Source organism: Oxalicibacterium sp. (assembly GCF_035565035.1).
Lineage (GTDB): Bacteria > Pseudomonadota > Gammaproteobacteria > Burkholderiales > Burkholderiaceae_D > Oxalicibacterium.
Window position 1 is genome coordinate 1 of the sequence record NZ_DATMTD010000022.1, and the last position, 42,305, is coordinate 42,305.

37 protein-coding genes are annotated in these 42,305 nt (G+C 56.4%); 25 read left to right on the forward strand and 12 right to left on the reverse strand.

The annotated features are described in order from the left end of the window. The first annotated feature begins 60 nt into the window (after window positions 1-60). The 19 genes from motA to motD all read left to right on the forward strand — a co-directional run bounded on the left by motA (window position 61) and on the right by motD (window position 18,724). A complete protein-coding gene (gene motA, locus VN114_RS02380; RefSeq protein WP_325511596.1) occupies window positions 61-921 on the forward strand; it encodes a flagellar motor stator protein MotA in 861 nt (286 codons plus the stop codon). A gap of 57 nt (window positions 922-978) precedes the next feature. Next, window positions 979-1,995, forward strand: coding sequence for a flagellar motor protein MotB (gene motB / locus VN114_RS02385; protein ID WP_325511598.1), 1,017 nt, complete (start codon window positions 979-981; stop codon window positions 1,993-1,995). 42 nt (window positions 1,996-2,037) lie between these two features. Further along, on the forward strand, window positions 2,038-2,586 hold the full coding sequence (locus tag VN114_RS02390; protein WP_325511600.1) for a chemotaxis protein: 549 nt from the start codon (window positions 2,038-2,040) through the stop codon (window positions 2,584-2,586). 61 nt (window positions 2,587-2,647) lie between these two features. Beyond that, the gene (locus tag VN114_RS02395) at window positions 2,648-3,013 is read left to right on the forward strand and encodes a response regulator (RefSeq protein ID WP_325511602.1); all 366 of its coding nucleotides are present in this window, start codon (window positions 2,648-2,650) and stop codon (window positions 3,011-3,013) included. 50 nt (window positions 3,014-3,063) lie between these two features. After that, on the forward strand, window positions 3,064-5,235 hold the full coding sequence (gene cheA / locus VN114_RS02400; protein WP_325511604.1) for a chemotaxis protein CheA: 2,172 nt from the start codon (window positions 3,064-3,066) through the stop codon (window positions 5,233-5,235). 14 nt (window positions 5,236-5,249) lie between these two features. Next, window positions 5,250-5,738 (forward strand): chemotaxis protein CheW, encoded by a 489-nt coding sequence (locus tag VN114_RS02405; RefSeq protein ID WP_325511606.1) that lies wholly within the window; start codon window positions 5,250-5,252, stop codon window positions 5,736-5,738. A 92-nt stretch (window positions 5,739-5,830) separates the two neighbouring features. Beyond that, window positions 5,831-6,712 carry a CheR family methyltransferase gene (locus tag VN114_RS02410; protein ID WP_325511608.1) on the forward strand — a complete coding sequence of 294 codons (882 nt, stop codon included), beginning with the start codon at window positions 5,831-5,833 and terminating at the stop codon, window positions 6,710-6,712. Window positions 6,713-6,721: 9 nt separating this feature from the next. After that, on the forward strand, window positions 6,722-7,327 hold the full coding sequence (cheD, locus tag VN114_RS02415; protein ID WP_325511610.1) for a chemoreceptor glutamine deamidase CheD: 606 nt from the start codon (window positions 6,722-6,724) through the stop codon (window positions 7,325-7,327). Window positions 7,328-7,366: 39 nt separating this feature from the next. Beyond that, window positions 7,367-8,446: a chemotaxis response regulator protein-glutamate methylesterase gene (locus VN114_RS02420; protein ID WP_325511612.1), complete on the forward strand. Its 1,080-nt coding sequence runs from the start codon at window positions 7,367-7,369 to the stop codon at window positions 8,444-8,446. Window positions 8,447-8,577: 131 nt separating this feature from the next. Beyond that, window positions 8,578-8,973, forward strand: a complete 396-nt coding sequence (gene cheY / locus VN114_RS02425; RefSeq protein ID WP_325511614.1) for a chemotaxis response regulator CheY — start codon at window positions 8,578-8,580, stop codon at window positions 8,971-8,973. Window positions 8,974-8,986: 13 nt separating this feature from the next. Beyond that, complete coding sequence (gene cheZ / locus VN114_RS02430) at window positions 8,987-9,649, forward strand: protein phosphatase CheZ (RefSeq protein ID WP_325511616.1); 663 nt, start codon at window positions 8,987-8,989, stop codon at window positions 9,647-9,649. 46 nt (window positions 9,650-9,695) lie between these two features. Further along, complete coding sequence (locus VN114_RS02435) at window positions 9,696-10,907, forward strand: EAL and HDOD domain-containing protein (RefSeq protein WP_325511618.1); 1,212 nt, start codon at window positions 9,696-9,698, stop codon at window positions 10,905-10,907. A gap of 165 nt (window positions 10,908-11,072) precedes the next feature. Then, the gene (gene flhB, locus VN114_RS02440; RefSeq protein WP_325511620.1) at window positions 11,073-12,245 is read left to right on the forward strand and encodes a flagellar biosynthesis protein FlhB; all 1,173 of its coding nucleotides are present in this window, start codon (window positions 11,073-11,075) and stop codon (window positions 12,243-12,245) included. Beyond that, entirely contained in the window at window positions 12,242-14,329 is a 2,088-nt protein-coding gene (flhA, locus tag VN114_RS02445; protein WP_325511622.1) for a flagellar biosynthesis protein FlhA, read from the forward strand. The genes flhB and flhA overlap by 4 nt, the downstream gene beginning before the upstream one ends. Further along, window positions 14,326-15,648, forward strand: a complete 1,323-nt coding sequence (flhF, locus tag VN114_RS02450) for a flagellar biosynthesis protein FlhF (protein WP_325511624.1) — start codon at window positions 14,326-14,328, stop codon at window positions 15,646-15,648. The genes flhA and flhF overlap by 4 nt, the downstream gene beginning before the upstream one ends. Continuing rightward, a complete protein-coding gene (locus tag VN114_RS02455) occupies window positions 15,641-16,456 on the forward strand; it encodes an antiactivator of flagellar biosynthesis FleN protein (RefSeq protein ID WP_325511626.1) in 816 nt (271 codons plus the stop codon). The genes flhF and VN114_RS02455 overlap by 8 nt, the downstream gene beginning before the upstream one ends. A gap of 5 nt (window positions 16,457-16,461) precedes the next feature. Then, window positions 16,462-17,193, forward strand: a complete 732-nt coding sequence (locus tag VN114_RS02460; protein ID WP_325511628.1) for an RNA polymerase sigma factor FliA — start codon at window positions 16,462-16,464, stop codon at window positions 17,191-17,193. After that, entirely contained in the window at window positions 17,175-17,915 is a 741-nt protein-coding gene (locus VN114_RS02465) for a flagellar motor protein (RefSeq protein ID WP_325511630.1), read from the forward strand. The genes VN114_RS02460 and VN114_RS02465 overlap by 19 nt, the downstream gene beginning before the upstream one ends. 35 nt (window positions 17,916-17,950) lie before the next feature. Then, entirely contained in the window at window positions 17,951-18,724 is a 774-nt protein-coding gene (gene motD, locus VN114_RS02470) for a flagellar motor protein MotD (RefSeq protein WP_325511632.1), read from the forward strand. A 59-nt stretch (window positions 18,725-18,783) separates the two neighbouring features. Here motD and VN114_RS02475 read toward each other — a convergent pair whose 3' ends face one another. From VN114_RS02475 to dapC, 9 genes are all read right to left on the reverse strand, one after another. After that, entirely contained in the window at window positions 18,784-19,911 is a 1,128-nt protein-coding gene (locus VN114_RS02475) for an ABC transporter substrate-binding protein (protein WP_325511634.1), read from the reverse strand. Window positions 19,912-20,152: 241 nt separating this feature from the next. Next, complete coding sequence (locus tag VN114_RS02480) at window positions 20,153-20,992, reverse strand: Rossmann-like and DUF2520 domain-containing protein (protein WP_325511636.1); 840 nt, start codon at window positions 20,990-20,992, stop codon at window positions 20,153-20,155. A gap of 12 nt (window positions 20,993-21,004) precedes the next feature. After that, entirely contained in the window at window positions 21,005-22,975 is a 1,971-nt protein-coding gene (locus tag VN114_RS02485; RefSeq protein WP_325511638.1) for an ATP-binding cassette domain-containing protein, read from the reverse strand. A 223-nt stretch (window positions 22,976-23,198) separates the two neighbouring features. Further along, window positions 23,199-24,092: a 50S ribosomal protein L3 N(5)-glutamine methyltransferase gene (prmB, locus tag VN114_RS02490; RefSeq protein ID WP_325511640.1), complete on the reverse strand. Its 894-nt coding sequence runs from the start codon at window positions 24,090-24,092 to the stop codon at window positions 23,199-23,201. Window positions 24,093-24,222: 130 nt separating this feature from the next. Next, complete coding sequence (gene dapE, locus VN114_RS02495) at window positions 24,223-25,350, reverse strand: succinyl-diaminopimelate desuccinylase (protein WP_325511642.1); 1,128 nt, start codon at window positions 25,348-25,350, stop codon at window positions 24,223-24,225. Between the two features lie 4 nt (window positions 25,351-25,354). Next, complete coding sequence (locus VN114_RS02500; protein WP_325511644.1) at window positions 25,355-25,708, reverse strand: ArsC family reductase; 354 nt, start codon at window positions 25,706-25,708, stop codon at window positions 25,355-25,357. A gap of 2 nt (window positions 25,709-25,710) precedes the next feature. Beyond that, a complete protein-coding gene (locus tag VN114_RS02505; protein ID WP_325511646.1) occupies window positions 25,711-26,838 on the reverse strand; it encodes a PilT/PilU family type 4a pilus ATPase in 1,128 nt (375 codons plus the stop codon). A gap of 74 nt (window positions 26,839-26,912) precedes the next feature. Then, window positions 26,913-27,737: a 2,3,4,5-tetrahydropyridine-2,6-dicarboxylate N-succinyltransferase gene (gene dapD / locus VN114_RS02510; RefSeq protein WP_325511648.1), complete on the reverse strand. Its 825-nt coding sequence runs from the start codon at window positions 27,735-27,737 to the stop codon at window positions 26,913-26,915. Window positions 27,738-27,801: 64 nt separating this feature from the next. After that, entirely contained in the window at window positions 27,802-29,007 is a 1,206-nt protein-coding gene (dapC, locus tag VN114_RS02515) for a succinyldiaminopimelate transaminase (protein WP_325511650.1), read from the reverse strand. 199 nt (window positions 29,008-29,206) lie between these two features. Here dapC and smc point away from each other — a divergent pair, with 199 nt between their 5' ends. From smc to def, 5 genes are all read left to right on the forward strand, one after another. Then, window positions 29,207-32,737: a chromosome segregation protein SMC gene (gene smc / locus VN114_RS02520; RefSeq protein ID WP_325511652.1), complete on the forward strand. Its 3,531-nt coding sequence runs from the start codon at window positions 29,207-29,209 to the stop codon at window positions 32,735-32,737. Window positions 32,738-33,106: 369 nt separating this feature from the next. After that, window positions 33,107-34,219 carry a cell division protein ZipA C-terminal FtsZ-binding domain-containing protein gene (locus VN114_RS02525; protein WP_325511654.1) on the forward strand — a complete coding sequence of 371 codons (1,113 nt, stop codon included), beginning with the start codon at window positions 33,107-33,109 and terminating at the stop codon, window positions 34,217-34,219. Between the two features lie 2 nt (window positions 34,220-34,221). Next, window positions 34,222-36,330, forward strand: coding sequence for an NAD-dependent DNA ligase LigA (gene ligA, locus VN114_RS02530; RefSeq protein ID WP_325511656.1), 2,109 nt, complete (start codon window positions 34,222-34,224; stop codon window positions 36,328-36,330). Further along, window positions 36,327-37,202 carry a UTP--glucose-1-phosphate uridylyltransferase GalU gene (gene galU / locus VN114_RS02535; RefSeq protein ID WP_325511658.1) on the forward strand — a complete coding sequence of 292 codons (876 nt, stop codon included), beginning with the start codon at window positions 36,327-36,329 and terminating at the stop codon, window positions 37,200-37,202. The genes ligA and galU overlap by 4 nt, the downstream gene beginning before the upstream one ends. Further along, a complete protein-coding gene (gene def, locus VN114_RS02540; RefSeq protein WP_325511660.1) occupies window positions 37,199-37,735 on the forward strand; it encodes a peptide deformylase in 537 nt (178 codons plus the stop codon). The genes galU and def overlap by 4 nt, the downstream gene beginning before the upstream one ends. 22 nt (window positions 37,736-37,757) lie before the next feature. Here def and VN114_RS02545 read toward each other — a convergent pair whose 3' ends face one another. The 3 genes from VN114_RS02545 to map all read right to left on the reverse strand — a co-directional run bounded on the left by VN114_RS02545 (window position 37,758) and on the right by map (window position 41,956). Beyond that, complete coding sequence (locus tag VN114_RS02545) at window positions 37,758-38,504, reverse strand: pseudouridine synthase (RefSeq protein ID WP_325511662.1); 747 nt, start codon at window positions 38,502-38,504, stop codon at window positions 37,758-37,760. Between the two features lie 61 nt (window positions 38,505-38,565). Then, window positions 38,566-41,118 carry a [protein-PII] uridylyltransferase gene (locus tag VN114_RS02550; RefSeq protein WP_325511664.1) on the reverse strand — a complete coding sequence of 851 codons (2,553 nt, stop codon included), beginning with the start codon at window positions 41,116-41,118 and terminating at the stop codon, window positions 38,566-38,568. 4 nt (window positions 41,119-41,122) lie between these two features. Next, a complete protein-coding gene (gene map, locus VN114_RS02555) occupies window positions 41,123-41,956 on the reverse strand; it encodes a type I methionyl aminopeptidase (RefSeq protein ID WP_325511666.1) in 834 nt (277 codons plus the stop codon). A 266-nt stretch (window positions 41,957-42,222) separates the two neighbouring features. Between map and VN114_RS02560 the strand changes: the two genes are divergently transcribed. Continuing rightward, a partial coding sequence (locus VN114_RS02560) for a 30S ribosomal protein S2 (RefSeq protein WP_325511668.1) occupies window positions 42,223-42,305 on the forward strand: 83 nt, incomplete at its 3' end.

The following is a 42,305-nucleotide window of genomic DNA, read 5'->3' on the forward strand; positions in this document are numbered from 1 at the left end:
CGTATTGGCAATCGTTAGGGCAATAATGGTAGCTTAAAGCTCACCAACGGGAGTTCGCGCTTGTTAGTCATCATCGGTTATGTCGTTGTTCTTGGATCTGTTTTTGGCGGTTTCGCATTGGCCGGCGGCCATTTGCATTCCCTGTTCCAGCCTGTCGAATTACTGATGATTGGTGGTGCAGCGACCGGCGCATTCTTTGTCGGCAATAACGGGAAGGCGATTAAAGCAACCCTGAAAGCGCTGCCAACGGCACTCAAGGGCTCCAAGTACAACAAGGCGTTGTACATGGAATTGATGACCTTGTTGTTTGAAATCCTGAGCAAAGTTCGCAAGGAAGGTTTGATGTCGATTGAAGGTGACGTCGAAGCTCCGGAAGAAAGTCCGATTTTCTCAAAGTATCCGGCGGTACTGGCCGACCACCATCTGACTGAATTCATGACCGACTATCTACGACTCATGGTGTCGGGCAACATGGATGCGTTCCAGATTGAAAACCTGATGGATAACGAGATTGACACCCATCACGCTGAAGGTGAAATCCCTGTGCATTGCATCGCAAAGCTCGGCGACGGTTTCCCTGCATTCGGTATCGTTGCAGCAGTGATGGGCGTAGTGCATACGATGGCATCGGTTGGTTTGCCGCCGGCTGAACTCGGCATTCTGATCGCGAATGCACTGGTAGGGACTTTCCTCGGTATTTTGCTGGCGTACGGTTTCGTGTCACCGATCTCCAGTGTGCTCGAACAAAAACTGCATGAGTCGTCGAAGATTTTTCAGTGCGTGAAGGTGACGCTGCTGGCCAGTCTGAACGGATATGCGCCTGCGCTGGCTGTCGAGTTCGGCCGCAAAGTGTTGTTTTCCACAGAGCGTCCATCGTTCAGCGAACTGGAAGAACACATCAAGCAGTCGAAATCCAAGTAATGTCGTATCTGCATTTGAATTACACAAGAAAATAAAAAGACCCGAACGGAGACTGACATGGCTGACGAAGGACTCCGTCCCATCATTATCAAACGCGTCAAGAAGTCAGGCGGCGGCCATCATGGCGGCGCCTGGAAGATTGCCTATGCCGATTTCGTGACGGCAATGATGGCGTTCTTCCTGCTGATGTGGCTGCTCGGTTCGACGACAAAGGGCAACCTGCAGGGGATTGCGGATTATTTCAGCACACCGTTGAAAGTGGCAATGGCTGGCGGTTCCGGTAGTGGTGACGCCACCAGCGTGATCAAGGGCGGCGGCAAGGACATGACCCGTATTGACGGGCAACAGAAGAAGGGAGAAGACCTGACGCCATCGAGAAATTTCAGTCTGAAAGCTGCCGAAGAAGAACTGGCCCGTGCCGAAGCAAAGCGTCTGCAAGTACTGAAGGACAAGATGGAAGAAGCGATTGCGACCATCCCGAGCCTGCAGCAATATCAAAAGCAGTTGCTGATCGATATCACGTCGGAAGGTTTGCGCATTCAGATCGTCGACGAAAAAAATCGACCGATGTTTGCGCTGGCAAGGGCGGAACTGCAGCCTTATACCAAACTGATCCTGCATGAAATTGCCAAGATGCTCAACGATGTACCGAACAAGATTAGCCTGTCCGGGCATACCGATGCGACGCCATATTCGAGCGGAGAGAAAAGCTACAGCAACTGGGAATTGTCGTCCGACCGGGCAAATGCGTCACGACGCGAACTGATTGCGGGCGGCATGGACGACACCAAGGTGCTGCGTGTGGTCGGGCTGTCGTCGGCAGTATTGTTCGATACACACGATCCATACAATCCAGTCAATCGCCGCATCAGTATCATTGTCATGAACAAGAAGACAGAAGATTCCATCACGAAAGAAAATCGTGACGTGAATGTGACCGACAGTACAGAGGCAAAGCAGGTAGTGGATGAAGCGGTAAATGTTTCCGGTGTGGCGCAACCGGGATCGGTGCCGGTTTCGGCTGCGCAAACGGCTCCGGCAGCACAAGTTCCTGCAGTACCGGCAGCAAGATAATAACAACGGAAGCAAGATCGAGACGAGCGGGCATTTCCCATCATGACAACACATAATTCTCTGGCCCCGCAGGTAAAGGAATTGCTGTCGACCCTGTCGGAACATGGGGAGCGGCACCTGAACGAGATTGAAACCGATCTGGTTCAGACCAATGTCCTGCTGACGGAAGCGATCGAAAAGTTAAGTGCGAGTTTCATGGCGATTCATGAAGCGGTTACTGCGCAACGACATATGGTGGATACGTTGCTGAACAAGCATGCCGCGTCACAGGAGGCGGTGGCCGAGTTGCGCGAGAAGTCAACGCAAATCGATCTGCATGTCAACGCCGCAGTCACAGGGCTGCAGTTTCAGGACATGACCAATCAACTGATCGGACGCACCATGCGACGGGTCGTCGGCGTTCGCGATGTACTGGAAATACTTGGTGCTGGCGCGACGGCAATTGCTGCAGATGCGAATAACGATAATATGATTCAGGCTCTCGAAAAAATCACGGCAACTCTCAAGGAAGAAAATGCCACGCTGAAAAACGAATTGTGGAAAGCAGTGCGCCAGACACACATGGAAAGCGGCGATATTGAACTCTTTTGACCTTGTGGCAGTTTGCAAGGAAATCAATCCGAAACAGAACTAGCGGGAAGCGGGAGCAAAGATGGCAAAGACAATATTGGCAGTCGACGATTCAGGATCACTCCGGCAGATGGTTGTATTCAGTCTACGGGCGGCCGGTTATCAGGTAACGGAAGCCGTCGACGGTCAGGATGGACTCGACAAGGCGAAGACGCAGGTGTTCGATCTGGTACTGACCGATCAGAACATGCCGCGCATGGACGGCTTCACGTTGATTCGCTCGTTGCGTGGCATGTCGACGTATCAGAAGGTGCCGATCCTGGTGCTGACGACCGAATCCAGCGACGAGATGAAAGCCAAGGGACGTGCGGCAGGTGCGAACGGATGGCTGGTCAAGCCGTTCGATCCGCAACGCCTGACGGAAGTGGTAAGAAAAGTCATCGGCTGACAGGCGATGACGCGACATACCATCAGGCGCACAGATAACGGAGCAGAGCGATGACCATCGACATGAGTCAGTTCTTCCAGGTGTTTTTCGACGAAACCGAAGAACTGCTGGCCGAGATGGAAAAACTGCTGCTCGAAATTAATGTGGCCGAGCCGGATCCCGAGGATCTGAATGCGGTTTTCCGCGCCGCACATTCGATCAAGGGCGGTGCCGCAACCTTCGGCATTACCGATCTGACCGAAGTGACGCATGTGCTGGAAACCTTGCTGGACAAGATTCGGCAAGGTGAGATGGCATTGACGTCGCAGCACGTTGATGCGTTTCTGTCGGCCAAGGATATTTTGAAGATGCAACTGGATGGACATCGCTTGCATACGGATGTCGACTTGGAAGCGGTCGCCAATATTCGAATGATGCTGGAGTCACTGTCGCAGGATAGCGGTGTAAAAATACCTGCGCCGAATGTTCTGATGCAGGATGCGGGCAATGGTCGGTCCGACCGCCGGTTTCGCATCGAATTACCTCAGGTCGTAGCGCGCGACGTCGAGGCGCTAGCGGCAGAGTTGGGTTTATTGGGCGAAATCAGTCGCACGGTACTGGAAGATCAGCGTTCGGTTTTCACGCTGACCACGCATGAAGGACCGGACAGTATTGTTGCCATCTGTTCGTTCATTCTTGATCCGAAAGATCTCGTCATTACCGAAGAATCGGTACCAGCTCCTTACGCGGGGCTGGATCAATCGCTTAACGAGCGTACGCGCGTTGAGGCGCAGCAGGGTTATGGTTTCTTCGAGCCACTGCATTCGGCAATTGCTGCGACGGAGCACAAGGAACAGGAAAACGCCCAAGGTTACGGATTCTTCGCACCATTTGTGCCGCGTCCCTTGCCCGATGCGGATGCAAAGGCATCGGAAGACGATGGAACGGACGAGGCAGACGTCCAGCAGGAACATGCGGCCGCAAAGAGCGCGGTGGCGGCGGGTGGCGATCGCAAGACGGCGGCCAGACGTGACGACAAGCCAAACGTCAGTGCCGAATCGTCATCGATCCGCGTGGGCATCGAAAAGGTCGACCAGTTGATCAATCTCGTCGGTGAGCTGGTGATTACGCAAGCCATGATCGAGCAGCGTACCGGTACGCTCGATCCGATGGTACATGAACGTCTGCTGGAAAGCGTATCGCAATTGACGCGTAACACACGTGATCTGCAGGAGGCGGTAATGTCGATCCGCATGATGCCGATGGATTATGTGTTCTCGCGTTTTCCGCGCATGGTGCGCGATCTGGCGGCCAAGCTTGGCAAGAAAGTCGATTTCGTCACGCATGGCGCAGCGACCGAACTGGACAAGGGCCTTATCGAACGCATCGTCGATCCATTGACGCATCTGGTACGCAACAGCATCGACCACGGCATCGAGATGCCGGAGGCGCGTATTGCTGCCGGCAAATCACAGGCAGGACAATTGTCGCTATCTGCCGCACATCAGGGCGGCAACATCATCATCGAAGTCAGCGATGACGGTGGCGGATTGAATCGCGACAGGATTCTGGCGAAGGCCAAGCAGCAGAACATGCCGGTATCGGACGATCTGTCGGATGAAGAGGTATGGCAGCTGATTTTCTCGCCGGGTTTCTCGACTGCGGAAGCCGTGACGGATGTTTCCGGTCGTGGTGTCGGCATGGACGTCGTGAAGCGAAACATCACGGCGATGGGTGGCGTAGTCGATATTCGTTCGCTGAAGGGTTTTGGCACGACGATTTCGATTTCTCTGCCGTTGACGCTGGCAATTCTCGACGGCATGTCGATACGGGTCGGCGAAGAGATCTACATACTGCCGCTCGGTTATGTGGTCGAATCGCTGCAGCCGACGCCGGAAGACGTCAAGGAAATCAGCGGGCAGGGCAAGGTGATCAAGGTGCGGGGCGATTATCTGCCGCTGATTCCCTTGTACAAGATATTCGACGTGGAGCCACGATTTACCGACCCTTCAGAAGGCATCATTGTCATTCTGGAATCGGACGGACGCAAGGCAGCGTTGTTTGTGGACGACTTGGTGGGTCAACAGCAGGTCGTAGTCAAGAATCTTGAGTCGAATTATCGTAAAGTGGCGGGTATTTCCGGAGCCACAATTCTTGGCGACGGCGGCGTATCGCTGATTATCGACGTGGCGGCATTATTGCGTTCCAGTCGTCAGTTGAGTGACGAATCCATTTATTCCTGAAGAGGAGAATCAACATGATTCACAATCAAGACAACAAGACCGGTAGCGAAACGGGCAATGAATTTCTCGCATTCACACTGGGCAAGGAAGAGTACGGCATCGACATCCTGAAGGTGCAGGAAATCCGCGGTTACGAAGCGGTCACGCGCATTGCGAATGCTCCCGAGTTCGTCAAGGGTGTGGTCAACCTGCGCGGCATCATCGTGCCCATCGTCGACATGCGCATCAAGTTCAATCTGGGCGAGCCGACCTACGATCAGTTCACCGTCGTGATCATTCTGAATATTGGCGGTCGTGTGGTCGGCATGGTGGTCGATAGCGTCTCGGACGTCATCACGCTTTCTCCGGAACAGATCAAGCCGGCACCGGAAATGGGCACTGCGCTGAATACTGATTACCTGATCGGTCTCGGCACGCTTGACGAGCGCATGCTGATCCTGGTGGATATCGACAAGCTGATGTCCAGCTCCGAAATGGGCCTGATCGAAAAGATCGCTGCCTGAGGAACAGAAGAACCGACGTTGCAGCAAGGTTGCATGAAGGGCGCAGGAAAACTGCTTGTTAATACGATGCGACCAAGAAGGGTATTGGCAATATGAAAGCGAGTGCGCAAGGCAGGCCGGATGGCGTCAAGGAGTTTGAATTCACAGCACGCGATTTTGAGCGTGTACGCGCGCTGATCTACAAGCGTGCCGGCATCGCGCTGGCAGAAAGCAAGCATGAAATGGTCTACAGCCGGTTAGCGCGTCGTCTGCGCGCGACCGGCATCGGCTCGTTTGCGACCTATCTGGACAAGCTGGAACAGGCACAGGATGGCGATGAGTGGGAGGCATTTACCAATGCGCTGACAACCAACCTGACGTCGTTCTTCCGTGAAGCGCATCACTTCCCGATCCTTGCCGAGCATCTGAAGAAAAAAGGGCGTGAGCCGGTCGAAATCTGGTGTTCGGCCGCCTCGACCGGCGAGGAACCGTATTCGATCGCGATGACAGCGTGCGAAGCCTACAACACGCTGACGCCGCCGGTACGCATCATTGCCACCGATATCGACACCAATGTCTTGAACACCGGTGCGAACGGCATCTATTCGATCGATCGTCTCGACAAGATGGAGCCGGAGCGCGCCAGGAAGTTTTTCCTGCGAGGAAAAGGCGAACGTCAGGGGCTTGTACGTGTACGCCCGGAACTACGGCAGATGATTACGTTCAAACAGGTCAACCTACTGGCAGATCATTGGGGCGTTGCAGGTCAGTTCGACGTGATTTTCTGTCGCAACGTCATGATCTATTTCGACAAGCCGACGCAGGGCAAAATCCTCGACCGTTTTGCGCCAATGATGAAAGATGACGGCCTGCTGTTTGCCGGTCATTCGGAAAACTTCCTGTACGTTTCCGATTCCTTCAAATTACGTGGCAAAACGGTGTACGAGCTGGACCATAACAAGAAAGCAGGCGGCGCATTGCCGCGTCGGACTTGAGGCCGATCCATGAATGAAATAGCCAAAGAGCATTTTGCGACGAATGTGTATTACGACCGCACCTTCGATTGCGATGCCGCCAAGATTTTGCCGGGGGAGTATTACTACACCGGCAAGGACATGCTGATCGTGACGGTGCTGGGTTCCTGCGTTTCCGCGTGTATCCGCGATCGTGTGACCGGCGTGGGCGGAATGAACCATTTCATGCTGCCGGACGGCGATGGCGACAGCCCGGTTTCAGCATCTGCGCGCTATGGCACGTATGCGATGGAAGTGCTAATCAATGACCTGTTGAAGTCCGGTGCCAAACGCGAAAATCTGGAAGCGAAAGTATTCGGCGGCGGCGCTGTCCTGCGCGGTTTCGTCGCGATGAATGTCGGCGAGCGCAATGCGCAATTCGTGCGCAAATTCCTGAAGACTGAAAATATTCGTATCGTGGCGGAAGACCTCAACGACATTCATCCGCGCAAGGTTTACTATTTTCCGCGTAGCGGCAAGGTGCTGGTCAAGAAACTGCGTCAGCTCAATAACAATACATTGGTCAATCGCGAACAGGATTACGCGAATCGCCTGCAGACGAACAATGTCGGCGGCGATGTCGAACTTTTTTCCTGATTTCGTGCATAACCTGAAACGCTTTGCCGAGGTGGCATCATGAAAATCAAGGTCCTGATCGTGGACGATTCTGCGCTGATTCGCAGCGTGATGAAGGAAATCATCAACAGTCAGCCCGATATGGAAGTGGTCGGCGTTGCGCCTGACCCGATCATTGCGCGCGATCTGATCAAGCAGACCAACCCGGACGTGCTGACGCTGGATGTCGAGATGCCGAAAATGGACGGTCTCGATTTTCTCGAAAAACTGATGCGTCTGCGTCCGATGCCGGTGGTCATGGTGTCGTCATTGACGGAACGCGGTTCGGAAATCACATTGCGCGCGCTGGAGTTGGGCGCTGTCGATTTCGTCACCAAGCCGAAAATGTCGATCCAGAGCGGCATGCTCGAATACACCGAGATGATCGCCGACAAGATTCGTGCGGCGTCAAAGGCGCGCCTCAAGTCGCATCCGGCCGTGCCACACGATGCGCAGAAGCCGGGTGGCGATGGCGTGCTGCCGGCAATCCGCAATCCACTGACCAGTAGTGAAAAGCTGATTATCATCGGCGCCTCTACTGGCGGCACCGAGGCGATCAAGGAATTCCTGATGCAGATGCCATCGGATTGCCCGGGCATTCTGATCACTCAGCACATGCCGCCGGGTTTTACAAAATCGTTTGCGCAGCGGCTGGACAATCTGTGCAAGATCAGCGTCAAGGAATCGGAGGGCAATGAGCGCGTGCTGCCCGGACACGCCTATCTGGCACCGGGCCACTCGCATCTTCAACTGATTCGCAGTGGCGCCAACTACATGACGCAACTCGACCAGGGCGAACCAGTCAACCGACATCGTCCATCCGTCGACGTGCTGTTCAATTCGGCCGCCACCTATGCCGGCAAGAACGCGGTCGGTGTGATTTTGACCGGCATGGGCAAGGACGGTGCGCTCGGCATGTTGGAAATGAAGAACGCAGGTGCTTACAATTTTGCACAGGATGAGGCATCCTGCGTAGTGTTCGGTATGCCGCGTGAAGCGATTGCTGTCGGTGCCACGCATGAGGTCGGCGCACTCAATGCATTACCCGGCATGGTGCTCGGTTATCTGGCTGCAAACAGCAGCAGAGCGCTGCGCGTATAAAAATTGCTCTACGGCATCATAATTTATAAAATTGGCCGCGTCCTCAGTGCATAATAGCGGTGTGTATGTTGTTGCAGACCATGTTCGATCTGTTCAAGATCGGGACGATTAAGGAATTAACGGAGTAATTCATGGCAGGTCCAAACACCAAATTTTTAGTTGTTGACGATTTCTCAACAATGCGTCGCATTGTTCGCAACCTGCTGAAGGAACTGGGCTATACGAATGTCGACGAGGCAGAAGACGGCGCGATGGCGCTGGCCAAGCTGAGGTCCGAGCAGTTCGATTTTGTCGTCTCCGACTGGAACATGCCGAACATGGACGGCCTGACGATGTTGCAGAACATTCGTGCCGATCCGGCACTTTCCAAACTCCCGGTGTTGATGGTGACGGCAGAGGCGAAGAAGGAAAACATTATCGCTGCCGCACAGGCCGGTGCGAACGGCTATGTGGTCAAGCCTTTTACTGCCGCGACACTCGACGAGAAGCTCGCAAAAATCTTCGAAAAACTGGCGGCCGGAGCCTGAGTTGAGCGGCGCCATGCCGGTTGAAAATGCCGCCTCGGCGGCGCTCCCGATTGCCGGCGCAAGCGCCGGCATTTCTCATGATGAAGTCCTGTCGCGCGTCGGCCACATGACGCGTGCATTGCACGACAGCCTGCGCGGCTTGGGGTTCGAGCAGCTCGCCGAACGTGCGGCACATGACATACCCGATGCACGTGATCGACTCGATTACGTCGCGCGCATGACGGAGCAGGCCGCGCAGCGCGTACTGAATGCCACCGATGCAGCCGGGCCCTTGCAAGAAAAAATTCATGATGGTGCGGACGCCATGAGTGTCGAGTGGCAGCAACTGTTGCAGGGCACATTCAATGAGCAGACCGCGCGCGAGACGGCGGCACGCACAATTTCCTATCTAAACGAAACACGGACTGCCACTGAGGAAACCCGTCAGCATTTGATGAACATCATGATGGCGCAGGATTTCCAGGATTTGACAGGGCAGGTCATCAAGAAAGTCACCGAACTGGCGCACGGACTGGAGCAGCAGTTGCTGCAATTGCTCGTCGATTACGCGCCACCAGAGAAAAAGCGGGAAGTCGATACCGGCCTGCTGAATGGTCCGCAGATCAATCCGCTTGGCCAGGATGTTGTTGCCAGTCAGGAGCAGGTTGACGATTTGCTCGACAGTCTGGGATTCTGAGGCAGACAAACACGCGGGTTCAATTCCATTCTTTCAGGTTCTTCCCATGTCCGATACAAGATTCATCGTTCGAGAGCCGTTGCTCAATCCATCCAAACAGATCGCCGGTTATGAATTGTCATGGCATGACAACGATGCCGATGGCGGCATGGCTGGTGACGACGAGCTGCTGGAGTTGCTGGCTTTCGCCGGTAGCCAGTTGCAGGGCGAGGATGCGGGAAGCCTGTTTGACGGCGTACTGTTTTTCGAAGCTACGCCAGCCGTGATCGCCGCGGATGCCGTCAAGGCATTGCCGCCGAAAAGCACGGTGTTGCGTCTTGCGGCAGCAGATCTATCCGACGCCGATACGATGATGCGTGCACAGGAGTTGCGCCAGCTGGGCTACGGCATCTCGTTGTGCAATGCGGAAGAACTGCCGTTCGGCAGCCCGCTGTTGTCGGTAGCGAATTACATCGAGGGGCAGTTCGGCAAGGAAGATGCGCATGCGCAGATTGCGGCGCGTACTGATCTGAAGGCAGCGGGCGTCAAGCTGGTCGCACGCAAGCTCGCCGACTGGCATGAATATGAACGATGTGTCGCATCCGGCATGCATGTGTTCATTGGCAACCTGTACATGACGCCACGTCCGATGCAGGAACGGAAAGAATTGAATTCCGCGCAAGTCATCATTGTCCAGTTGATGGAAATGGTGCGGCAGAATGCCGACGTGCGCCAGCTGGAAGACGTCATGAAGCGGGATGCGGGTCTGTCGTACAAGCTGTTCCGTTATATCAATAACGCCGGCTTCGGGCTCGGTGCGGAAATCCAGTCGCTGCGTCACGCCGTCACGATGCTCGGCTATTCGCCCCTGTATCGCTGGTTGGCGTTGTTGCTGGCGACGGCCAGCACAAACAGTCACGGCGCGGTATTGATGCAGACTGCGATCGTGCGCGGACGGTTTGCGGAACTTGCCGGACATGGAATTCTGCCGAAAAATGAGGCCGAAAACCTGTTTGTGGTCGGTATGTTCTCACTGCTCGACCGTCTGCTGGGTTTGCCGATGGCCGAAGTGTTGGGAAAAATTCATCTGTCTGACGCTGTTTCGCAAGCCTTGCTGACGCGAGACGGCATGTACGGCCCCTTCCTGGCGCTGGCGGAAGCATGCGAAATCGGCAACGGTGATATCGGTGCTTTGGCGGATTCGCTGTTCATCAGCGCACGTCGCGTCAACGAGGCGCATCTGGAGGCGCTGGCCTGGGCCCAGAACATCAAGCTGTAACCCGTCCTGTTTTTCCCTGTATGGACTGCCCGTTTCAGATTGTTAAAAGCGGGTAGTTTCCCACCTTATTCTCCCGATGGCGGCGCTGCTTTCTGACCAATAATTCACTCCATTGGTCCGTATGGCGTCATGTTGTCGCCTGCCGGACCGACTCAGGAGTCGGCCTTGGCTGAAGAAAGTGATCTCGAAAAGACTGAACCCGCGTCACCGCGCAAGCTGGAACAGGCGCGGGAAGAGGGCGACGTCCCCCGTTCGCGGGAGTTGGCGACCTGCACGCTGCTGCTGGGCGCCGGTTTCGCTTTCTGGTTCACCGGCGGCCGCATGATCAAGGAACTGAACGTCATGCTGTCGTCCGGCCTGTCGTTCGATCGCGAAATGGCATTCGACATGGAGCTGCTGCTGGCACGTTCGGCCGCGCATGTTGGCGATCTACTCATCGCTTTTGCCCCTGCAGCCCTGGTGCTGATCGTTGTCTCGCTGGCATCGCCGATGCTGATCGGCGGCTGGCTGTTCACTGCAAAATCGCTGCAACCGAATTTTGGCCGGATGAATCCGATCAAGGGTCTGGGCAACATGTTTTCCGTCCGGGCGTTGGTGGAGCTGCTGAAGGCTGTCGGCAAGACAATTCTGGTTGGCTGGATCGCATGGCTGGTCATTCGCCACGAACTCGACGACGTCATGGCGCTGAGCGTGCAGCCACTGGAGAGCGGTGCTGCACATCTGGGCCATCTGCTGCTGCTCAGCTTCATGTTCATCGTCAGCGGCTTGATCATCATTGCGGCGATCGATGCGCCGTATCAGATGTGGCAGCACGCCAAGAAACTGATGATGTCGCGTCAGGACCTGAAGCAGGAAATGAAGGAATCGGACGGCAATCCGGAAATCAAGGCCAAGATTCGCCAGCAGCAACGCGAAATGGCGCGCCGTCGCATGATGTCCGAGGTGCCGACTGCGGACGTGATCGTCACCAACCCGACCCACTACGCGGTCGCACTCAAGTATTCGGAAACAGGCATGCGCGCTCCACGCGTGGTTGCCAAAGGTGCGGACGAAGTCGCCGCCAAGATTCGTGAAATCGGTGAAGAAAACAATGTCGTGATGCTGGAAGCGCCGCCGCTTGCACGTGCCCTGTTCCGTCATGCAGAACTCGGCGATGAAATTCCGGAAGCGCTGTACATCGCAGTGGCCGAAGTGCTGGCCTATGTGTTCCAGTTGCGCGCTTTCTCCAAGCATGGCGGCATGCGTCCGGCAAAGCCGAGCGATCTGGACGTGCCACCGGAACTCGATCCTCTTAACCCTTCTGCAGATGACGCGGATACGAATGGCCTGCCACAATGAATAGTCTGAGAATGCCAGCCTGGCTGTCAGGTACGAACTCGAAAGCGATCGCTGCGCCGATCCTCATCATCATGATGCTGTCGATGATGGTGTTGCCGTTGCCGGCGATCGTGCTCGACATGTTCTTCAGCTTCAATATCGCGCTGTCGATCATCGTGCTGTTGACGGCGCTCTACACGATCAAGCCGCTGGATTTCATGGTGTTCCCGACCGTGCTTCTGGTCAGCACAATGTTGCGCCTGTCGCTGAACGTCGCTTCCACGCGCGTGGTGTTGACCGAAGGTCACAATGGTCCCGACGCAGCCGGCAAGGTGATCGAGGCATTCGGTCACTTCCTGATCGGCGGTAATTACACGGTCGGTATCGTCGTCTTCGTCATCCTGACGATCATCAACTTCACTGTCGTGACGAAGGGTGCGGGCCGTATTGCCGAAGTCGGCGCACGTTTCGCACTGGATGCAATGCCGGGCAAGCAGATGGCGATCGACGCCGATCTGAATGCCGGTTTGATCGGAGAACAGGAAGCACGCCTGCGTCGCACGCAGGTCGCACAAGAGGCCGAATTCTACGGCGCGATGGACGGTGCCAGTAAATACGTCCGCGGGGATGCCATTGCCGGCATCATCGTCACCGTCATCAATGTCATCGGCGGTCTGGTGGTCGGCATGATCCAGCACGATATGGCTTTCGGCGATGCGCTGGAAAACTATACATTGCTGGCAATCGGTGACGGCCTGGTCGCGCAGATTCCGTCGCTGATCATTTCCACTGCGGCCGGTATCATCGTGTCGCGTGTGGCGAGCGAGCAGGATATCGGTGGTCAGTTGTTCGGTCAGTTGTTCGCCAAACCGCAAGTGCTGTACATCACCGCCGCCATTATCGGCGGCATGGGTCTGATTCCGGGCATGCCACACATTGCATTCCTGTTCCTCGCAGGCGTACTTGGCGGAGCAGGCTACATGCTGTCGCAGCGCCTGAATAAAACGCCGGAAATGGAACCGGAAATTACCGCTCCGCCCGAAGCCGCACCGGAAGTCGAAGAGGCGACCTGGAAAGACATCGTACAAGTCGATACGCTGGGACTGGAAGTCGGCTATCGGCTGATTCCGCTGGTCGACAAGACGCAAAACGGCGAGTTGCTGCGTCGTATCAAGGGCATCCGCAAGAAGTTCGCGCAGGAAGTCGGTTTCCTGTCGCCGTCCGTGCACATTCGCGACAATCTCGAATTGAAGCCGTCCGCCTATCGCATCACGCTGAAAGGCGTGGAAGTCGGTAGCGGCGAAGCGCTTGCAGGCCAGTTCCTCGCCATCAATCCGGGTATGGTCAGCGGCACGTTGCCGGGACCGACCACCAGCGATCCGGCATTCGGCCTTCCTGCAACGTGGATCGACTCAACCATGCGTGAGCAGGCGCAGGGAATGGGCTACACGGTCGTCGATGCCGGTACGGTCGTTGCGACACATCTGAATCACCTGATCACCACACATGCGGCCGAACTGCTCGGTCGTCAGGAAGTCCAGCAGTTGCTCGATCACCTGACGAAAGAGTCGCCGAAGCTGGTCGAAGATCTGGTGCCGAAACTGGTGCCGTTGTCGACCCTGCAAAAGGTATTGCAGAACCTGCTGGCCGAAGGTGTTCATATTCGCGACATGCACACCATTATCGAGACGATGACCGAACACGCCGCCTACACGCAGGACGTCAACGAACTGACCGCGCTGGTGCGCGTGGCGCTGGGTCGCGCCATCGTTCAGCAGTTGTTCCCATCGACCAACGAGCTGTCTGTCATGACGCTGGACAGTCGCCTTGAACGCTTGTTGACGCAGGCGCTGCAATCGAGTGGTCCGGAAGGTTCCGGTATCGAACCCGGACTGGCCGACACGATTGCGGCTCAGGCCGAAGCGGCGACACGCCAGCAGGAAAAAATGGGATTGACGCCGGTACTGCTGGTGCCGGCGCAACTAAGAACACTGCTGGCGCGCTTCCTGCGCCGCGCATTGCCGGAATTGAAAGTGCTGTCGCACGCAGAAGTGCCGGATTCAAAAACGATCAGAGTAACTAGCTTAGTCGGAGGACAGGTATGAACGTCAGAAAATTTACCGCAAGTACGTCGAGAGAAGCGTGGCGCATGGTGCGCGAAGCACTTGGTCCGGATGCGGTCATCCTCTCCAACCGCACCGTGGATGGCGGTGTCGAAATTCTGGCGCTCGCTGGTGAGGACATGGCCTCGCTGGCAGAACCGGTTGTCGAAAGACCGGCCATTTCGGCACAAACATTGTCCGTGCTGGCACCGAAAAAGACAGAACGCAAAACGGCAACTGCGGAAGCTCCGGCATTGTCATTCAATGCACAGTCTGCGGTCATTGCTCCGCAGATTGCAGTTAATCCGCCTGTCGTTGCACCGGTTGCGGTGCCAGATGTCAATCGCGATGAATTGAACAATCTGATGAGCGAAATCCGTTCGATGCGCGGCATGCTGGAAGTACAACTGGCCGAACTCGCATGGAGTGGCGATCAGCAAAAACGCGAACCTGCCAAATCGAGTGTCCTGCGCGAAATGCTGGCAGCAGGTTTCAGCGCCAGTCTCGCACGCTACATGATCGAGCGGATGCCGGCCGGCGCAACACACCAAGGCGGCATGGACTGGATCAAATCGGTCTTGACGCGCAATCTGGCGACCATCGGCAATGAAAACGAGATTCTCGAAAAAGGCGGCGTCTACGCACTGGTCGGCCCGACCGGTGTCGGCAAGACCACGACGACAGCCAAACTGGCAGCACGCTGCGTGATGCGTCACGGTCCAGGCAAGCTCGCGTTGATCACGACCGATGGTTATCGTATCGGCGGTTACGAACAACTGCGTATCTACGGCAAAATCCTTGGCGTCATGGTGCATTCGGTCCGTGATGAAGCGGACCTGCGCATCGCGCTCGACGAATTGAAAGGCAAGCACACCGTATTGATCGATACGGTTGGCGTCAGCCAGCGCGACAAGATGGTCGCCGAGCAGATCGCCATGCTGTCGGCTGCGGGCAGCCAGGTGAAACGCCTGCTGTGCCTGAACGCCACCTCGACCGGTGAAACATTGAACGAAGTCGCACGCTCCTATATGGGCGATGGCCTTGCCGGCTGCATATTGACCAAACTGGATGAAGCTGCAACCATTGGCAGTGCACTGGATGTCACCATTCGGCAGAAATTGAACTTATACTACGTAGCCAATGGACAACGTGTACCGGAAGATCTGCATGTCGCCAATCAGCAGTATCTGATTGACCGTGCATTCAAACTGAAGCGCGAGACGGCGCCGTTCCAGTTCAACGATGCGGAAATTCCGCTGGTGATGGCAAATACGGCACGGGCAATGAAGGATAAAAGTTTGCGTGAGGTGATTCTTGGCTAGTTTCGAATGTGATCAGGCCGAAGGTTTGCGGCGGATGCTCGCCGGACCGAAACCGCGCATTTTCACGTTTCTGTCCGCCACATCGGTTGCGGAAAAAAGCACGATGCTGGTCAACCTCGGTGCATCCCTTGCCGCTGGTGGCAGCGATGTCGTGCTGCTGGACGCCTGCGCGTCGCAGGATGGGATCGCGCGCCGCATGGGAGCGGAACCGCAGGCGACGCTGCTCGATGTCGCACGTCAACAGCGGGCATTCGATCAGGTTGTGCAATCGATGCCGCAGGGATTCGGACTTGTTTCGCTGACCGGAGGATCATTGTATGCGGCGACACATGATGCCGATCAATTGCGTCGTCTCACAAATACCTTTGGCGTACTGGCATCGCAAACCGACGTTCTGATCGTCGATGCCGAACTGGATGAGAATGACGCTCTGCCGATCGCCGCGATGGCAAGCGGCGACATCGTTGTGCAGGTATCGCCCGCAGCTGCCTCCATCAAGGAAGCCTATTCGCTGATCAAGCGGCTCAATGCGCAAGTGGGACGCCGTCCTTTCGGCATTCTCGTGACTGGCGCCGATGAGCGCGAGGCGGAAATTGTCTATCAAAACATGGCGCAGGCCGCGAGCCGCTATCTCGCCGTACAACTCTTTTCCATCGGTTCGGTACCGACCGACGATCAGGTAACACGAGCAGCGCGCCTTGGTCGGGCGGTGATCGATGCCTTCCCCATGGCGGGCGCTTCGGTCGCATTCCGGCGTCTGGCGGAACGATTTGCCTTGCCTGTGCAGGGCGTCGGCTTCGGAGCCTGATTCATATGTACACAGCTGCCGGAAAATCGGACAAGGACTATCTGCTCGGCGAGCATGCACCACTCGTCAAGAAGCTGGCGCACCAGATGAAAGCAAAATTGCCGCCGAGTGTCGAGGTCGATGATCTGATTCAGGCCGGCATGATCGGTCTGCTCGATGCCGTCAATCGTTACGAAGAAACGCACGGCGCGCAATTCGAAACCTATGCAGTGCAGCGCATACGCGGTGCCATGCTCGACGAACTGCGCAGCAGCGACTGGATGCCGCGCAGCATGCGGCAGAACATGCGCAAGATCGAGGTCGCCATGAACACGTTGCAACAGCAACTGGGACGCGCACCGAATGAAAGCGAAGTCGCACGCCAGCTCAAGCTGTCGCTGGCGGAATATCAGGACCTGCTGAGCGATGGCGGCGGCCATCAACTGGTGTACTACGAGGATTTTCACGATAGCGAAGACAACGAGCATTTTCTCGATCGCTATTGCACGGATGCGTCGCCTGATCCGTTGCAGAATCTGATGAACACGGGTTTTCGGTCAGCAGTCATTTCTGCCATCGAAGCCTTGCCCGAGCGGGAAAAAATCCTGATGGGCCTGTACTACGAGCAGGAAATGAACCTGAAGGAAATCGGCGCCATCATGGGCGTCACCGAGTCACGCGTATCACAACTACATAGCCAGGCGATTGCCCGGATGCGTGCAAATCTAAGGGAGAAGGCGTGGACTGGGGTAGCTTAATTGGTATCGTTCTCGCTCTCGGCGGCATTCTCGTCGGGCAGTTGCTGGAAGGCGGCAAGCTTGGTTCCCTGATCCAGCCTGCGGCCTTCATCATTGTTTTCGTCGGGACGATTGGTGCCGTGTTGTTGCAGAGTGGCTGGCGCAATTTTTCCCAGGGCGTGAAAATGGCCGGTCTGGTCTTCCGGCCGAAGCATGACGATTATGCTGATCTGATTCGTGACATTACCAGCTGGAGCGTGATTGCGCGGCGCGAAGGCTTGCTCAGTCTGGAGCGCGTTATCAAGGACGTCGACGACAGTTTTATCGAACACGGCCTGCGTCTGATTGTCGATGGCGTCGAGCCGAAAAAGCTGCGCGAAGTGCTGGACATGGAAATTTCCGCCTACGAAACGAAGCAGCGTCTCGCGATCAAGATTTGGGAAGCCGCTGGCGGCTATGCGCCGACCATCGGCATCCTGGGCGCGGTACTGGGCCTGATTCATGTGATGGAAAATCTGTCGGATCCGAGTCGTCTCGGTAGCGGCATTGCCGTTGCCTTCGTCGCGACGATCTATGGCGTCGGTTTTGCCAATCTGGTTTTCCTGCCGATCTCCAGCAAACTCAAGGCACTGGTCAGTCGCGATATCTTCAAGCGTGAAATGCTGGCCGATGCCTTTTCCGGCATTGCATCCGGCGACAATCCTCGCTTGATCGAAGAGCGGATGAACATTTATCTGACGTAACGGCACAGCCGTTCATCGTCCGACCGGACCTCTCCATGGCACGCAAAAAACACGAAGAAGAACACGAAAACCATGAGCGGTGGCTGGTGTCCTACGCCGATTTCATCACGCTGCTGTTCGCCTTCTTTGTCGTCATGTACGCCATCTCGTCGGTCAACGAGGGCAAGTACCGTATTCTCTCCAACTCTCTCGGTGTCGCCTTTAGCGGTTTGAAGCCGCAAGCGCCGGCGATGAAGGATCCGGTCGATGCGACGCACTCGATCATCCCGCTACCGACGGCGGCACCTTCACGCGCAGCAGACGCTGCAGTCAAGAAGGAGCGGGCGCAGATGACGAACATCGCACGCGAATTGCTGAAGGCGATGGCGCCATTGATCAGCCAAGGGAAGGTGCGCGTGACGCAAACCAACCGCGGCGTCAGCGTCGAGATCAACGCGAGCGTGCTGTTTGCGCCGGGTGAAGCAAAGCTGAGCGAACAGTCGGAGACCGCATTGCGTGCCGTCGCAAAAGTGCTGACCAAGGTAGGCAACGATATTCAGGTGGAAGGGCACACCGACAATGTGCCGATCAATACCGCCATGTTTCCATCCAACTGGGAACTCTCTGCCGTCCGCGCCAGCAGCGTGGTACGACTGTTTCTTGATAGCGGCATCGACGAAAAGCGGTTGGTCGCGATGGGACATGCGGCGAACCAGCCGGTGGCTTCCAACGACACGCCGGAAGGCCGTTTGCGCAATCGCCGCGTGCAACTGATGATCCTGTCCGGATTACCGGAAACGGTGACAGAAGTGCCGGTCCTGCCGGACTGATCGCTGGTAGCGAATGAATTGCAGATTCGGGATCGTTGAAATATCGATCCTTCATCTTGTCAGTGCCGGAACTTTCCGTTTTTCGAAATGATCGTGAGATCCACGTAATCCGAACCGGCGTGCTGACGTGGACCGAAGCGCACGACAAAGCCGCCGGCATCATAAGCCGACATCGATTCCACCGCCTTGATGAATCCATCACGTGTCAGGTTTGGTCCTGCGCGACGCAAGCCTTCCACCAGCACCTTCGCTGCGACAAAACCTTCCAGGCTGACGTAGCCTTCGCTTTCGCCCGGTTTGACGAAGAGGTGCTTGTATTCCTTGACGACCGGGTTCACGTCGTCCCACGGTGCGACCATCACCTGGGATATCTGCACGCCGACGCCGTCAGGTCCGAGCTCACGTGCCAGTGCCTGACTGCCGACGAATGAAATATTCCAGAATAATGGTTGTACACCTTGCGCTTTCATCGCCTTGATGAAGGCTGCGCATGATGTGTAGGCGGAGATCATCACGACCGCCTGCGCGTCGCTTTGCCGGATCTTGTTGACCGCATCGGCCACATCGGTGCTGTTACGTTCCACGGTGCCCATGCCGACCACTTCCAGATTGCGGTTCTTGAGTGCGCGCATGACGCCATCGAGTCCCGTCTTGCCATACGCATCGTTCTGGTAAAACACGGCGATACGCTTGAACGAGAGTGTCGTCAGATGCTGGATGATCTTTTCCGTTTCCTCGAAATAGCTGGCGCGGATGTGGAAGATGTTGCGGTTGAACGGTTCGCGCAGCGACTGTGCGCCGGTGAATGGGGCGAAAAATGGAATTTGCGCCTGCGACACGGCGGGCAGCGAGGCATTGGAAGTCGGCGTGCCGACATAGCCGAACAAGGCAAACGCACGATCCTGTTCGATCAGCTGCTTGGTATTCGCCGCAGCACGTTCGGCCTCGTAGCTGTCGTCCAGCGTCTTCAGCACAATCTTTCTGCCATAGACACCGCCTTGCGCATTGATGGCGTCGAAGTACGCTCGCGCACCGTCACGCATGCCTTCACCCAGCTCCTTGGCGGCACCGCTCAGTGCTGCCGACTGACCAAGGATAATGGTGGTGGGAGTAACGCCGGTTTCGGCACGACAGACCAGATTGATACAAAGAAGCGAGACGACTGCAATTGCTTGACGAGCGTGCATATCAGGACCCTTCATTCACCAACGGTTTGGCAGATCGCGCAGCCAGGCTAGAGTGTGGCGGCTGTCGGAATGGCGGTGTTGCTATGCAGAAATTAAACTACCGGCATGGCCAATGCAATTGAATTTTTATGACGATGGGATGACGACAGTGAATACAGCGGTCAAACCATGACAAATTGATCACGAAGATGCGGATAACCGCTCTGAAAACACGCCCTGAACGGGACATCTTGCCAACAAATTAACTGGCGCGCCGTTTATCGCGTCGATGTGCCAGCTTGCGCGTCAATTTGCCGAGTTGCCGGTAAAGATTGCCGTACCCGCGATGCCATTTCCTGACGGCCCTGTATTGTCGGACCACCGTCCCGACATCACCTCGCGAGACGGGGCCCGTCAACGCTTGTTCCGGTCCTGACTGCAAGACATTCTCGGCGGTTTCGCGTACCAGCGTTGCCATGATTTTCAGTGCGTCATCACGTGACATGCCGGCTTCGACGTAGGTTTGTACAGCTGTGTCCAGCAGTGTGACCATGTAGTTGGATGCGAAAACTGCGCCCGCGTGATAGAGGGTTTTCTTCTGGCGATCGATGTGCACGAAATGTGCACCGACGGCGGTGAAGAGTGGATTCAGTAAATCGATGGCGCGCTGGTCGCCTTCAACGCCGCAATAGGTGCCGGCAAATGCGCGCACGACTTTTTCAGGCTGTGCAAAGCTGCGGATTGGATGAACGGAAGCGATCGCAGCGCCTGCGTGTTGGGCCTGTTCCAGAATAGAGGAGGGTGACGCGCCGCTACAGTGAAAGACGATGCTGTTTTTCGTCAGGCAACCCGACGCGGCAAGTGCAGCACTGCACGCTGCAATCTGATCGTCAGGCGGTGCAATCAGCACGAAGTCGGCCGGACGCAAATCGTCGAAACCGGCGACAACGCGACCGGCACCGATGAACTGCACCGCAGATCTGGCGCTTTCGACCGATCGGTTCAACACGTCTCCGATTGCGAACGTATCGTTCAAATGCCATAACCTTGCCAGCGTCTGGCCGACTTTGCCGCATCCGATGATGGTGAGCGTTCTGGTCATGGCGAGGTGTGGTCAGGCGCTGGCTTGTTCCAGCTCTTCCTGCAACTGCAACCACTGAGCTTCCATTTCCGCTACTTCCTTCGTGTAGAAAGTCTGGTCTGCGAGTAACTGTTTCAACTCTTTCTTCTTCGACGCGTCGTAGATGAGCGGATCGGCCAGTTTTTCATCGACAGATGCTTTTTGCGCCTGACGTTTGGCGAGTTGCTCTTCGAGTTTTTTCAGCTTGGCTTCGATCGGTTTGCGTTTCGCAGCCAGTTTTTGGCGTTCTTCGGCTTCCTGCTTTTTCTGTTCTTTTTTGTCGACTTGCGCGGAGGTGGTTTTGGACGGCGCAACGGCGCTCGCCGATTTCTCTGCAACCGGTGGCAACGCCGCATCTGTGCCGGCGTTCTTCGCAGCGAGTTTGGTCTTGAACAGCCAATCCTTGTAGTCGTCCAGATCGCCGTCGAACGGCTGCAGCTTGCCGTCGGCAACGATGATGAACTGATCGGTAGTGGCACGCAGCAGATGGCGATCATGCGAGACGACGACCAGCGTGCCTTCGAACTGTGCCAGCGCCATCGTCAACGCTTCGCGCGTTTCCAGATCCAGATGGTTGGTCGGTTCATCGAGCAGCAGCAGGTTGGGGCGTTGCCACACGATCAGCGCCAGCGCAAGACGCGCTTTTTCACCACCGGAAAACGGTGCGATCTTGCTGGTGACCATCGTGCCGTTGAAGTTGAAGCTGCCGAGGAAGTTGCGCAGTTCCTGTTCACGTACGGTCGGTGCGATGTGCGCCAGATGCCACAGCGGTGATTCTTCGTGGCGCAGCATTTCGACCTGATGCTGCGCGAAGTAGCCGATTGCGAGACCTTTGCCGAGTTGCGATGAACCGTTCAACGGATCGAGCTCGCCGGCGATGGTCTTGATCAGCGTCGATTTACCCGCACCGTTGACACCCAGCAGGCCGATGCGCTGACCGATCTGCAGCGAGAAATTGATGCCGGAGACGATTTTCTTTTCGGTGATCGAATAGTCTTTTTCATTCTCGATGCGGTAACCAGCGTCCACGTCTTCCATTACCAATAATGGATTCGGCGCATTGGCCGGTTCGCGGAACTCGAACGAGAATTCGGCAGCGGCACGCAATGGAGCCAGTTCTTCCATCTTGGACAAGGCTTTCATCCGGCTTTGTGCCTGACGTGCCTTGCTGGCTTGCGCCTTGAAGCGGTTGATGAACGATTCCAGATGCGCGCGCTGACGGGTTTGTTTTTCCAGCGCACTTTGCGCCAGGATCATTTGCGCGGCACGCTGACGTTCGAAACCGGAGTAGTTGCCGGAATACCGTTTCAGTTTGCGCTCGTCGATATGCACGATCACGTTGACGACGCCGTCGAGGAAATCGCGATCATGTGAAATGACAAGCAGCGTGCCGGCATAGCGCTTCAGCCAGTCTTCCAGCCAGATGATCGCGTCCAGATCCAGATGGTTGGTCGGTTCATCGAGCAGCAGCAGGTCGGAAGGGCACATCAGTGCCTGCGCCAGGTTCAAACGCATGCGCCAGCCGCCGGAAAAACTTGCAACCGGTTGATCCATCTGCGCCATCGTGAAGCCGAGGCCGATCAGCAATTGTTCCGCGCGCGGACGCACGGTATAGGCATCGGCATCGGCCAGCGCGCTGTACAGTTCGCCGATCAGCGTGCCGTTGTCGGCAGTGTCCGGTTCGCTTTCGAGAAAGGCGAGTTCTTCTTCCAGGCGACGCAGCGTCACGTCACCATCGATCGCATAGTCGATGGCTGAACGTTCCAGCGGCGGGGTTTCCTGCGCGACGTAAGCGACGCGCCATTTGGACGGGAAATCGATCGTGCCCTGATCCGCATGCAGTTCGCCGCGCAGCATGCCGAACAGACTGGATTTGCCGGCGCCATTGGCACCGATCAAGCCGATCTTGTCGCCCGGGTTGAGTGTGACATCGACATTGTCGAGCAGCGGCTTGATGCCGCGCATGAGGGAAACTTGCTGAAAACGGATCATGGGAGTGTTCGGCGGGCGACGATCGGTTGCCGTCCGCGTGCTTCTTTATTCAATGAGTTAAAAATGGCTGCAATATCTGCAGTCCGAAAACGAGGTAATACGGTTGTCGTCCGTCGCGAATGCCTCTTGTCTATGCATTCAGCGCCGCCGAATGATGTGCTGTGTGCGTGATTTTATAGAACCAACCGCAAGCAAATCAGCGCAGTTGATCGGCAGTAATCAGGAACACCATATCGTCGCCGGCGCTGGTCGTCAGCCAAGTCAGGTCGATATCGGGAAATGCGGCTTCTGCATAGGCACGTTCGTTGCCGATTTCAACCATCAGCAAACCTTTTGGTGTCAGGCGCTTGGCGGCACCTGCGACGATCTTGCGCACCAGATCCATGCCGTCGTCGCCACCTGCCAATGCGATCTGTGGCTCGCGAAGATATTCCGGTGGCAGTTTTTTCATGGATGCCGAATTGACATACGGCGGGTTGGTGATGATCAGGTCGTATTTGTTTTCCGGCACGTTCTCGTACAGGTCGGACTCGATCAACGTGATCCGGTCATTCAGATCGTAATCGTCGACATTGCGTTTCGCCACGGCGAGCGCATTTGATGAAATATCGACCGCATCGATCTGTGCGTTCGGAAAAGCGTCGGCCAGCATGATCGGCAGGCAGCCTGAACCGGTACACAGTTCGAGGATGTTGGTGACTGTTTCCGGGTTGTTGATCCACGGCGAGAACTGGTCGGGAATCAGTTCCGCGATGAACGAGCGCGGCACGATCACTCGTTCGTCAACGTAGAAACGATAACCGCCGAGCCAGCCTTCATGCGTGATGTAAGCAGCAGGAATGCGCTGCACCGCGCGGCGATCGATGACTTTCAGCACGGCGTCGACTTCGTCCTGCAGCAGTCTGGCGTCGAAGAATGGCTCCAGCTTGTCCAGCGGCAGCTTCAGCGTGTGCAGGATCAGATACGCGGCCTCATCCAGCGCATTGGCGCTACCGTGACCGAAAAACAGTTTCTCGGTATTGAAGAGCGTGACCGCGTAGCGCAGCAGGTCGCGGATGGTGGAGAAATCGTTTGGCGTGGTAATCGGCATGGCGTGACAGTCAAGAGAGCGGACATTCGGGGGAAATGTCCGTGCGCGCAGTACAGTGTGCTGTGCGAGATTCGATAGATGATTCGATAAAGCTGCGACCAGCGACATATTGCGCCGGTCGCTGGTGCGGTTACAACAGCAGGTTTTCCATCGTCTTGCGATAGATGTTCTTCAGTGGATCGATAAAGCGTACTTCGATGTGTTCGTCGATCTTGTGGATGCTGCCGTTCGGTGGTCCGAATTCGACAACCTGTGGGCAAATCTGTGCAATAAAGCGGCCATCCGACGTGCCGCCGGTGGTCGACAGTTCGGTCGTCACGCCGGTTTCGTTCTGAATTGCGTTGCCGATCGCATCGCTCAAGGTGCCTTTCGGCGTCAGGAATGGATAACCGCTGATCGACCACTTCAGGTCGTATTCCAGGCCATGCTTGTCGAGGATCGCGTGTACACGTTGTTGCAGCCCTTCGACCGTGCTGGCGGTGCAGAATCGAAAATTGAAGTCGATCACGACATCGCCCGGAATCACGTTCGATGCCCCGGCGCCGCCGTGAATGTTCGACACTTGCCAGGACGTCGGCAGATAGTATTCGTTGCCGTCGTCCCATTTTTCCGCGACCAGTTCGGCCAGTGCCGGTGCGCACTGATGAATCGGATTGCGCGCCAGTTGCGGATAGGCGATGTGGCCTTGCACGCCTTTGACGATCAACTTGCCGGACATGCTGCCACGGCGACCGTTCTTGATCATGTCGCCGAGCACATTGGCGGATGTCGGTTCGCCGACGATGCAATAGTCGAGTTGCTCGCCACGTGCTTTCAGCGCATTGCAGACGATGACGGTGCCATCGGTTGCCGGACCTTCTTCGTCGCTGGTGATCAGAAATCCGATCGAGCCTTTGTGATCCGGATGCGCCTGCACGAATTCTTCTGCGGCGACGACCATCGCGGCAATTGACGTCTTCATGTCGGCCGCGCCGCGACCGTACAGTTTGCCGTCGCGTTGCGTCGGCTGGAACGGCGGCGACGTCCATTGGTCGAGCGGGCCGGTCGGCACGACATCGGTGTGACCGGCAAAAACCAACAGCGGTTGCGCTGATCCCTTGCGTGCCCACAGATTGGTCACGCCGCCAGATGCGATGGTTTCGCAGGTAAATCCGAGCGGTTCCAGCAGGTCGATCAGGCGCGCCTGACAACCGTTGTCCAGCGGTGTGACGGAGGAGAGGGCGATCAGTTCTTCGGTCAGTGCGAGCGTCTTGCTCATAAAATCATTTCTTGAAAATTTGTTGGTAGGCGTCGGCGGTAAAACCGACGCTGGCTTTTCCTGCTCCCGACAAGACAGGACGCTTGATCACGGAAGGCGATTCCAGCATCAGCGCCATCGCGCTTTTGTCATCGTTGACGGCTGCTTTTTGTTCGTCGGTCAGATTGCGCCAGGTTGTGCCTTTGCGGTTGACCAGCACGTCCCAAGACACATCATGCAGCCAGCCTGCGATCAGTTCGCGCGTGATGCCGTTTTTCTTGAAATCGTGGAAGGTGTAGTCGATGCCATTTGCATCGAGCCAGGTACGCGCTTTCTTGACGGTGTCGCAGTTCGGTATGCCGTAGAGGGTGATGCCCATGATTACATTTTCAGTGTGAATTCGGTGAAATTGGCACCTTGCTCTTCCTGTGGCTCTTCCAGTTCAACCTTTTTCGCTGAATTGTTGAGCAGCCAGTACAGATTGCTGGCGGAATCGGCATACGCCATTGCTTCTTCCTGCGTGACGACACCATCCTTGATCAGGGTCAGCAATGCCTGTTCAAACGTTTGCGAACCGGCGGACATGCTGTTTTCGATCGCTTCCTTGATTTGCGAAATTTCGCCTTTTTCGATCAGTTCGGAAATATGCGGTGTATTCAACATGACTTCCACCGCTGCACGCCGACCGCCGCTGATCGATGGCAGCAGGCGTTGCGACACAATGCCACGCAATGTGGACGACAGATCGTTCAGCAGGGACTGGCGGGTTTCGAGCGGGAAGAAATTGATGATTCGGGTCAGCGCCTGATAGCTGTTGTTCGCGTGCAGCGTGGCGATGACCAAATGACCGGACTGCGCATAGGCAAGTGCGGCCGACATCGTGTCCTTGTCGCGGATTTCGCCGATCATGATGCAGTCGGGTGCCTGGCGCAGCGCATTCTTCAGTGCTATACGCAGATCGCCGGCATCATTGCCGATTTCGCGCTGATTGACGATGGAACGCTTGTTCTTGAACAGGAATTCGATCGGGTCTTCCAGCGTCAGGATGTGGCCGGTTTTCAGCGCATTGCGGTGATCGAGCATGGACGCGATCGTTGTCGATTTGCCGGAGCCGGTCGCACCGACAACCAGTAGCAGGCCGCGTTTTTCCATGACCAGATCGGCAAGTACAGGCGGTAGTTGCAAACCGTCCAGCGCCGGAATGTCGCCAGGAATGTAACGCAGCACGGCAGAGATGCTGCCGCGCTGGCGAAACGCCGACAGGCGGAAGCTGCCAATGCCGGCAACCGGGATGCCGATGTTGAGCTCGTTCTCGCGTTCGAGTTCTTCCAGCTTGGCGGCAGAAACCATTTCACCCAGCAGCGACATGATCGCGTTCTGATCGAGCTTCTGCTGATTGATCGGGACGAGCTGGCCGTCGATCTTGATATGGATCGGCGAATTGACTGCGATAAACAAGTCGGATGCTGCTTTTTCCTTCATCAGAAGAAATAACCGATCCATTGCCATGGCTGTCCCGTTCAGGTTGGTGGATGAATGTGTAGCGTGTTCCGTCCTGGTGGACGATAGAGGTTCCGTCCGGATCAGTCGCGCAGCAGTTCGTTGATTGCTGTTTTCGAACGCGTTTGCGCATCGACACGTTTGACGATGACCGCGCAGTACAGGCTGTATTTGCCGTCTGCGGAGGGCAGGTTGCCCGACACCACGACGGAACCGGCCGGAATGCGACCGTAGGTAACTTCGCCGGTCGCACGATCGTAAATCTTGGTCGACTGGCCGATGTACACGCCCATCGAGATGACCGAGTTTTCTTCGACGATCACGCCTTCGACGATCTCCGAACGCGCACCGATGAAGCAGTTGTCTTCGATGATGGTCGGGTTGGCTTGCATTGGCTCTAGAACACCGCCGATGCCGACGCCGCCGGACAGGTGAACGTTCTTGCCGATCTGTGCGCACGAACCGACTGTCGCCCATGCATCGACCATCGAGCCTTCATCGACGTAACCGCCGATGTTGACGAACGACGGCATCATGATGACGTTCTTGCCGATGAAGCTGCCATGACGCGCCACCGCAGGCGGCACCACGCGGAAGCCCCCTTTGGCGAAATCTTCTGCGGTGTAGTTGGCGAACTTGTTCGGTACTTTGTCGTAGAACTGCAGGTTGTCGCCGGCAGGCATGGCGACGTTGTCTTCCAGACGGAACGACAGCAGCACGGCTTTCTTTACCCATTGATTGACGACCCATGCGCCGCTGTCTTTTTGCGCAACGCGCAGCGTACCTTGATTCAGTTGATCGATGACATGGGCGACCGCATCACGGACTTCCGCAGGTGCACTTTTAGGGGAAAAGTCGGCGCGGTTTTCCCAGGCTTGATCGATGATTTTTTCGAGTTGTTGAGTCATGTCTTTGCTTTGTTGATTGAATAGAGAATGAATAAATGCGCCGCAATTGAAAAGGGAACGGAAATCAGGCAGCCAGTTTCCTGCAGAATTCGACAATGCGTTGCGCAGCTTCCAGGCATTCGTCCACTTCCGCAACCAGCGCCATGCGCACACGATTACGCCCCGGATTGATGCCATGCGCCTCGCGACCCAGATAACTGCCAGGCAGAACCGTCACATTATATTCGGCATACAGACGCTTCGCGAATTCGACATCGTCGATTGCCGCCAGTTTGTCGACCTTGGCCCACAGATAGAAGCCGGCGTCAGGCAAGGCGACATCGACGACTTCCTGCAATAGAGGCGTGACCTGGCTGAATTTGGCGATGTATTTCTGGCGATTTTCGATGACGTGTTGTTCATCGTTCCAAGCAGCGATCGACGCGCTTTGTACCGACGGGCTCATCGCACTGCCGTGATAGGTGCGGTACAGCAGGAATTTTTTCAGGATTTCCGCGTCGCCGGCGACGAAGCCGGAACGCATGCCCGGCACGTTCGAGCGTTTTGACAGGCTGGAGAAACCGATCAGCCGCGGATAACCTGTGCGGCCAAGCTTGTGTGCGGCTTCCAGCCCGCCGAGCGGTGCCCCGGATTTGAAATAAATTTCGGAATAGCATTCATCCGCAGCGATCACGAAGCCGTAACGATCCGACAACGCAAACAATTCCTTCCAGTCGTCCAGCGTCAGCACAGCGCCGGCAGGATTGCCCGGTGAGCAGACATAAACCAGTTGCACACGTGACCACGCCTCTGGCGTCACGCTGGAAAAATCGGGCGCAAAGTTGCGCGCCGGATCGCAATTGACGTAATACGGTTCCGCACCAGCCAGATAGGCAGCGCCTTCATAGATCTGGTACAGCGGATTCGGACACATCACCAGTGCGTTTTTGCTCGGGTCGACGACGGTCTGCGCCAGCGCAAACAACGCTTCGCGCGAACCGTTGACCGGCAATACTTGTGTCGCGATATCGAGTTTCGGCAAACCGTAACGGCGTTCCAGCCAGCCGGCGATGGTCGCGCGCAGCGCGTCGGTGCCGGCGGTGGTCGGATAGGTCGCCAGGCCGTCCAGATTATCGGCCAGTGCCTTCTGGATAAATGCAGGTGTCGGATGCTTGGGTTCACCGATGCCGAGACTGATCGCGCGGTAATTCGCGTTCGGCGTAACGCCGGCAAACAATTGCTTCAGTTTTTCAAACGGATACGGTTGCAGCTGATTCAGGAGTGGATTCACGGCAGAAGTGTGTGATGAATGCGTGGTTCAAAGTGGCAACATTATACCGCCGCTCCGGGTCAAGGCTGCAGGATGACTTAGGCAGGTTTCAAATGCTTGGAATCGTTGTCTGCAATGCTATGATTAGTCCCTTTTGCGGGCAGCGTTGCCGCATCAAGCCAACTGTTTTTGTCGCATATTCTTTGGAACGGTCGATAACGTGCGTTTAACTTCCATTAAATTATCGGGATTCAAGTCTTTCGTAGATCCGACGAATTTCCAGGTGCCAGGTCAACTTGTCGGTGTAGTCGGCCCTAACGGCTGCGGCAAGTCCAATATTATCGATGCGGTGCGCTGGGTCCTCGGCGAATCCAAGGCATCGGAATTGCGCGGCGAATCGATGCAGGACGTGATTTTCAACGGCACCACGCACCGCAAGCCGGCCGGCCGTTCGTCGGTGGAATTGGTATTCGACAATGGCGAAGGCAAGGCATCCGGCCAATGGGGGCAATACGCAGAGATTGCCGTCAAGCGCACGCTGACGCGCGACGGTACGTCGACGTATTACATCAATAATCAGGCGGTGCGCCGCCGCGATATTCAGGACATCTTCCTCGGCACCGGCCTCGGCCCGCGCGCTTACGCGATCATCGGGCAGGGCATGATTTCGCGCATCATCGAAGCGCGTCCGGAAGAGCTGCGTATTTTTCTGGAAGAGGCTGCGGGCGTATCGAAGTACAAGGAACGCCGCCGCGAAACGGAAAACCGCCTGCAGGACACGCGCGAAAACCTGCTGCGCGTCGAAGACATCCTGCGCGAACTGAATACCAATCTGGAAAAGCTGCAAGGCCAGGCTGCCGTTGCACAGAAATTTCACGAGCTGCAAGCCGATCAGGACGAAAAGCAGAAGCTGCTTTGGCTGCTGCGCAAGAACGAAGCGAAGACCGAGCAGGAAAAATTCTTCCGCGATATCGAAAAAGCGCAGATCGATCTGGAAGAGCAGACCGCCAAGTTGCGCCATGTCGAGACGGAACTCGAACACATGCGCCAGTCGCACTACGCCGCCGGCGATCGCATGCATCAGGCGCAAGGGCATCTGTACCAGACCAACTCCGAAATCGGCAGTCTGGAAGCGCAGATCAAGTTCGTCATCGAGTCGCGCAGCCGCCTGCAATCGCAACTGAATTCGCTGACCGCACAACGCGATCAATGGCAACGGCAGGGCACGCAGTATCAGGATGACCTGGTCGAAGCCGAGATGCATTTGGAAGAACAGGCAATGCGCGTCGAGCAGGCGCAGGAAATTGCGCAGCGCGAAAACGATCGCCTGCCGGCGCTGGAGCAGGCATGGCGCGAGTCGCAACTGAAAACCACCGAGTCGCGCGGGCGCATCATGCAGGCGCAACAGCAGATCGAACTCGAATCCGCGCATCAACGTAACGCTTCCAATATTCTGTCCGGCCTGACTGTCCGTCGCGAACGTCTGGCGCAGGAACAGCAAGGCTTGAATGCGCCGGACGCCACGCATCTGTCCAACCTGAAAATGCAGCTTGAAGAGAAGCAGGCGACGCTGGAAGAAGCCAGCGCGCGACTCGAAGAAGCGCAGGAACAGCAACCGAAGCTGGAAGAAGAACGTCGTGTTGCGCAGGAACTGGTCAATACCGAAACGGCGAACAACGCACAACTGGAAGCGCGTCTCGCCGCATTGAAGCAATTGCAGGAAAACGTGCAGACACAAGGCAAGGTTCAGCCATGGCTGCAGAAGCATGAGCTCGGCGAACTGCCACGCCTCTGGCAAAAACTGCATATCGATCAGGGTTGGGAAACCGCGCTGGAATCGGTGCTGCGCGAGCGTACGTCGGCACTGGAAATGTCCAATCTCGACTGGGCCAAGGCATTCTTCAACGACGCGCCGCCGGCCAAGCTGGCGTTATTCACACCGAACGCGACGTCGTCTGCCGATACGTCCGAAGCACCGGCCGGGCTGAAACCATTCATCAACCTGCTGCAACTGAATGATCCCGGCTTGCGCGCGTTGATGCAGGACTGGTTGCATAATATTTATGCAGCCGACGACGTAGCTGCGGCTTTTGTCGATCGCAACAAGCTGCCGAACGGCGCCTATTTCGTGACGAAACAAGGTCATGTCATCGGCAAATCGAGCGTGCGCTTCTATGCGTCCGATTCCGAACAGGATGGCATGCTGGCGCGCCAGCAGGAAATCGAAAACATCACCAAGCAATTACGCGCACAACACATGCTGGCCGACGAAGCGCGTTCGCGTTTTGTACGCTCCGAAGCGGCATTGACGCAAGCTACGCAACGTCTGCAGGAGATCCGCCAGCGCGTGAATACGCTGACGCAGGCGGTACATGGCTTGCAGATCGACGTGATGAAATTGTCCGAAGTGCAGGAGCGCTTCAACCAGCGCAGCACGCAGATCAGTGCCGATCTTGAGGAAATCGCCGCCCAGGAAGCTGAACAGCAGCAAATCAAGGCCGAATCGGAAGCCAAGTTCGAACAACTTGATGCCGAGCTGGCCGAACTGCAAGGCACGCATGAAGAGGGACAGACCGATTTCCTGGCAAAAGAGCAGCAGTTGAACGATGCGCGTCAACGCGTGCGCGAGCTGGAACGCGCCGCGCAGGAAGCGGAATTCAGCGAGAAGTCACAACGCAACAAGATCGAGGAACTGAAGCGCAGTATCGCGACCGCACTTGAGCAGGCCGCCCAATTGTTTGCCAACATGCAGCAGGGTTCGCTGGAACTTGAAAGCCTGGACGATCAGGCAGCGCAAGCCGGTTTGCAGACCTTGCTCGACAAACGCAGCGAACAGGAACGCGCGCTGGCCGACGCACGTCACGAACTCGACCAATTGACACAGCAATTGCGCACGCACGACGAATCGCGTTTGCAAGCCGAACGCAGCCTGCAACCGATTCGCGATCGCATCACCGAATTGCAATTGAAAGAACAGGCTGCGCGTCTGAATCAGGAGCAGTACGCCCAGCAACTGCTCGAAGCACAAGCCGACGAAGCTGCGCTGGCGGAAAAACTGAACGGCGATATTCGTCCATCCTATCTGCAAGGCGAGGTGACCCGTCTGACCAATGCAATTGCCGCATTGGGTGCGGTCAATCTTGCTGCGCTGGACGAACTGGCTACTGCATCGGAACGCAAGAACTTCCTCGATGCGCAGAACGCCGATCTGACCGAAGCGATCACGACACTGGAAGACGCCATCAGCAAGATCGACAAGGAAACACGCGATCTGTTGCAGGACACGTTCGACAAGGTCAACCATCACTTCGGCGAACTGTTCCCGATTCTGTTCGGTGGTGGTCAGGCCAAGTTGATGATGACCGGCGAAGAGATCCTCGATTCCGGCGTGCAGGTGATGGCGCAGCCGCCAGGCAAAAAAAACGCGACGATTCACCTGCTGTCGGGCGGGGAAAAGGCGCTGACGGCGACCGCACTGGTGTTCTCGATGTTCCAGTTGAACCCGGCCCCGTTCTGTCTGCTCGATGAGGTCGATGCACCGCTGGATGATGCGAACACCGAGCGTTTCTGCAACATGGTCAAGCGCATGTCGTCGCATACGCAATTCCTGTTCATCTCGCATAACAAGATCGCGATGGAAATGGCGCAGCAACTGATCGGCGTGACGATGCAGGAGCAGGGCGTGTCGCGTATCGTCGCGGTAGATATGGAATCGGCGGCGAGCTTCGCGTCGGAAGCGCAGATCGCCTGACGGAACAGAATTGAACCTGAGGAATGTTTCCTGATCGAATGGGACATTCCGGTACGAGAAATGTCTCGATTCGGTTGCCGGTTTCGGCGAGATAATCGGTACATTCCGAAGAGATTTTTTGAGCGGATCCTTGCAGGCACCGGCTTGACATGCCCGCTCGGCAACACTTACCCTAAGTGCGTTGGCACGCGGGCCGCCGCGCATCCGAAATCTTGATGCAGCCATTTCGATGGCGCACCTTTGGATCGCAAGTCCGTCGATATTGTGGATTTTTATGAATCGACCTGTTTCTCTTCATTTTTTACGCATTGCGCATCCTGCGGCGATGTCTTTCTCTTCGCATTCTTTTAGCAGAACGGTCGGTGCAGCATGACGGATCTCCAGACTAGTCTGATCGTGATCGGTGCCGTTATTGTTATCGGCGTCATCAGCTATAACAAATGGCAGGAATACAAGGCGAAGAAGAGCGTCGAACGCGCGTTTTCCTCTTCGCACGACGATGTTTTGATGGGCGTCAGCAACGTTGAGCAATCCCTTGGCGGTGAGAGACAGGAGCCGCAATTTTCACAGGCGGATTACGACACCGTTCAGCAGGAAGCCATTCAACAGGATGTGCTTGCCGACACGTCGGCAGATGTGTCGCTGGACGCCGCGGCACCGGTGGCATTCGCCCCGATTGCCGAAGAGCGGGAATTACCGGTCGACTATCTGATTGACTGCACGATTCCACTCGTATTGAATGCGCCGTTGCGTGGCGAAAAGGTTCTGGCGGCGATCCAGTCATTGCGACACGTCGGCGGCAAGTCCGTGCATTTCATCGGGCAGCACGTCGATGGCGGATGGGAAGTCATTACCGCCGGCGGCGCCTACAAGGCGTTGACGGCCGGTGTGCAACTCGCGAATCGCAGCAGCGCGTTGAACGAACTGGAATACTCGGAATTCGTGATGCGCCTGCGCCAGATCGCCGACGATTTCGACGCCGATCCCGATGTGCCGGACATGACGGAGGTCATGGCGAATGCGCGCTCGCTGCATCATTTTGTCAATGAATATGACGCCAAACTGAGTGTGAATGTGCAGTCGAATGGCGCACCGTGGTCGGTGACGACCTTGCTCGCCGCACTGGAACGACAAGGTTTCGATGTACGTCCGGAAGGCCGACTGGTCATGCCGGATGGCGATGGCGGTGTGCTGTTCTCGCTGTCGACCAATGTGACGCTGGCGGAAGAAACTACCAATCGTCTGACGCTGCTTCTGGATGTGCCGGTTGTCTCGCCTGCTCGCGACGGCTTCGGCGCGATGATCGCTTGCGCGCGCTCGCTTTCTTCGCGTCTTGACGGCACCGTCGTGGATGACGGCAGTCAGCCGTTGGCCGATGCGGCGCTGAGTGAGATTTCCGGCCAGCTCGAGGCGTTCTATGCCGACATGGAAGCGGCCGACATTCCGGCCGGCTCGACACGGGCGCTGCGTCTGTTCAATTGATCATGCAATCCGACCTGTTTGAAGCGTCGGTCAAGGATGCTCGTGCTGCCGGCGCGGCAAAGGCGGGCAAAGAGCCGGATGCGAGCGATCCGGCCGCGCGTGCCGCCTGGTTGCGCGGCGAGTTGAATCGTCATAATCACGCCTATCACGTCCTCGACAATCCGACGATTCCCGATGCCGAATACGACAAGCTGTTTGTCGAGTTGCAGGCAATCGAGGTAACTCATCCCGATCTGATCGTTCATGATTCTCCGACGCAGCGTGTCGGTGCACTCGCACTGACGGCTTTCCCGGCGGTCACGCATTCGGTACCGATGCTGTCTCTCGGCAACGGTTTTTCGGACGAAGACATCATCGCTTTCGACCGTCGCGTCAGCGAAGGCCTGGGATTGCGCAAGGACGAAAAAGCGGATGAACAGGTCGAATACGCCACCGAGTTGAAGTTCGACGGTTTGGCGATCAATCTTCGTTATGAAAAAGGTTTGCTGGTGCAAGCTGCCACGCGCGGCGATGGTGCAACTGGCGAAAACGTCACGGCCAATATCCGCACGGTGCGCGCGATTCCATTGCGACTGCATACCGACAATCCACCCGATGTGATCGACATCCGTGGCGAAGTGATGATGTACAAGGCCGATCTGGCCAAGTTGAACGCGAAGCAGCGCGATGCCGGTGCGAAGGAATTCGCCAATCCGCGCAATGCCGCTGCCGGCAGCTTGCGACAACTCGATTCCCGCATTACGGCGCAGCGTACGCTGCGATTCTTTGCCTATGGCATCGGATTGCTGGAAGGCGCAGAAATGCCGTCATCGCACTCCGCCCTGCTGGACTGGTACGCCGAACTGGGCGTGCCGGTTTGTACGGAGCGCGCCGTTGTTCGTGGTGCGCAAGGCTTGCTGGATTTTTACAAAGGTATTGGTGAGAAACGCGCAAAGCTGCCGTACGAAATCGATGGGGTTGTCTACAAGGTCAATCGCGCCGATCAACAGCGACAGCTGGGATTCGTTTCGCGTGCCCCACGTTTTGCGATTGCACACAAATTCCCGGCGGAAGAGGCGTTGACGACCGTGCAGGATATCGAAGTCCAGGTCGGACGTACCGGCGCGATCACGCCCGTTGCGCGTCTGGTGCCGGTCTCGGTCGGCGGCGTAACCGTGACGAATGCGACCTTGCACAACGAGGATGAAGTGCGACGCAAGGATATTCGTATCGGCGATACCGTGATCGTGCGACGCGCCGGTGACGTGATTCCTGAAGTCCTGTCGCATGTCGCCGAACGTCGTCCTACCGACGCACGGGAATTCGTGATGCCGGCAGTTTGTCCTGTCTGCGGCTCGCCGGTCGTACGCCTGGAAGACGAGGCGATCGCACGCTGTTCCGGCGGCTGGGTGAAATGCGCGGCGCAACGCAAGGGCGGGTTATTGCATTTTGTCTCGCGTCGCGCGATGGACATCGAAGGTCTCGGCGATCAGCTTGTCGACCAACTGGTCGACAAGCACATCATCACGACAGCGGCTGATTTGTACAAGATCGGTTTCCGTGCGCTGGCCGAGCTCGATCGCATGGCGGACAAGTCTGCGCAGAATGTCCTTGCCGCACTGGAAAAATCGAAATCGACGACGTTTGCGCGCTTCATCTATGCGCTCGGAATTCGTCATGTGGGCGAAGCGACGGCAAAAGAACTGGCCCGTCATTTCGGCAATCTGGACGCGCTGTTGCAGGCATCCGAAGAACAACTGCTCGAAGTTGCTGACATCGGACCTGTGGTGGCAGGATCGATCCGGAGTTTTCTGGATGATCCGATGAATGTCGAATTGATCGAGCAATTACGCGCGGCGGGCGTCAGCTGGCCGGAACATGTCGTCGAACAACGGCCGAAACCGTTTGCCGGCAAGACGTTCGTGCTGACGGGTACACTGCCGACACTGACACGCGACGAAGCGGCTGAGAAAATCGAGGCGGCAGGCGGCAAAGTGGCCAGTTCCGTATCGAAAAAAACGCATTATGTGGTGGCGGGTGCCGAAGCCGGCAGCAAACTTGCGAAGGCTGAGGAACTTGGCGTGCCGATTCTGGACGAAGCAGCATTACTTCAATTATTGGATAACGAATGATCAAGATTAGAAAAGCAGTATTCCCTGTGGCCGGACTTGGCAGCCGTTTTCTGCCGGCGACCAAGGCGCAACCGAAGGAAATGCTGCCCATCGTGGACAAGCCGCTGATCCAGTACGCTGTGGAAGAAGCCGTGGCGGCAGGTATCACCGAGATGGTTTTCATCACCGGTCGCAACAAGCGTGCGATCGAGGATCACTTTGACAAGGCGTATGAGCTGGAAACGGAACTGGAAGCAGCAGGCAAGGCGGCATTGCTGGATCTGGTGCGCAACGTGATTCCGAAAAACGTGAACTGCATCTACATCCGCCAGCCGGCACCGCTCGGCCTCGGTCATGCTGTGTTGTGCGCGAGACCGGTGGTCGGCAACGAGCCGTTTGCGGTATTGCTGGCCGACGATTTCATGGATACCGATGCAGGCACGAAACCGGTGCTGGCCCAGATGACCGATATCTTCAGCCGCGAAGGCAGCAGCATTCTTGCGGTACAGGATGTCCCGCGCAGCAATACCCGACAATACGGCGTCGTCAGTGCGACGCCGTACAAGGACAAGCTGGAAGAAGTGAATGGCATCGTCGAAAAACCGCAGCCTGAAGTCGCGCCGTCAACATTGGCGGTGGTCGGACGTTATGTATTGACGGGCCGGATTTTCGACTATCTTGAAAATATCGGCCAGGGTGCCGGTGGCGAAATCCAGTTGACCGACGGCATCGCCGCATTGATGCGCGATCAAAAGGTTCTGGCCTATCGTTATGACGGCCAGCGTTATGACTGCGGTTCCAAGCTCGGTTATCTGAAAGCGACCGTCGCAATGGGACTCAAGCATGCCGAAACGGGTGAAGGGCTTGCTGAATTTCTGAAGACGATGAAATGACCGTAAGAGAAATCCTGAAGATGGGCGATCCGCGTTTGTTGCGCATCGCCGAGCCGGTGAAGGAATTCAATACGCCGGAACTGAACGCGCTGATTGCCGACATGTTCGATACGATGCACGCGGCAAACGGCGCGGGTCTGGCCGCGCCGCAGATCGGCGTCAATCTGCGCGTGGTGATCTACGGCTTCAAGCAGAATACGCGTTATCCGGATGCGCCAGCCGTGCCGGAAACGGTACTCATCAATCCGACCTTGCGGCCGTTATCTGCCGAGCGTGAAGAAGGTTGGGAAGGTTGCCTGTCTGTGCCAGGCATGCGTGGTGTGGTGCCGCGTCTCAGTGAACTGCATTACGAAGGATTCGACCAGTTCGGGAACCCGATCAGTCGCGATGCCGATGGCTTTCATGCGCGCGTGGTACAGCATGAATGTGATCATCTGGACGGGATTCTGTATCCGATGCGGATCGAGGATTTTTCGAAATTCGGTTTTACCGAAATCCTTTTCCCGGAACTTGATCCGAACGACGACGATTGACGTGGCCATTCGGTGAAGATGTTCAGAACTGTTCGTCTTCCCGCAAATAACGCCACTGACCGACTGGCAGATCGCCAAGTTTGACGCGGCCGATGCGCACGCGTTTCAATCCCACCACTTTCAATCCGACGATGTCGCACATGCGGCGGATCTGGCGTTTTTTCCCCTCTCGCAGGACGAAGCTCAATTGATCTTCATTTTGCCATTTCACTTGTGCCGGCAGCAGTTTTTTGCCGTCCAGTATCAGGCCGTGATTGAGGCGTTTGAGTTCGGACTCCGGCAATTTCCCGGGCTTTGTGTATTGCACGCGTACCAGATATTCCTTCTCGACAGTCGTCGTTTCGCCAATGAGATGCTTGGCAATGCGGCCGTCCTGCGTCAGCACCAACAGACCGACGGAGTCGATGTCGAGCCGTCCGGCCGGCACCAGACTGCGCAATTGCGTTGGATGGAATTGTGTCGGTGCCTTGTCTTCGCTCCAGCGGGTTTCTGCCTTGACCAGCGTCACGGCTGGTTTGTAGCCATCTTCTGCCTGACCGCTGACGTACCCCATCGGCTTGTTGATCAGGATGGTCACGCGCTTCGATTGCTCGGCGGCGGCCTGGCGTTCGACTGTCACTTTTTGTGTCGGCAGGATCTTGGTGCCGAGTTCGGAGACCACCTTGCCGTCGACACGTACCCAGCCGCGCGCAATCCATTCATCGGCTTCGCGGCGCGAGCACAGGCCGAGTTCTGACATGCGTTTGGAAAGACGGAGCGGTTCGGTCATGGCGATACTAATAAGAAAATGCCTGCCGCAATAAACAGCAGGCGAATTGTTCAACGAATTGTTATATGCGAAGTGCGTCGAGCAGATCGCTTTCCAGCTGGATCTGGCTGCGTGGATTGTTCAGAACGGGGCCGTCCACGAGAAATACGTCCTCCACGCGTTCGCCCAGCGTCATGACTTTTGCGGTATGCAGATTGACCTTGTATTTCGCGAGCACGTTCGCGATTGAATAAAGCAGGCCGTTGCGATCATTGGCAGAAACCGTCAGCAGGTAATACTGACCACGTTCATCCGGGCGCAGATCGACGGTCGGCGTGGCCGGGAAGGTGCGGCACAGGCGCGACAGTCGTCCCTTGCTTGGCGATGGCAGATCGATTTGCGTCGTCAGGATTTCAGTCAGCTCATGCTCGATCAGGCTGATCAGGTCGCGATAGTTATCGGCAAATGCCGGCTCGGTAATCAGGAAGGTGTCGAGTGCATAGCCGTGCTTGGTCGTGTGAATCTTGGCATCGAGAATGCTGAAATTCTTGCGATCGAAATAACTGCAGATGCGCGCAAACAGGTCGGACTTGTCCTTGACGTAGACCGCGACCTGCAAACCTTCGCCGATCGGCGATAGCCGGCATTTGACGACCGGTACCGGACTGTCGATCTTGTCGTACAGTGCACGCGTTTGCCATGCAATATCAGCGGCGTCGTGACGTAGAAAATAAACGACGTCCAGCTGTGCCCACAGCTTCTTGTGCGCATCTTCGGGCAGGGCGAACAGACGCAGATTCTTCAGTGCTTCTTCCTGACGGTTTTTCAGTTCGCGTTCGGCTGATGGCGCTTCGCCGCCGAAGACGCGTAACGTCATGTTGTACAGATCTTCGAGCAGCTTGCCTTTCCACGCATTCCAGACTTTCGGACTGGTGCCGCGGATATCGGCAACGGTCAGCAGATAAAGCGCAGTCAAATGGCGCTCGTCCTTCACGACCCTGGCGAAATTCGCAATGACGTCAGGATCGGACAAATCCTGCTTCTGTGCGACCTGTGACATTGTCAGATGATTCTCTACGAGGAAGACCACCAGTTCGGTTTCTTCTTCCATCAATCCATGATCGACGCAAAAATCGCGGGCGTCCTGCATGCCGAGTTGCGAATGATCGCCACCGCGCCCCTTGGCAATGTCATGGAACAATGCGGCGATATACAGCAGCCACGGCTTGTTGAAGTTGGCGGCGAGCTGACTGCAGAACGGATATTCATGCGCATGTTCGCTGAGCATAAAGCGTCGCACATTGCGCACCACCATCATGATGTGCTGGTCGACCGTGTAGACGTGAAACAGGTCATGCTGCATCTGGCCGACGATGCGACGGAAGTTCGGCAGATAGCGTCCGAGAATACTGGTCTGGTTCATGCGACGTAGCGCATGCGTGATGCCTTGCGGCGCCTGCAGGATTTTCAGGAACAGTGCGCGGTTGGCCGGGTCGCTGCGGAAGTGATTGTCGATGTTGAAGCGCGAGTGCCACAGTGCGCGCAGTGTACGTGCGGTCATGCCTTTCAGTTCCACATGCAGCGACAGCAGCAGGAAAACTTCGAGCATCGCCGATGGTGTGGTGTCGAACGTATCGTCACTGGCAATATCGATGAAGCCGTTGACTTCATTGAAACGTGCATTGATTGCAACTGGCGACGTCATCTGTGGGAACAGCTGCGCTTCGATATTCTGCAGCAGGATGGCGTTGAGCTGCGTGATGGCTTTGGCTGCGCGGTAGTAGCGCTGCATCAGATATTCGCTGGCGCGTCGCGTGGGTGAATTCTTGAAGCCGACGGACTCGGCGATTGCGGTCTGGATGTCGAAGACGAGCCGGTCTTCATGTCGATTGGCGATGATATGCAGACGGATGCGGATATCCTTGACCGCGTTTTCGTTCTGCTTCAACTGACGCGCTTCGGTATCGGTAATCAGGCCGTGTTCGGCCAGTTCGCGCCACGAATTGCCGAGACCGGCCGCCTTGGCGACCCACAGAATGACCTGCAGATCACGCAAACCACCGGGACTTTCCTTGCAGTTCGGTTCCAGGCTGTATGGGGTGTCTTCGTACTTGGCGTGGCGCTGGCGCAGCTCCAGCGTCTTTGCCTGGAAAAACGCCTGCGGATCCATGGCAGCATCGCAGCGTTCCTTCAGCAACTGGAACTGGATTGCATTGCCGGTGATTAAACGTGCTTCCAGCAGGCTGGTTTGCACTGTGATATCGGCGGCGGCTTCGGACATGCACTCTTCAATGGTACGAATGCTGTGACCGATTTCCAGGCCGATGTCCCAGAACAGTTGCACCAGTTCTTCGAGCCTTGCCTGTAGCGCTTCGTCCGGCGTGTCGTGCAGCAGGATCAATACATCAACGTCGGAGTGCGGGAAAAGTTCGCCGCGGCCGTAACCGCCAACGGCGATCAGGGCTGCACTTTGCGGCAATTCAAATGTCGTCCATGCCTTGGTCAACGCGGCATCGACATTGTCCTTGAGCTGGACCAGTAAGTGTTCCGCCTTGCCATGCGCCAGAAAATCGTCAATGGCGATTTTTCGTTCGGCTTTGAGTTGTTCCTTCAGGGCGACGGCAAGAGACGGCATACGGTCAGGCGTTGGCTGGTTGTGGTGCTGTGCTGGCTGCGATGAAGGCGGGAGGCGGCGGGCTGCCTGCCGACAATGTCAGTACTTCATAGCCGGTTTCCGTCACCAGCACGGTATGTTCCCACTGGGCGGACAGACTGCGATCCTTGGTCTTGATGGTCCAGCCATCACCCATTTCGCGAATCTCGCGCCGGCCGGCATTGATCATCGGCTCCACCGTGAAGATCATGCCGGGCGCGAGTTTTTCCAGCGTTCCCGGACGGCCGTAATGGAGCACCTGAGGTTCTTCGTGGAAGATCTTGCCGATGCCGTGACCGCAAAATTCGCGCACGACGCTGTAGCCGGCTTTTTCCGCATGTTGCTGGATCACGAAACCGATATCGCCCAGATGCGCACCCGGTTTGATTTTCGAAATACCAAGCCACATGCATTCATAGGTGATGTCGGTAAGACGTTTGGCCAGGATGGACGGCTCGCCGATGAAGAACATGCGGCTCGTGTCGCCGTGATATCCATCCTTGATGACGGTGACGTCGATATTGAGTACGTCGCCGTTCTTCAGCACCTTGTCGCCAGGAATGCCGTGACAGATCACGTCGTTGAGCGAGGTGCAAACTGACTTGGGATAGGGCGTGTAGCCTGGCGGGCAATAATTCAGCGGGGCAGGAATAGTGCCTTGCACATTTGTCATGTATTCGTGACACAGGCGATCGAGTTCACCCGTGGTGACGCCAGCCTTGACGAACGGCGTGATGTAATCGAGAACTTCGGAACCGAGGCGGCCCGCAACGCGCATGCCGGCGATGTCTTCGGCGGATTTGATGGAAATATTGCCCATAGGAAGCTATAAATTGCTGAACTGGCAGCATGAATGGATCGAGATGACAGATTATAGACGAGCGGACACATATTCGCCCACTCCAGTGACTGCAGACTTGAAACAGGACACAAATTCGGGTTAGAATCACGGGCTTGCCTGGATTGGCTTTCAGGCAAACTTTTTGTAAATCGCGAATCCGCTCGAAAAGGGTGCCCGAACCGACGCCGCAGTCCGGCAGGAACAGGTGACCGAACGGATTCCAGACCCTAACCCTGGAGAAATTCATGTCTGTAACAATGCGCGAAATGCTGGAAGCCGGTATCCACTTCGGACACCAAACCCGCTTCTGGAACCCAAAGATGGCCCC

Coding starts and splice junctions, on each gene's coding strand:
- motB (WP_325511598.1), top strand. CDS start 979: ATGGCTGACGAAGGACTCCGTCCCATCATTATCAAACGCGTCAAGAAG.
- VN114_RS02390 (WP_325511600.1), top strand. CDS start 2,038: ATGACAACACATAATTCTCTGGCCCCGCAGGTAAAGGAATTGCTGTCG.
- VN114_RS02395 (WP_325511602.1), top strand. CDS start 2,648: ATGGCAAAGACAATATTGGCAGTCGACGATTCAGGATCACTCCGGCAG.
- cheA (WP_325511604.1), top strand. CDS start 3,064: ATGACCATCGACATGAGTCAGTTCTTCCAGGTGTTTTTCGACGAAACC.
- VN114_RS02405 (WP_325511606.1), top strand. CDS start 5,250: ATGATTCACAATCAAGACAACAAGACCGGTAGCGAAACGGGCAATGAA.
- VN114_RS02410 (WP_325511608.1), top strand. CDS start 5,831: ATGAAAGCGAGTGCGCAAGGCAGGCCGGATGGCGTCAAGGAGTTTGAA.
- cheD (WP_325511610.1), top strand. CDS start 6,722: ATGAATGAAATAGCCAAAGAGCATTTTGCGACGAATGTGTATTACGAC.
- VN114_RS02420 (WP_325511612.1), top strand. CDS start 7,367: ATGAAAATCAAGGTCCTGATCGTGGACGATTCTGCGCTGATTCGCAGC.
- cheY (WP_325511614.1), top strand. CDS start 8,578: ATGGCAGGTCCAAACACCAAATTTTTAGTTGTTGACGATTTCTCAACA.
- cheZ (WP_325511616.1), top strand. CDS start 8,987: ATGCCGGTTGAAAATGCCGCCTCGGCGGCGCTCCCGATTGCCGGCGCA.
- VN114_RS02435 (WP_325511618.1), top strand. CDS start 9,696: ATGTCCGATACAAGATTCATCGTTCGAGAGCCGTTGCTCAATCCATCC.
- flhA (WP_325511622.1), top strand. CDS start 12,242: ATGAATAGTCTGAGAATGCCAGCCTGGCTGTCAGGTACGAACTCGAAA.
- flhF (WP_325511624.1), top strand. CDS start 14,326: ATGAACGTCAGAAAATTTACCGCAAGTACGTCGAGAGAAGCGTGGCGC.
- VN114_RS02460 (WP_325511628.1), top strand. CDS start 16,462: ATGTACACAGCTGCCGGAAAATCGGACAAGGACTATCTGCTCGGCGAG.
- motD (WP_325511632.1), top strand. CDS start 17,951: ATGGCACGCAAAAAACACGAAGAAGAACACGAAAACCATGAGCGGTGG.
- VN114_RS02475 (WP_325511634.1), bottom strand. CDS start 19,911: ATGCACGCTCGTCAAGCAATTGCAGTCGTCTCGCTTCTTTGTATCAAT.
- VN114_RS02480 (WP_325511636.1), bottom strand. CDS start 20,992: ATGACCAGAACGCTCACCATCATCGGATGCGGCAAAGTCGGCCAGACG.
- VN114_RS02485 (WP_325511638.1), bottom strand. CDS start 22,975: ATGCGCGGCATCAAGCCGCTGCTCGACAATGTCGATGTCACACTCAAC.
- prmB (WP_325511640.1), bottom strand. CDS start 24,092: ATGCCGATTACCACGCCAAACGATTTCTCCACCATCCGCGACCTGCTG.
- dapE (WP_325511642.1), bottom strand. CDS start 25,350: ATGAGCAAGACGCTCGCACTGACCGAAGAACTGATCGCCCTCTCCTCC.
- VN114_RS02500 (WP_325511644.1), bottom strand. CDS start 25,708: ATGGGCATCACCCTCTACGGCATACCGAACTGCGACACCGTCAAGAAA.
- VN114_RS02505 (WP_325511646.1), bottom strand. CDS start 26,838: ATGGCAATGGATCGGTTATTTCTTCTGATGAAGGAAAAAGCAGCATCC.
- dapD (WP_325511648.1), bottom strand. CDS start 27,737: ATGACTCAACAACTCGAAAAAATCATCGATCAAGCCTGGGAAAACCGC.
- VN114_RS02525 (WP_325511654.1), top strand. CDS start 33,107: ATGACGGATCTCCAGACTAGTCTGATCGTGATCGGTGCCGTTATTGTT.
- ligA (WP_325511656.1), top strand. CDS start 34,222: ATGCAATCCGACCTGTTTGAAGCGTCGGTCAAGGATGCTCGTGCTGCC.
- galU (WP_325511658.1), top strand. CDS start 36,327: ATGATCAAGATTAGAAAAGCAGTATTCCCTGTGGCCGGACTTGGCAGC.
- def (WP_325511660.1), top strand. CDS start 37,199: ATGACCGTAAGAGAAATCCTGAAGATGGGCGATCCGCGTTTGTTGCGC.
- VN114_RS02545 (WP_325511662.1), bottom strand. CDS start 38,504: ATGACCGAACCGCTCCGTCTTTCCAAACGCATGTCAGAACTCGGCCTG.
- VN114_RS02550 (WP_325511664.1), bottom strand. CDS start 41,118: ATGCCGTCTCTTGCCGTCGCCCTGAAGGAACAACTCAAAGCCGAACGA.
- map (WP_325511666.1), bottom strand. CDS start 41,956: ATGGGCAATATTTCCATCAAATCCGCCGAAGACATCGCCGGCATGCGC.